We start from the raw sequence: 57,299 nt of genomic DNA, 5'->3' as shown, positions 1-57,299 counted from the left end.
AGCACTTTGCCCGCTTTCATGGGGATGCGCTCAATGAGACGGGACAGGCGGGGATAGAGGACCTTCATCCACACGGCGGCGGCAATGCCCCAGAAGAAGCAGTAGAGCAGATTGATGCGCCCGGCCAGGTTGAAGGGGATGTGGCTGTAATCCCAGAACACGGTGCCGAAGACCAGCTCGGTGAAGACACTACACACATATTCGTACACACCACCCACAATGGTGCCGGCAAGGAAGAGGTAGCCCTCGCTCTTGTCTTTGTACCGATAGAGCAGGGCGGTGAACATCACAGCGCCCAGGCCCCACACGATACTAAAGGGACCGTAGATGAGACTGCTGCGGCTCATCCAGATGCCCATGGTGGCCCGGCAGAACAGCGTCTCGATGATATCGCCCAGCAGGGCGGCAATGAAGAAAATCCAAATCAGCTTGGTGGGAGAACAGCCCTGGGCAAACACCGTGGGCTTGGGCTTTTGGGAGGGGGCGGCCTGCTCCAGATTGGGGAAGGCGTGGAGCATACGGGTCTGGACCCGCCGGGTGATGGCGTGGCCGAAGAGAGCGGTGAGCTCCTGGAAGTCTCGGGACAGCTGTTCCAGACGGCGGATACGCACCCCCATCTGTACCGTGATGCCTAGAGAGAGGGCCAGGTCCAGGGCGACCAGTCCCAATCCCACCAGAACCAGGATGCGGGACAGCAGGGGAGGGAGGTCACCCAACACCAAGGCTAGAAGGGGGTTGAGAAAACTCACACACAGCCATGCGCCCACACCCAGCACCAGCAGCAGGGGCAGAGAGATGTACCCGTGGAAGTGGAATTTGTGGTCGGAGAAGTCCCACCATCTGCGGTGGAGCATGCGCTCCAGAGCGACACCGGTGGTAATGACCAGAATGCCGGACAGAACGCAGGAGCCCAGAATAAAGAACAGGGGACGGTGGGTCAGTTCCGAGAGGAACACCGTGGAGAGTACCGCTCCAATGCCGTAAATGGGGCTGACAGGAAGGTTGAGAAAGCCTGGGTTGACAAAGGAATGTTTTTTGATGGCACAGAATGCCACGCTGATACACCAGCCTAGAATGGAATAGATGAGAAAGAACCAGGCCAGTTGGGAGAGTGAGTATGTCATGAAAAGCTCCTTTCGGGGTTGTTCTGAGAAAGACAAAAACTCACCACAGTATTGCTGATTACTGGGGTGAGTCAAAAAATATGCAGCATTGCGGGCTGATGGGAGATCAGCGCTGGCTGGGCACGGTGCGATCATCACCGAAAATCATATCATCCACATCAGGCTTGCGGGGATATTCTTTCACAAGTTTCACCTCTTTTCTCTTGCACTGTTGTACATTATAGCAACATGTACCGGAAAAGTAAAGGGTGGAATTGTAAAATACAAATAAAGTTTTGGGCAAGGTGTAGAAAAGTGGAGGGATAATGAGGAAGATAGGGGAGAAAAAATGCTTGCAATTTCCCAGGGGGTGTATTATAATAAGCTTCACCGAGTTGAAATATGCGGGTGTAGTTCAATGGTAGAATGTCAGCTTCCCAAGCTGAACACGGGGGTTCGATTCCCCTCACCCGCTCCAATGAAAAAGACACGCTAAAAAGCGTGTCTTTTTCATTGGGAGCCATAGGCTCATTTCAATGCTCGGCGGAAGTGAATTCCGCCTGCGCCAAGGTTTTCGCCCAGGCGAAAACACTTGTACGGCGCACCAGCGCCGCCCGGCTTTGCGGGACCCTGTACTTATAATTATAAAAATGCCTGGAGAGAAGCCCTCTCCAGGCATTTTTGAGTCTTACTTCAGGAACACCAGTTCATAGCTGCGAGAGCCGATGCCGATCTTTTCAGCGTGCTCCAGACAGGTCTTGTACTCCGAGTCGGGCGTGCTGTTTTCGAAGTGATCGTGGTGGTCGCAGAAATCCGGCTTGGCCATGTTGTCGCTGAGCTGGCTGTTGGGCAGGGGATCGCAGGCCAGGCAGGCGTCCACACAGGCCTGGTCCAGGGCCAGGGGATCAAAGGAGGCGAACATGCCGATGTTGGGGAGGATGGGGGCGTCGTTCTCGGCGTGGCAGTCACAGTTGGGGCTGACGTCCACAATGAGAGAGATGTGGAAGTTGGGACGGCCGTCCACCACTGCTTTGGCATACTCCGCCATGCGGCAATTCAGGTCCTTCACAGCGGCCCAACTGGAGAAGTCGATGGCGTCAAAGTTGCAGGCGCCGATGCACCGGCCACAGCCCACGCAGTTCTCGGTGACAATGTGCATTTTCCGGGTGGTCTCGTCAAAGGCCAGGCCCTGGTTGGCGCACTCCTTCATGCAAGACTTGCAGCCCACGCACTTGTCCTGGTGTACGGAGGGCTGACCGTTGTGGTGCTGCTCCTTCTTACCGGCCCGGGAGCCGCAGCCCATGCCGATGTTCTTGATGGCGCCGCCAAAGCCCGCCATCTCATGGCCCTTGAAGTGGTTCAGAGAGATGAACACGTCAGCGTCCATAATGGCTCGGCCGATCTTGGCGTTCTGGACGTACTCTCCGTTGACGGGGACCTCCACGTCGTCGGTGCCCTTCAGACCGTCCCCAATGAGGATGGGACAGCCCACAGTCATGGGGGTGAAGCCGTTTTCCCAGGCGCAGTACAGGTGTTCCAGGGCGTTTTTCCGGCTGCCCACATAGAGGGTGTTGCAGTCGGTGAGGAAGGGCTGGCCACCCAGCTCCTTCACCACATCAGCCACAGCTTTGGCGTAGTTGGGGCGGAGGAAGCCCAGATTGCCCAGCTCGCCGAAGTGCATCTTGATGGCCACGAACTTGTTATCCATGTCGATCTCGCCAATGCCTGCGGCCCGGATGAGCCGCTTGAGCTTGGTGGGAAGGCCCTCGCCCAGCTTGGTGCGGAAATCGGTGTAGTAAACGTTTGCTTTTTCCATACCTCATTGCTCCTTGTCTCGAAATAGGGTGAAAGTCATGTAAGAACAGTATAGCGGAGCCAGGAGAATTTGGCAAGAATCATCCGGGAAGGCTTTGAAAAGTTAGGCCTGCCAAACTGCTTTGAGGATGGCGCCAATTTTGGGCGGAGTGCCGTAGAGGAGCACGCCCACTCGGTAGATCTTGGCGGACAGCACCCCGATACCCACCACAGACACCGCCAGAATACCGATGGACAGGACAATCTGATAGACAGGGACGGTGCTCATAGCGATGCGGGCAAACATGGCGATGGGGGAGGTGAAGGGGACGAACGAGCACACCATCATGGCGATGTTGTCCACCGCACCGCTGCCCATGCTGAACATGACCACGCAGAAGGCAATGACAAAGAGCATGGACAGAGGCATGATGGAGGTGTTGATATCCTCCAGCTTGGTGGCAGTGGAGCCGATGGCGCCGTAGAGGAAGGCATAGAGAAGGAAGCCCAGAACGAAGAACACCAGCAGATATACCAGCAGGGACAGGGGCATGTCAAACAGGGAGGTCATCACGGAATTGCCGCCCCAAGCGTCCAGATTGAGCTGGTAGAAGAGAAGGGCGGAGCCGAAGATGACCGCCAGCTGGACAAACCCGGCGATGCAGGAGGCCAGCACCTTGCCGAACATCATGTTTACCGGGGTAGCGCTGGTGATGAGCAGTTCCATGGCTCGGGAGCTCTTTTCAGTGGCCACGTGGGAGGCTACCATCTGGCCGTAGAGCATGATGACCATGTACAGGGCCAACGTCATAATGTAGGTGTACCAGTAATTTTGGGCCTGGTCCACCCCCAGAAGTTCCTCTTTGGCGTCAATCTGAAGGGAGAGAATCTCCCCGGCCTGGTCCGGGCTCAGTCCCTGTTGGGTCATGGCCTCCACCTGGGCCAGACTTACCAGGACCTGATTGGCCACCTGGGTGGTCTGGTCGTAGAGAGAACGATTGTACACATAATAAGTGTAGGAAGTCAGGGAGTCAAAGACCAGGGCGCAGTCTGCCTCTTGGTTGGACACCTGCTCCTTGATTTTAGCGAGGTCGTCCTGCGTCCAAGTCACCGTCTGGTCAGGGAAGGCAGCGGCCAGGGCTTTGGCAATGGTCTCGCCCATCTCTTGAGAGGGGGCGGAGACCAAAATCACCGACTGCTCGGTGGGCTCGTCGGAGGAATCTCCGCCCATGGAGCCGAAGAAACCAATCAGGTTGGGCAGGAACATCACCACGGCCAGAACAGCCACAATGAATAGGGTGGAGCCCACGAATACCTTGTTTTTAAAGTAGTTTTTCAGCTCAAAGCTGAGAATAGTACGAAATTGTCTCATGATCTCTTCTCCCTTCACACGTGGTCCCCGGCGTATTCCACGAAGATGTCGTTGAGGGACGGCTCGTAGACCTGCACCCGGTCAATGTCGTAGCGGGCCACCAGTTGCCCCATCATCTCCTGCTTCTGGCTGGGGCTGTCCAGGCGGAGAAGAACCTCGCCGGGCTGCACCAGCTGGCAGCGGTTGCCCAGTTGGGAGAGAATCTCCCGGTATTGGGGGCTGAACACGGTGAGACGGTCCCGGGGATAGCTGCGCTTGATCTGTTCCAGGTTGCCAGAGATGGCGATTTTGCCCTGATTGAGAATGGCGATCTCCTGGCAGAACTCCTCGATGTAGTTCATCTGGTGGGAGGAGAAGAGGACGATTTTTCCCTTTTGAATCTGCTCCTTCACCACATCTTTAAGCAGAGCGGCATTTACCGGGTCCAGGCCGGAGAAGGGCTCATCCAGTACGATGATATCGGGGTCATGGGCCAGGGCGGTGATGAGTTGGATTTTCTGCTGGTTGCCTTTGGACAGGGTGTCCAGCCGCTTGGTTTCGTACTCCTCCATACCCAGCCGTTCCAGCCAGTGGCGCACCGAGGCCAACGCATTGGCACGCTTCATCCCCTTGAGCTGGGCGAAGTATACCAGCTGTTGCCCGATGGGCTTTTTGGGGTACAGCCCTCGCTCCTCGGGGAGGTAGCCCAAAGACACCTTGCGGTAGTCGATGGGCTTCCCATCCAGGAGAACTTCTCCGCTATTTTGAGGGAAGACGTCCATGAGAATGCGGATGGTGGTGGTCTTACCGGCGCCGTTTCGGCCCAGCAGGCCGAAGGCCTGGCCTCCCTCAGCGGTGAGGGAGATGCCCTGGAGCACCTGCTTGGCTCCAAAGCTCTTTTCGATGTTGCGTAGTTCCAATTTCATTATTGCTTACCTCAACTTCTCTTTTTATCCATTTGTAGGGATGTGTAGTTGTACACAAACTGCTGTACCAGCCAGAGACCGCCCACCAACAGACTATACGAAGGGGCGACCAGGTCAATGACGGATAGAATGGATAGTATTGCCATGATGCCGGGGAAAATCAGACCCATTACCTTGAAGGCCTGGTAGCTGCATTGGGCGGTCTGCTGCCGCTCGGCTTCATCGCAGCTCTCGTACCAGTCCTTTTGAAACTTAAAATCAAAAATATCACCACGCTTTTCGGGAAATAGTTTCTTAGTAGCGGAGATGATGCGGGCTTGAATTGCTGTCATCCAGATGATGTGCCCGATGAGTAGGAACCAGGAGAGGTTGAACCCCCAAGAGGCTGCATAGCCCAGGGCCATGGCCAAGAACATGAGCACCGTGGCCAGATTGGCCAGAAACATGGCCCGGCACAAAGTCAGGTTGGCCTGGGGAAATGCCTCGTCGTCCGCCAAAGCCTTGGGGATCAAACGCTTTCCCCGGAAGTAGTACCAAGTGGCCCCTATCAACAGCGAAAATCCGGGGAGATAGCACCAGGGACCTAGGGAAGCCAGCATCAGGTTGAACTGCTCGCCGAGATTGCGGACAGAGAACTCATTGGACACGGCGGCAACGCCCACGATGCCGCCAATGAGGCCGCAGATGATGATGATCACGGCGAAGGTAACATAGATACGAGCGGGTGATTTTTTCTTAGCTTCTTTCATGATGACTCCTCCTCTGTGAGATAAAAGACGTCCTCCACCGGGAGGTGGAACACCTGGGCAATGCGAAGGGCCAGGGTGATGGAGGGGTTGTAGTCCCCTCGCTCAATGAGGCTGATGGTCTGCCGGGAGGCTCCCACCAATGTCCCTAGCTCCTGCTGGTTGATGCCCTGGGCTGCCCGAAACTCCTTGAGTCGATTCTGTAGCGGCATGAGCACCCCTCCTTGACAAGTATTATTTGCGTTATGACAGCTATCTTTGTCAAACATAAGATAGCATTGACAAGGATTGTTGTCAATAGGGAAAAATAAAGAAAACATAAAAATCTGTTTCCACCCGGTGAAGAGGGTGGATTTTTTCAAAAGCTTCGGTATAATGGAGAGGTGGTCCGGAGGCAAGGGCGAAACCTCACGGTACCTCGTCAGATACATGAGAGGTTGGATGGAAACCATGGGAATATGGATTGTGATAGGAGTTGTTGCGGCACTGCTGCTCTTTTGGGTTATGTCGGTGCGGTGCCGCCATGGACACCCGGCGTGGGAGGTGCTGCGCCGATACCGATATGCCCACCGGGGGCTGCATGATGAAACACGGGGCATCCCGGAAAATTCCCTGACCGCGTTTCGCCGGGCGGCAGAGCGGGGGTACGGGGCGGAATTGGACGTGCATTTGACCCGGGACGGGAGCCTGGTGGTCATCCATGACGACTCCCTGCTGCGTACCGCTGGGGTGGACGTGGATGTGGCTTCTCTAACGGCGGAGCAGCTGTCTCAGTACCGCCTGGAGGGCACCCAGGAGAAAATCCCATTTTTGGAGGAGGTGCTGCCTCTCTTTGAGGGGCGGGCCCCGCTGATTGTGGAGCTGAAAGCGGAGAAAAATGCGGCTCGGCTGGCCAAGGCGGCCTGTCAGGTGCTGGACCGCTACAAGGTCAACTATTGCATTGAGTCCTTTCACCCCAAGGTGTTGATGTGGCTTAAGCGGCACCGTCCTGAAATCTGCCGGGGTCAGCTGAGTCAGAATTTCATCCGTGAGCGCAGCGGGATGCCCCTGGTGGCGGCGGTGGTGATGACCAATGTGCTCACCAACCTGGTGACGTGCCCGGATTTTGTGGCCTATAAGTGGAAGGACCGCCGCCAACTCTCTCTGTTTCTGGCCAGACGCCTGTGGCGGGGCCAGGAGGTGAGCTGGACCATCCGGGATTCTGCATCTATGCAGCGGGTGGAGCAGGAGGGCTGCCTGCCTATTTTTGAGGAATTTCAGCCGTGAGAAATTTTATCATGGAGCTGAATGAAAACAGCAGAGGGTCTGCGGCTGAATGGCCGCAGACCCTCTGCTGTTGCTAAAAAGTGATGATTTGGAGCCTGATGGCCCCATGTTAAAACTTGTTGCTTTACAAGTTTGGTGTTCTCTCGTACAATGCGGGCAAGGATGGTGATTGAGTCATGCTAGGTGATAACATTAAGAAATACCGCCGGGAGAGGGGATATACCCAGGAAGAACTGTCTGCTAAACTGCATGTGGTCCGCCAGACGTTGTCCAAGTGGGAAAACAATGTGTCTGTGCCAGATGCAGAGGTCCTAATTAGAATATCTCGAGCGTTGGATGTGCCGGTCGGCGTACTGCTGGACCTGACGCCGGAGGAAGAAACCGTGGACCTGACCGATGAGTTGGCAAGGGTCAACGAGGAACTGGCGGAGCGGAATCAACAGCTTCAGAGAAATACATTGGCCAGCCAGAAGCGGGGGCAAATCGTCTTTCTCTCCTTTGCAGCTCTGATGGTTGTGATCCTAGTGGACAATCCCTTGGCATCGCTGCTCTTGGTAGGGGCTTGCATTGCATTGTCGCTGCTGATCCTGTATCGGAATTTGTCTCTGTTTTCCGAGAGTACGGTTTCCATATCCCAGATGAAAGCGCTGAAAGTTGTGACCATATTCAATGCAGTGTTTCTGATTGTGTTGCTGGCAGTTTGTGGCTTGCTGCAAGCCCAGGTGATTACACTGACGGCGCAGCAGGAACAGTGGTTGCTTATGGGCGTGTTTTCCGGTCTGTTCCTTTTCTTTGGTGCGCTTTCTCCACGGCTGCCATATCAGCGGCATACCGGCCTGCGTCTGCCATGGACGGTGCGGGATGAAGATACCTGGAACCTGGCCCATAGAATCATCGGCGTCATCTCGTTGCCCTTGACGCTGTTATACCTTGCCGCAGTTTTTTCGGTTTCGGATATGGAGCTCATTGGAACGATTTCTGTGATTGCCCTGATGTTGTATATCGGCATACCGGGTGTGATCTCTCTGGTGTTTTTCTGGAGAAAATATCATTGAGTAAGGTTCAAATGTTGCCAGCTATAAAGACACGTCGATATTGTTCCAGACGTGCATCGGCGCTGACGCTCCACAGTGCAATGGGGGAGGGCGAGTAGAGTCTGGTCACCCCGTATGGTCTGCCGTTGATCCAGACGCTTTCTTCCCATGTGTTGTCCTTTTTCCTGGGATGGGGACCCTTGTCTGCAAAGAAACGGTTGACGAGCTTTTTCACTTCGGCTCTGCTGGTATAGATCAATTCCTCAATGTTGGGGTGCTCCAGCAACAGCTGATCCAGAGGCTTGGGCTCAATGGAGATTAACGAGGCGTCATCGGATTTGCCGTTTCGATGGATGCAGCTGCCCACAATATCGGTGATACCGATGTGTAACTCCTGCAACAGCTGCTTTCGTTGGTTTACTGCTTCCATGGTGTTTGTAAATGCCAGCGGGGTGTCGGTCACCTCAGAAAGTAGCTTCCAAAAAGAATTATCTCTGGAGCCGTAGTAGAAATCCACATCGTTGTCGTGTAAGGCTCTTCCGCCGGAGGTGCAAAACCGAAAGGGCGGCATGGTTCCAATGATGAGTTTGGTGGCACCCTCTGGAATGTAGGGCTCATAGGGGTGAATGGAACGAACCGTTTCTTCCATAGAATTTCCTCCTGGGAGTTACTGTATAAAGGGTGGTTTACGCTACCTACTACATTACATCGGCTGACGGTTCATTTGTGGCAAAAGTGATAACCAGCAGAGGGAAAGGAGTCATATATGCAACGGGGCATGGCGCTACGGGAAGCGCCATGCCCCATCTTATTCGGCCCCCCGACAAATGGGAAGTTACTTGTTCCTTTTTGCTTTAGCTGCTTTTATGCCCCAGCCAATCAACAATATAAGCCAAGCGCATAATCCTGCGATAAACCCTGTAGTCCCTATGCTTTCAAACTGCAATTTCAGCGCAACATTGAATATTTTTACAACAATAGTTCCACATAGCATCAAAGCAAGCAATAAAAGAACTTCCAATCCAATATATTTAAAAATTTTATTTTTCATAAATGGCCGCCTCCACAGCTTCTAATTTGTTGCCCTGTTTGTTCTTAATTATAACACATAAAGGAAATCGCTTTCAAGTTGTCCCTGGCCAGAAAGTAATTATACCTAGGGCGCACTTACTCACCACCCGCAAGCGGGCGGAGGTACTGCCTGACGGCAGCCGTGCGCTCTCCGAGGGGGACGCTCCAGCGGGCCCACGTCCTGCTGGTAGCACCGAAGCTGGGAGCCGTCAAAGGACCGGCTTCGGTGCTACCAGCTTCAGTGCTTTATGGTGGCCAAGAGGGGCTTAAGCCCCTCTCTTTCAAAATGTGTGCTTTTCAGGGGGAAAAACCCTTGACAAATCGCTTACTGAGAGTGAAATGAGAAAATGACGTGGTTTTTATAAATAAGCGTGACATCCCAACAGAAAAAAGATTGGCCCCATCTATCGGTTGAAGTGATGGATGACAGTAATAGGAAGATGTGGTATAATAGCAGCGAATCGAAGTGAGAAAAAGGAGAGAGTGGCGTATGATCAAGGCATTGAGCAAACATGTCATGAAGATAATTGCAGTTTTTGGTGTGCTGCTCATGGGATTTGGACTTGTCGGTGCTGGCCCTGATACCGGCTTGTGGATGTTCCTTGCGGGGCTCTTCCTGGTGATTGCCTGTGCCGCTTCCAGTCGCGAGCTGCGGAAGTTTGTCCGTTCGCTGCTGGATTTCATTTGATGCCGAAGCAATGGGGGAGCGAACATGGAACTTATTATAGTATTCATTTTGGGGATGGTAGGGGCTGTCTTGGTGCAACTCAGTGCAAACAGGGGCGTTAGCCGCTGGATTCGCTATCCGTTAGTTGCCTTGATATGCATGATGCTTGTGTCTGGAATTGCTATGGTGGTTTATTTTGCGATTGCCCTATACACTGAGGAACTGGTTGCCTCTATGATGCTGTGGTTGCTTGCTCTCTTCTTGCTGGCAGGGGCTGTGGCGTATATTCGGAATCTGTACCACGGAAAACGATCAGTTAACGGGAGTGAGGCAACGAATGACGAAAGAGTATAACTGGAGCACCACTGTGGATGGAGTACCTCACGCAATCCTTTGTCAAGTGATGAATAATAAATATGTCTTGTGGGCAGACGATAAATTCCAAAAAACTGTCTACCGTAGGAGCTTTCAGGCTGCTCGTGGAGGTCTGGATGAAACCCTTGAACTGTGGGGAAAGACCTGCCACTTTGTGGTTTGGCCTAGCGAAAAAGTGGAGTTTTTTGTAGATGGAAAATCTCTGAATACACAGGAAGACTGCGAGAATGCTCTGGACATCTCCTACGAAGAATCCGTATCTCGCCATGAACGGACTATGCGCCGCAGTTCATGGGCGGTGGTGCTGCTGATAGCTTTGGCCTGTATCTTCTATTTGGTCATGATGCTGCAAGGGAAAGATATGTCTGGCTGGAATGGAACGATGGTAGTCGCGCTGGTTATTTTGGCGATTAACCTCGTTGGTATTGTCAGGGGAAGAAGACGATGATGGGCACAAAACTTTGGTGGAATATTCTTTGCTAGCAAAAAAGACACGACTTTCCAGCGTGTCTTCCCTTGAGAAGGTGGGGGCAGCGTAGGCGGAATTGACTTCCGCCGAGCATGAAATGAGCCTATGGCGCCCAAAACAAAAGCACCTGCTTAAGCAGGTGCTTTTGTTTTGGTGGACCTGAACGGGATCGAACCGTCGACCTCTCGGATGCGAACCGAACGCTCTCCCAGCTGAGCTACAGGCCCGTACCCAACTATTATAACAGAAAAAAACAGTTTGTAAAGAGAAAAATGGAGAAAATGAAAAAAGAGTCCAAAGGGGAAAAGTTTAAAATTCAGTTGAAAAAGTCGTGACGATGTGATAAAATAACCATCGGCTTTTAACACGCTTGTGTGTGGAGTAAGGCCGCGCTAGTCGGGGAGTTAGCGGTGCCCTGTATCTGCAACCCGCTATAGCAGGGATGAATCCCGGCCCCCGGAGACAAAATGTACTGACTGCCCCATATAAGCAGCGATGATGGATTGGTCCTGCGCAACGTAGCCCCGTGAACCGTGTCAGGCGGGGAACCGAGCAGCACTAAGCGGACCGCTGCGTGTGCCGCGGGGGTGCCGGTCTTGAGCCGGCTGTATGGGTAACGGGTATATTTTGTGCTTCAAAGGCCGGTGCGCGGTCTTATTCTGTACACAAGCGATTTCCTTTTTAGGGGGTGAGGCGTTTGTACCAGGCGTTGTACCGAAAGTGGCGTCCCCGCAGCTTTGACGACGTGGTGGGGCAGGGACATATTACAGAGACCCTCAAGCGTCAGGTGCAGGGGGGACGGCTGACCCACGCCTATCTGTTTACCGGCACCAGAGGAACGGGTAAGACCACCTGTGCCAAAATTCTGGCCCGGGCCGTGAACTGTCAGCATCCTCAGGACGGCAACCCCTGCAACCAGTGTCCGGCGTGTGTGGGCATTGAGAACGGCTCCATCCTGGACGTGGTGGAGCTGGACGCAGCCTCCAACAACCGCGTGGACGACGTGCGTGCCATGCTGGAGGAGGCGGCCTATACCCCGGCCACCGTGGCAAAGCGGGTGTATATCATCGACGAGGTGCACATGCTCTCGCCTCAGGCCTTCAATGCGCTGCTGCAAATTCTGGAGGAGCCACCCGCCCATTTGATGTTTATCCTGGCCACCACAGAGCTGCACAAGGTGCCGGCCACCATCAAGAGCCGGTGCCAGCAATTCGCCTTTAAGCGCATCCGGGCCGAGGAGATCGCCGGACGTTTGAATTATGTGGCCGCTCAGGAGGGCATTGAGCTGACCCAAGAGGGGGCACAGCTCATCGCCCGTCTGGCCGATGGCGGTATGCGTGACGCCCTATCCCTGCTGGATCAGTGTGTGGGGGCAGGGGGGACCGTAGACCAGGACCGGGTGTTTCAGGTGCTGGGCCTGGCGGGTAATCTCCAGACGGTGGCGCTGTTGGAGGAGATCGCAGCGGGCAACCTGTCTGGCGCATTGGCACGACTGGCCAGCTTGTACACCGGAGGCAAGGAGATGGCAGCCTTGGCCGGGGAACTGTCCGCTTTGCTGCGGGACTTGTTGGTGAGTAAGAGCGCCCCCAAGGGCGGGGCGGGACTGCTCACCGGGGGCTATGACTCGGGCACCCTGGAGCGGTTGGGACAGCTGTTCGACGTGCCTCGGCTGGTCCAGATGCTCGCTTTAGTGCAGAAGACCGCGGGCGAGCTGGTCCACTCCGCAAACCGACGCACGGACATGGAGCTGTGCTTGGTGATGCTGTGTGACCCCTCTCTGGACGGAAGTGTCCATGCCTTGACTGCCAGAGTGGCAAAGTTGGAGCAGCAATTGGCTTCCGGCGTTGTGGTTCAGCAAACGACAAGCGAAAAACCTTTACAGAGAAGTCCGGCACCAACTCCGGCTCAAAAGAGCACACAGCCTGAGCCAGACCTGTCCACTCCGGTGGCGTCTGACCCTCCACCCTGGGAGGTGGCAGAGAAACCGGTGCCCCAACAACCTGCAAGTAAAAAGCCTTTACAGGAAGCGCCGGTGCAGGAGACTCCGGCACCCCCTGTGGTTGAGCCTCAGCCAGCCCCGCCCGAGTCTGTGACACACGTGGGAGGACAGACGGGATGGCCCGGCTGGAACGTAGTGTGTGGCCAGCTCAAGGGTGTGCTGTCCACCGGAGACTATACCTTCTTCTCCATGCCCGCCATGCTCACTGGACGGTGGGACGGGGATGTGGTGACTATCTGGGCCGCCAATCAGTTTGTGGCGGACCTGGTGGAGAAGCCGGATATCTCTGGAGCGGTCTCCCAGGTGGTTGGGCGATATATGGGACAGCGGGTCCCGGTGAAAGTTCAGGTGGGAGCGCCTCCGGCAGAGACGGTGCAGACGCCGCCTACTTCACAACCCCCAGAAGAAGGGGATGCTCTGGACGCCTTTCTGGCAGCGGGGCACAGCAATGTAACCGTAGAATAATTTGTTAGGATATGACATAGGAGGTAATTCGGATGGCAAAAGGATTTAATACCCGCGGTATGGGTGGCATGGGCGGAAACATGAACAACATGATTCGCCAGGCCCAGAAGATGCAGCAGGACATGATGAAGGCTCAGGAGGAGCTGGAGAGCAAGTCCTACGAGGCCAGCGCTGGCGGCGTGGTGACCGCTGTGGTGTCCGGTAAGAAGGAGGTCACCTCTGTGACCATCGACCCCGAGGCCGTGGACCCCGATGACGTGGAGATGCTCCAGGACCTCATTGTGGCGGCGGTGAACGAGGCCCTGCGCAAGGCTGCCGACGATGCCGCCAGCCAGATGTCCCGCCTCACCGGAGGTCTGGGACTGCCGTTTTAATACACACGACCCTCAAGGGCTGCTTTCTCACAAGAGAGCAGCCCTGAACCCATTGATAAGGAGGAACCAAATATGGTGAAGTTTTCTGAGATGAAATACCAGCGCCCGGATCTGGAAGCGCTGAAACAGGAGATGGGCCAGCTGGTGGAGCAGCTCAAGGCCGCTGACAGCTACCAGACTGCCCGGGAGGTATTTTTGCGCAAAGAGGAGCTGGGGCGTCATATCCAGACCATGAGCACCCTGGCCAACATTCGCCACTCCATTGACACCCGAGACGAGTTCTACGACGGGGAAGTGAAGTTCTGGAATGCGGCCGGACCGGAACTGGAGGAGTACAGCCAGGCCTGGAACCTGGCCATGCTCAACTCTCCCTTCCGTGGTGACTTCTCTCAGGAGTACGGCGACCTGATGTTTATCAATGCCGAGATTGCCCTGAAGACTTTCTCTCCTGAGATCATTGACCTGATGCAGAAGGAGAACGATCTCACCCAGGAGTATGAGAAGCTGCTGGCCTCCGCCCAGATTCCCTTTGAGGGCGGCGTGTACACCCTGTCCCAGATGACTCCCTTTAAGAGTGACGCCGACGACCAGCGCCGTCTCAACGCCTGGAAGGCGGAAGGGCAGTGGTACAAGGACAACCAGGAGGCTCTGGACAGCCTGTACGACCAGCTGGTGCACCTGCGAGACGAGATGGGCAAGAAGCTGGGCTATGAGGGCTATACCACTCTGGGCTATTACCGCATGGGCCGCAACTGTTACACCAAGGAGGACGTGGAGAAGTTCCGCCAGGCTGTGGTGAAGTATCTGGTTCCGGTGGCGGACAGCATCTACCGCCAGCAGGCCAAGCGCCTGGGCAAGGAGTACCCCATGAGCTTTGCAGACAATGCTCTGGAGTTCCGCTCCGGCAACCCCCGCCCCTGCGGCACTGCCCAGGACATTCTGGACCACGGCCGCAAGTTCTATGACGCCCTGTCTCCCGAGACCAGCGAATTTTTCCGCACCATGCTGGATGGGGAGCTCATGGACGTGCTCTCCACCGAGGGCAAGGCCGGCGGCGGCTACTGCACCGACATTCTGGACTACAAGGTGCCCTTCATCTTTGCCAACTTCAACGGCACCCAGGGCGACGTGGAGGTGGTGACCCACGAGGCTGGCCACGCCTTTGACGCCTGGCTCAACCGGGACCGCATTCCTTCCGAGTATATCTGGCCCAGCATGGAGGCCTGCGAGGTGCACTCCATGTCCATGGAGTTCTTCGCCTGGCCCTGGGCTCAGGGCTTCTTCGGAGAGGATACCCGGAAGTTCCACTACAGCCACCTGTCAAGTGCTCTCACTTTCATCCCCTACGGTACCATGGTGGACCACTTCCAGCATGAGGTGTACGCCCACCCGGAGATGACCCCTGCCCAGCGCCACCAGGTGTGGAAAGAGCTGCTGGGAACCTATATGCCCTGGATGAAGCTGGACGGGGAAATTCCCTTCTACAGCGAGGGCGAGGGCTGGCAGCGACAGCACCACATCTATTCCAGTCCCTTCTATTATATTGATTACTGCCTGGCTCAGACGGTGGCCCTCCAGTTCTGGGACAAGATTCAGGAGGACCTGGGGGAGGCCTGGGAGCACTACATGGCCTACACCCGCCAGGGCGGCAGCCAGGTGTTCACCACCCTGCTGGAGCGAGCTGGCCTGGACAGCCCCTTTGAGGAGAGCTGCCTGCAGCGGGTGTGCGCCTCCGCCAAGAACTGGCTGGAGCACTTTGATATGAGCGGAATCGAATAAGCCATGTCAGACAAGAAGAACAAGCATAAGCATAAACGGTGGAACCGGGCGGCCAAGGCGTCTCAATTCACCAGGGGAGCAGGGGGGGAGATGATCTATGTCGGTCGTCACTACTCCTTCCAGGGAGATGAGAGAAGCTATCGACAGGGTATGCGCCAGCGCATGGCGTTGGCGGCCGTTATGGCGGTGGCTCATTTGGCGGGCGGTATGATGCCCGTTCCTGCCTTGTACAACACCTGGTACGTGATTGCTCCTTATATGCTTGCGTTTTTTGCGGTGGTTTCCCTGGTTTGGGCGGTGTGCCGCATGGTGTACTGGGGAAATCCCCTGCGGGAATACGTCTATGACGCCACCATCAAGCAGATCCCCATCCGTGCAACCCTGGCTATGATTTTGTCAATGTGCACACTCTGTGGACAGATTGCATATGTGGTGACACATTCCCTGCAAGGGGTTGAGTATCTGTACACTTTGGCATTTTCGGGCCTGGAAATTGTGGTTTTTGTCTGTGCTTTCCGGTGGAAGGGCAGAGAAAATCAGGCACTGTGGTCTATTTAACGTGATAAAGCGCAAAAATTTGTGAGATATCACAGGATGTTCTCGTTGACAATTGGAGCAAAACATAATAGAATAGTCTTTGCAAAATCTGCTGAAAAAACATTTGACCGCTTGGCGTGGACACTGAGGCGGCGAAAAATGAAAGATTGAGTAAGTGGAGTTGCAAAAACCGATTCCCCGGTAGAGAGAAGGGGAGTCGGAATCAGTCCTTGTGAGCTCAGAGGATGGATGTTCTCTTTGTTCAATATAATTTAAGGAGGAATCTCTACATGAAAAGCACGAAACGAGTGCTTGCGCTGGGCATGGCTTCGGTCATGACGCTTGGTTTGCTCTCTGCTTGCGGCAACAAGCCTTCCAGCGACAACAACAACCAGGCCAGTACCCTGGTGGTTGGTGACGGCAACTACGACGGCAAGTTCTCTCCCTTCTTCTACACCTCTGCCTATGATGGAAACATCGTCTCCATGGTCAGCCAGCCCCTGATTAGCTCTGACCGTGAGGGCGCTATGATCCTCAACGGCATTGAGGGCGAGACCAAGGAGTACAACGGCACCGACTACACCTACACCGGTATTTCCGATGTGGTGGTCACCGAGAACGAGGACGGCACCGTGTACTATGACATCACCCTGAAGGATGGCGTTAAGTTCTCCGACGGCACCGAGATGGACATCGACGACGTGATCTTCTCCATGTACGTCCTGTCCGACCCCACCTATGATGGCAGCTCCACTCTGTATGGTCAGCCCATTATGGGTATGAACGAGTATCGTTCCGGCATGGATACCAAGTTCAACCTGATCCTGGCCGCTCCCCGTGACAACACCGACTTCTCCCTGTGGACCGAGGAGGAGCAGACTGCTCTGTGGGCTGCTGTGGACAAGGCTGGCCCTGAGTATGCCAAGTACATCTGCGAGTATCTGATCGCCAACGGCCAGAACAAGGCCGAGGACAGCGTGGCTGCCTGCGCTGCCAACTGGAACTACCCCGGCCTGGCTGAGGATGCCACTTATGAGGACTTCTATCAGGCTATGCTGGCTGCCTACAACGGCAATCCCGCTGAGATGGCCCGAAACGAGTCTCCCAGCAGCCTGGCTGATTTCACCAACCTCATTGAGGACTATGATGCCTACAACGTGGGTGTTCAGACTGGTGAGTCTGCTCCCAACATCTCCGGCATCCAGAAGACCAGTGACAACTCCGTGCGTGTGACCACCACCGAGGTCTCCGCCACCTGCATCTATCAGCTGTCTCTGGTGGTTGCTCCTATGCACTACTACGGCAACGAGGAGCTGTACAACTACGAGAACAACCAGTTCGGCTTCCCCAAGGGCGATCTGACCATCGTGCGTGAGAAGAACAGCAAGCCCATGGGCGCTGGTCCCTACGAGTTCGTCAGCTATGAGAACGGCACCGTGGCTCTGAAGGCCAACGAGAACTACTGGAAGGGCGAGCCCAAGATCCAGAACATCAACTTCAAGGAGACCAACGAGGCCGATAAGGTCAACGGCGTGAAGTCCGGCACTCTGGACATCACCGATCCTTCCTTCTCCACTGACGCCATCAAGGAGATTGCCGCAGCCAACGGCGGCAGCGAGGACTTCAACGGTTCCGTCATCACCGTCAACACCGTGGACAACCTGGGCTACGGCTATGTGGGCATCAACGCCGACAACGTGAAGGTGGGCGACGACGGTTCCTCCGATGCCTCCAAGAACCTGCGTAAGGGTCTGGCCACCGTGCTGGCCGTGTACCGTGACGTGGCTATCGACTCCTACTACGGCAAGTGGGCCAACGTCATCAACTACCCCATCTCCGATACCTCTTGGGCCGCTCCCAAGGTTACCGATGCCGGCTATCAGGTGGCCTTCTCCACCGACGTCAACGACAACCCCATCTACACCGATGGCATGAGCGACGAGGAGAAGTACGCCGCTGCCAAGCAGGCCGCTCTGGGCTTCTTTGAGGCTGCTGGCTACACCGTCTCCGATGGCAAGATCGTTGCTGCTCCCCAGGGCGCCAAGATGGACTATGAGCTGATCATCGGCGGCGGCGGTCAGGGCGACCACCCCGCCTTCATGATGTGTACTCTGGCTTCCGATGCCCTGAAGGAGATCGGCATGGAGCTGCGCGTGACCGATATTGCCAACGCTTCCGACCTGTTCTCTCAGATGCAGGCTGGTACCGCTGAGCTGTTTGCTGCCGCTTGGCAGGCCACTGTGGACCCCGACATGTACCAGATCTACCACAGCCAGGGCACCTCCAACTACAACTATGACATCAAGGATGCCAAGCTGGACCAGATCATCATGGACGCTCGCTCCATCACCGATCAGGAGGCCCGTACTCTGATGTACAAGGAAGCTCTGGACATCGTCATGGACTGGGCCGTTGAGGTTCCCATCTATCAGCGTGCCAACTGCTTCATCTTCTCCACTGAGCGTATCAAGATCGACACCCTGACTCCTGATATGACCACTTACTGGAACTGGATGAACGATGTTGAGCTGCTGGAGCTGAACTAATTCTGCACAGAAACGAAGGAACAAATCCTGAGTTTACCATCACGGTTGCCCTGCGGCCGTAAGGCCGCAGGGCAACCCTGCGCATCCCTGCACATGAGGCGGCTGTTCCGACCAAAGTCGTTCAGAGCCGGAGGGGCTGCCTGATGTGCGGACGGGGCGAACACATCATGCGAGGCCACGAACCCCTGTGCCTCGCCAACAAATACGGAGGGGATTCTATGCGAAATTTTATCATCAAGCGCGTACTATTATCAGTAGTCATTCTATTTTTCGTAGCATTCATTATTTATACACTGCTGCGCTGTCTGCCCAGCTCCTACGTGGAGACCATGGCTCGTCAGCTGGCTATGGCCCCCGGCGCCAAGCCTTATGAGGAGTGGGTGGCACAGCTCAACGCCCAATATGGTTTGGATTTGCCGCTGATCCCTGGTTTCTTCCACCAGCTGGGCAACATCCTGACCGGTAACTTCGGCGACAGCTGGAAGTACACCGTGCCTGTCATGGAGAAATTCACCAGCGTGATTTGGATTTCTTTTGTGATGGGCGGAATTGCCTTTATTTTACAGTTGATTATTGCCATTCCACTGGGCGTTATCGCCGCCACCCGTCAGTACTCCAAGGCCGACTACGCCATCAGCGTGTTCGCTCTGGCTGGTATCTCTCTGCCCACCTTCTTCTTTGCCACTCTGCTGAAGCTGGTGTTCTGCGTGAAGCTGGGCTGGTTTGATTTGGGCGGCCTGACGGGACGTGACTTCCTGCAATTGGACGCCATGGGGCAGTTCCTGGATATTGCCCATCACTTGGTGCTTCCCATTGTTACCCTGGTGGTGGTGTCTGTGGGCTCGCTCATGCGTTATACCCGTACCAACATGCTGGAAGTGCTCAACTCCGACTATATCCGCACGGCCCGTGCCAAGGGCCTGAGCGAGAAGAAGGTCATCTATCATCACGCCTTCCGCAACACCCTGATTCCTCTGGTCACCATCGTGGGTGGCTCTCTGCCCGGCCTGTTTGCCGGTGCTCTGATCACTGAGACTCTGTACTCCATCCAGGGCATTGGTTACACCTCTTATACGGCCATGACTGCCGGTGACATTCCCTTCTCTATGTTCTACCTGCTGTTTATGGCTGTGCTGACTCTGGCCGGCAACCTGATTTCCGACATTCTGTACGCTGTGGTTGACCCCCGCGTACGCATCGCTTAAGAAAGGAGGCGCTTTCATGTCTGACGAGAAGAAAATGAACCATCAGCAGGAGGGCGGCTCCCAGGAGCACCTCTCTCTGAACGATGACCGCCGTGTTAAGGTTTTGTCCCCCGGCGCTCTGGTGGCCAAGCGCTTTTTCCGCAACCGTTTGGCTGTGGTGGGCCTGGTGATCCTGGCCGTTATGTTTGTCTTTTCCTTTGTTGGCGGCGTGGTCAGCCCCTATGACCAGGACCAGGTGTTCTACCGCCGTGAGTTCCAGTCCAAGGAGTATGCTGGCGTCACAGAGAACAGCTCCTTCCGCTATACCACAGCCGAGGGCCAGAGCTTTACCGGCATGGTCCAGGCTCAGTTCATGCTGGCTGCCACCAAGGGCCAGACCTCTTTCACCTATGACGGCGTGACGTATTCTCTTGCCGAGGAGGGCGAGGACTTCTATGTGATCTCTCAGGGAACCACCCCTGTGGCTCTGGCATACAAGGATATTGTCAATGCTGAGGACCCCTCCTTGACCGTGGGCTTTGACTTCCAGCGTGCCGCCCTGAAGGCCTACACCAACGGGGAGCAGAGCTTCACCGTGGATGGCACCGAGTACACCGTGGATGAGCACGGCGGCATCAACGAAGCTGGTCAGCCTGTGGCCTATATCAGCCGCTTTGTGGTGCAGTCCAAGGTCAGCGGTGTCACCTTCACCCGTGACTTCAAGGAGCAGCTGGCTGAGACCATCGAAAACGACAGCGATGAGTTCACCTACACCAACGATGAGGGTACCTTCGACTACACCCTGGAGTACGATGCAGACACCAAGAGCTACTCCGTCAGACAGGAGAAGGAGACCCAGGTGTTTGACACCTACTCCGAGCCCAGCAAGGCTCACTGGCTGGGTACCGACCGCAATGGCATGGACATGCTCACCCGTCTGATGTACGGTGGCCGTGTGTCTCTGGTCATCGGCTTCATTGTCGTGATTATCTCCGCCGTTCTGGGTATCATCCTGGGCGGTGTGGCCGGATATTTCGGCGGCTGGGTGGACAACCTGATCATGCGTATTGTGGACGTGTTCTACTGCATCCCCTCCATGCCTCTGATCATTATTATGGGTTCCGCCATGGACGGCATGCGCGTGGACCCCACCATGCGAATGTTGTACCTGATGCTGGTTCTGGGCTTCCTGGGCTGGCCCGGCATTGCCCGTATGGTGCGTGGCCAGATCCTCTCTCTGCGTGAGCAGGAGTTCATGACCGCCACCGAGGCCTGTGGCATCAGCATTCCCCGGCGTATTTTCCGCCACCTGATCCCCAACGTCATTCCTCAGCTCATCGTCATCTGCACCATGAGTTTGGGTTCCACCATCATCACGGAGGCCACCCTGTCCTTCCTGGGCCTGGGCGTCAAGTTCCCCTTCGCTTCCTGGGGTAACATCATCAACGACGTGTCCAACTCCTTCGTGCTGACCAACTACTGGTTCGTTTGGATTCCCGCTGGTATCTGCCTGCTGCTCACCGTGTTGGGCTTCAACTTCGTGGGCGACGGTCTGCGGGACGCCTTCGACCCCAAGATGAAGCGGTAAGAGAGGAGGAGAGACAATGGCTAAGAAAAAAGCAGAAGGCTATCTCTCCGGCCGGGAGGCCCGGCGCATTGCCAAGGAAAACCGCCGGATCACCAACGCCTTTGAGAAACAGCGCAAGCGTAAAAACGTGCCGGAGAGTGAGTACCTCACCCAGATGGCCGATCCCAATAACGCCGTGGAGTTTGATAACCTCCACACCTACTTCTACACCGACGCCGGTGTGGTCAAGAGCGTGGATGGCGTGTCCTTCGAAGTGCCCATCGGCAAGACCGTGGGCGTGGTGGGCGAGTCCGGCTGCGGTAAGTCCGTTACCAGCCTGTCCCTGATGCAGCTGCTCCAGCGGCCCCAGGGCCAGGTGGTGGAAGGCGCGATTCGCCTGAACATGGGCGACAAGGCCTATGACGTGACCAAGATGCCCAACGAGCAGATGCAGAAGATCCGTGGCAACTACGTGTCCATGATCTTCCAGGAGCCCATGACCAGCCTGAACCCCGTGTTCCGCATTGGCGAGCAGGTGGACGAGGTCATTGCCCTGCACCACGGTGAGGGTAAGACCAAGGAGGACATCAAGAACCGCACCATCGAGCTGCTGGAGATGGTGGGCATCGCCAACAGCCAGGGCGTGTATCAGATGTTCCCCCACGAGCTATCCGGTGGTATGCGCCAACGTGTGTGTATCGCCATGGCTCTGGCTTGCAGCCCCAAGGTGATCATCGCCGACGAGCCCACCACCGCTCTGGACGTGACCATTCAGGCCCAGGTGCTGGACCTGCTGCGCAACCTGAAGGATAAGATCAACTCCTCTATCATGTTCATCACCCACGACTTGGGCGTCATCGCCGAGATGGCTGACTACGTGGTGGTCATGTACGCCGGTCGCGTGGTGGAGAAGGGCACCGTACAGGAGATCTTCTCCAACCCCGCCCACCCCTACACCATCGGCCTGATGGCTTCCAAGCCTGTGGTGGGCAAGCAGGTGGATAAGCTCTATTCCATCCCCGGCAAGGTGCCCAACCCCATTGATATGCCCAACTACTGCTACTTCAAGGACCGCTGCGAGATGTGTGTGGCCGGCTGTGAGGGTGAGTACCCCTGCCAGGTGCAGCTCAGCCCCACCCACTTCGTGTCCTGCTACCGCTACTATGACAACAAGAACCAGGGAGGTGAGGGCTGATGTCTGACAAGAAAAGCGTAATTGCCAAGGGCGACTTCACCCCCGTGGAGTACGATCCCCAGTACATTCTCCAGGTCAACCACCTGAAGAAGTACTTCCCCATCAAGGGCGGCATGGTCAGCAAGACCGTGGGCCACGTCAAGGCCGTGGACGGTGTCACCTTCAACCTCAAGCGTGGTACCACCATGGGTCTGGTGGGCGAGTCCGGCTGTGGTAAGACCACCACTGGCCGTACCATCCTCCGTCTGGCGGGGGAGAAGACCGACGGTCAGGTGCTCTTCAACGGCAAAGAGATCTACGACATGAGCCCCAAGGAGCTGCGGGCTCTGCGTACCAAGATGCAGATCATCTTCCAGGACCCCTTCTCCAGCCTGTCCCCCCGTCTGCCCGTGGGTGAGATCATCGGCGAGGCTGTGCGGGAGCACAAGCTGGTGAGCAAGGCCGAGTACAATGACTACATCGACAAGGTCATGGACAACTGCGGTCTGCAGCCCTTCCACAAGGCCCGCTATCCCCACGAGTTCTCCGGCGGTCAGCGTCAGCGTATCTGCATTGCCCGCGCTCTGGCTCTGAACCCTGAGTTTGTGGTGTGTGACGAGCCTGTGTCCGCTCTGGACGTGTCCATTCAGGCCCAGATCATCAACCTGCTCAAGGACCTGCAGGACCAGTACAACCTGACCTATCTGTTCATCTCCCACGACCTGTCTGTGGTGGAGCACATCTCCGACTCCGTGGGCGTAATGTACCTGGGCAACCTGGTGGAGTACGGCGATACGGAGGATATCTTCCGCAACCCGCTGCACCCCTACACCAAGGCTCTGTTCTCCGCCATCCCCGTGCCCGACCCCAACGCCAAGATGAACCGCATTGTGCTGGAGGGCTCCATTCCCTCTCCCGCCAATCCCCCCAGCGGTTGTAAGTTCCACACCCGCTGCCCCTATGCCACCGAGCGATGCAAGGTGGAGGCTCCCTGCCAGCGTGAGGTGGAGCCCGGCCACTACGTGGTCTGCCACCTCTTCGACAAGTAAGATATGGCACGTAAGCCAAAGAAATACGAGGACGATGACGGCCGCGTGATCGCGGATATGAGCGGCCTGTCCCGTCCCACTCTGTTCCGGCCAGGTCGGCCGGACAGCAGGGAATCCCGGCCCCCGGAACCCATGGAACAGGAGCGTGAGGAGCGCCCCTGGGAGGATACCGGAATGAGCCGGGAGGACCGAAGAGCCTACATCTGGGCGGCCATGAAAGCGGCTTTGTCCATGGCGGCGATTTACATCGTTGCCTTCGGGCTGTTGATTGCTCTGATGATATGGCTTTGGAATTAATGAAAATAGAGAGCTCTCCGGTGTTGCCGGAGAGCTCTCTGCTTTTCTTGGAAGATCTGGTTGACCTCTGGGACAGGAATGGGTATGATGGAGAAAAGGAGGCACAAGGCCATGAATGACATTGAGACTTTGAGACACTGGGTAGAGGAGAGCGAGAACATCGTCTTTTTCGGTGGCGCTGGAGTGTCCACCGAGAGCGGCATTCCCGACTTCCGGTCCCAGGATGGACTATATCATCAGCACTACGACCTGCCGCCGGAGACCATTCTCAGCCACGACTATTTCATGTCCCGCACCCAGGAATTCTATCGGTTCTATCGGGACAAAATGCTGTGTCTGGACGTGCAGCCCAACGCCGCCCACCTGGCGCTGGCCAAGCTGGAACGGCTGGGCAAGCTGAAGGCGGTGGTGACCCAGAACATCGACGGGCTGCACCAGAAGGCGGGCAGCCAGCGGGTCTATGAGCTCCACGGCTCGGTCTACCGCAACTACTGCATGTCCTGTGGGGCCTCGTACCCGGTGGAGAAGATTGCAGCAGGGGAGGGGATTCCCCGCTGTCCCCACTGCGGCGGTATCATCAAGCCGGATGTGGTGCTCTATCAGGAGGGGCTGGACCAGCGCACCATCCGAGGCGCTGTGGAGTCCATTGCCAGTGCCGATTTGCTCATTGTAGGCGGTACCTCTCTGGTGGTGTATCCGGCGGCAGGACTGCTGGAGTATTTCCGGGGCCGTCACCTGGTCCTCATCAACCGAGATGCCACCAGCTATGACCAGCGGGCGGATCTGGTGATTCGCCAGTCCATCGGGGGCGTGCTGGAGGCGGCCTGTGCCCATCTGGAGACTTGAAAGAATAGTAAAAATCAGGTATAATACCCTTTATCTTGACTGCTGGAAAAGGAGACAGGCCAATGAAGCGGACAGTTGCCGTGATGACGGACAGCAATAGCGGAATCAGCGTAGAAGAGGGGAAAAAGATGGGGGTGTACGTCATTCCCATGCCCATTAACATTGATGGAAAGGTCTACTATGAGGGATTGGACCTGAGCCAGGACTACTTCTATCAGCGCATGGCAGCAGGGGCGGAGATGTTTACCTCTCAGCCCTCTCCGGCGGACACCCTGGAGCTGTGGAATCGGATTCTCCGGGGCTATGACCAGCTGGTGTATATCCCCATGTCTGCGGGCCTGAGCAGCACCTATGCCACCGCTCGGATGATGGCCGATGACTATCAGGGCCGGGTGCAGGTGGTGGATAACCGCCGCATCTCTGTGACCCAGTACCATGCGGTGCTGGATGCCCTGGCCATGGCAGAGCAGGGCATGGACGCGGCTTCCATTCGTCGCACTCTGGAGGAGCAGGCATCAGATGCCAGCATCTTCCTCATGGTGGATACCCTGAAATACCTGCGCCGGGGTGGTCGTGTGTCCGGGGTAGAGGCCTTTGCCGGAGCCATGCTGAACATCAAGCCCGTGCTCACCATCGCCGGAGATAAGCTGGAGGCGGTGGGCAAGGTGCGTGGGGCCAAGGCTGCCCGTCAGATGATGCTGGAGAAGCTGCGAGCGGACATGGAGGGACGGTTAAAGGCCCTCCACGACAGCGGCCACCTGCAAGTGAAAATTGCCTGTAGCCGGGTCCCTGATCAACTGCGGGAGGAGTGGGTAGACCAGGTGCAGCAGTACTTCTATCTGGACTATCCGGTGGAGTGCGCAGACCTGACCCTCTCAGTAGCCTGTCACACCGGACCCGGTGTGCTGGGCGTGGGAGCGGTACGTGTATAAGTGATGTGAAAAAGCGGCGGAGCTCATGCTCCGCCGCTTCTATCTTTTATAGGGTCGTGGTGTACCGTAAATCCACACACACGGTGTCGTGGGGGAAGGGGATATCCTGATGGGTGCCGTCCCAAGAAAAGCCGTGGCGGGCGTAAAAACGCCGAGCGCCTTGGTTTTCCCGCAGTACAAACACATAGGCCTGCTGGAAGCCGTCCGCTTTCAGCTGCTCCTTGGCCCGGTCCATGAGCAGGCTTCCATACCCTTTGCCAGTTTCCTGGGGATGGGTATAGAAGGAGATGACTTCTCCCCAGCCCTCATAGCCAGAGGCGTCAAAGTGCACCTGCATGCCTCCGCCGTGGTTTTGATTGCCAATGCGGGCAGGGCCGCAGGTGATGCAGCCCACAGGGGTGTCGTCCCGATAGAGGAGAAACCCGTGGTGGCGAGGGGTTCTGGCGTAGTGGGCAAAGGTGTCCACCCAGCGGGTGGGGGTGATGTGCTCTTCCATCCAGTCCAGAGGCACCGCCTCCTGATAGGCGGCCCACCAGCCCAGAGCGTGGATTTCGCTCATGGCGGCGAAGTGAGCCGGGGTGGACGCCTCTACAATGGTGAGCTGTGGCATGGCTATCTGCTCCTTTTAGTGGGCGGCGCCCACCAGGTCCTGCTCCGCCTTCTGCTGGGCCTCCTGCTTGGCAATCTGGCGGGCGTTGGCCAGCATCAGCTTGATGCGGTTCTCCTGGTTGATCTTGGTGGCGCCGGGGTCGTAGTCGATGGCCACGATGTTGGAGTTGGGGTAGTCGTCTTTCAGCTTGCGAATCATGCCCTTGCCCACAATGTGGTTGGGCAGGCAGCCGAAGGGCTGGGTACAGACAATGTTGGGCACCCCGGAGTGGATGAGCTCCAGCATCTCGCCGGTGAGCAGCCAGCCCTCGCCCATCTTGTTGCCGTCGCCCAGGTAGCCATGAACCAGCTTGTGCATGTTCTCAAAGGTGCCGGGAGCGTGGAAGCGGGTCTTTTTCAGAGCGGCGATCATGTCCTTCTGGCACTCCTCAATGTAGCCCTTGAAGATCTGACAGACCTTCTTTTTGATCCACTTGCCGCCGTACAGGTCCACGTCGGACTCCCGGTTGAAGATCTTGAAGATCATGAAGTCGGTGAGGCCGGGCACCACGGGCTCAGCGCCCTCGGAGAGGAGGAAGTCCTCCAGGTTGTTGTTGCCCAGAGGGGAGAACTTGACGTAGATCTCACCCACCACGCCTACACGCACCTTCTGAGGTCCGGCCACGGGGATGTCGGCAAAGTCAGCGCAGATTTGGTCGAAGATCTGGCGCATCTCCTTGCGGTTCATGCCTTTGCCTTTCTGGAAGCCCTCAATGAGCTTGTTCTCCCAGGTCTCCACCATCTTGTCGGTGTCCCCCTTCATCACCTCATAGGGGCGCACCTGGTTGGCCACGTTGACGATGAGGTCACCGTACATCATGGCATAGATCATCTTGCGGATGAGGGGGAGGGTGAGGCTCCAACCGGGGTTCTTCTCCATACCGGAGAGGTTTACCGAGATGACCGGGATGTAGGACATGCCAGCCTTCTCCAGAGCCTTGCGCAGCAGGTGGATGTAGTTGGAGGCACGGCATCCGCCGCCGGTCTGGGTGATGAGCAGAGCCACCTTGTGGGGGTCATAACCGCCATGCTTGACGGCATCAATGAGCTGGCCAATGACCAGCAGGGCGGGGTAACAGGTGTCGTTGTGGACGTACTTCAGGCCCTCGTCCACAATGCCTCTGTGGTTGGTGGTGAGCATATCCACCTTGTAGCCCTCCAGCACCAGCAGCTGGCGGAACATGCCAAAGTGAACGGGAAGCATCTGGGGCATCAGCAGGGTGTACTCCTGCTTCATCTCTTTGGTGAACAGAAGACGCCCATCTTTGGCGTAAACCAATTCAGCCATGTTGTTTTCTCCTTTCGGAACTTGGTCCAGTGGACATCAGCCCTGGCTCTGATCCCGCTCCTCCATGGCGGCCATGAGGGAACGCACACGGATGCGGACAGCGCCCAGGTTGCTGATGTCGTCGATTTTCAGCTGGGTGTACAGCTTGCCGCCCTCTTCCAGGATGGAGCGCACCTCGTCGCCAGTGATGGCATCGGTGCCGCAGCCGAAGCTTACCAGCTGAATCAGCTGCATGTCGGGCTGGGTGCACACGTAGCGGGCGGCGTTGTACATCCGGGACTGGAAGGTCCACTGATTGAGCACCTTCCGGGGGGCATAATCCTCGTGATAGGCCACGGCATCCTCACTGACCAGTACAAAGCCAAAGGAGGTGACCAGGTCGTTGATGCCGTGGTTGATCTCCGGGTCGATGTGGTAGGGACGACCAGCCATGACGATGATGGGACGGCCCTCGGCCCGGGCCTTGTCGATGTAGGACTGGCCCACCGCCCGGATCTCCTGCTTGTACAGGTCGTAGGCCTGGTAGGCGGCCCGGATGGCGTGGACCACCTCTCGGCGGGGAATGCCGAAGGTGTCGGAGAACCACTGGGAACCGATGCGCTCATAGTCCTTTTGACGGTGCAGTCCGGCATAGGGGTAGAGGAACCGGGTCTTTTTCAGGTCGGGCACGTTGGCAGCCAGCAACTCAGGGTAGTAGGCCACCACCGGGCAGTTGTAGTTGTTGTCCGAGGTCTTCTCGTCGAAGTTGTAGGACATGCAGGGGTAGAAGATGGCGTCCACCCCGGCTTCCACCAGAGCCTGCACGTGGCCGTGGAGGAGCTTGGCGGGATAGCACACGGTGTCCGAGGGGATGGTGCGCTGGCCCTTGATGTACAGCTTGCGGGAGGACTCGGGGGAGAGCACCACCTCGAAGTTGAGGCGGGTGAACAGCTCAAACCAGAAGGGCAGGTTCTCATACATGTTCAGCCCGAAGGGGATGCCGATGCGGCCCCGGGAGCCGTTGCCGAAGCCCTTGCCCTCCATGGAGCGGAGCTTGCGATACTTGTAGTTGTACAGATCAGGCAGCTCCACCTTCTCCTTGCCCAAGGGGCGGGAGCAGCGGTTGCCGGAGATGAATCGGCGGCCGCCGTCAAAGGTGTTGACGGTGAGGGAGCAGTGGTTGGTGCACAGGTTGCAGGTCACCGGCTTGGCGGTGTGGGTGAAGTTCTCCAGCGCCTCAGGGCCCAGCAGGGTGGACTTCTCCAGGTGCAGGTTGCGGGCGGCCAGAGCGGCGCCGAAGGCGCCCATGATGCCCGAGATGGTGGGACGGGTCACGTCCCGCTTCAACTCCTGCTCAAAGGCCCGGAGCACGGCGTCGTTGTAGAAGGTGCCGCCCTGGACCACGATGTGCTTGCCCAGGTCGTCGGCGCTGGCGGCGCGGATAACCTTATACACGGCGTTTTTCACGATGGAGATGGACAGACCAGCGGAGATCTCCTCCACGCTGGCCCCGTCCTTTTGGGCCTGCTTCACCGAGGAGTTCATAAACACGGTGCACCGGGAGCCCAGGTTCACCGGGCGCTGGGCAAACAGGCCCATCTTGGCAAAGTCCGCAATGGAGTAGCCCAGGGCTTTGGCGAAGGTCTCAATAAAGGAGCCGCAGCCGGAGGAACAGGCCTCGTTGAGCATGATGGAGTCCACGGCCCCGTTGCGGATTTTAAAGCACTTCATGTCCTGGCCGCCGATGTCGATGATAAAGTCCACGTCGGGGTTGAAGTGGGCGGCGGCGCGGTAGTGGGCCACCGTCTCTACCAGCCCTAAGTCACAGTTAAAGGCGTTTTTAATGAGGTCCTCACCGTAACCCGTGACGGCAGAGCCCTTAATGGTGATGCGGTCACCGCACAGCTCGTAGATTTCCTTGAGCTGGGGCAGGACCACGGACACCGGGTTGCCCTGGTTGGAGTGGTAGTAGGTGTACAGCAGGCCGCCATCGGGGGCGATGAGGGCCATCTTGGTGGTGGTGGAACCGGCGTCAATGCCCAGGTAGGCGTCGCCGATGTAGGTGTGAATGTCCAGCTGGGGGGGCGTGGAGGCGTTGTGGCGGGCCACAAAGGCGTCGTACTCCTCCTGGGACTGGAACAGGGGGGGCATGGTGTCCACCACGGTGGTGGCGTCCCGGCTCTCCTCCAGTAGCTTCAGCAGCTCTTCAAAGGGACGGGCGGCGTACTCCTCTGAGCACAGGGCAGCGCCAATGGCGGCAAAGCAGTCGCCGTCCTTGGGGAAGATGGCGTGCTCCTCGTCCAGCTGGAGGGTCTCCACAAAGCGCTCCCGCAGGCCCTTTAAGAAGGTGAGGGGGCCGCCCAAAAAGACGATCTTGCCCTTGAGCTCTCGGCCCTGGGTCAGGCCAGCCACAGTCTGGTCCACCACCGCCTGGAAGATGGAGGCGGCCACGTCCTCTTTCCGTCCACCCTGGTTGAGGATGGGCTGGATGTCGGACTTGGCAAACACGCCGCACCGGGAGGCGATGGGGTAAATCTTCTCATGTTTCAGGGACAGTTCATCCAGCTCATTGACCGTGACGTTCATCAGCGTGGCCATCTGGTCAATGAAGGCTCCGGTACCGCCGGCGCAGGAGCCGTTCATACGCTCCTCCAAAGCGCCGCCGAAGAAGATGATCTTGGCGTCCTCGCCGCCCAGCTCGATGACGGCGTCCGTGTCGGGAATGTAGGTGTTCACCGCGGCGGCGGTGGCATATACCTCCTGGACAAAGTCCAGTCCAGCGGCCTTGGCCACGCCCAATCCGGCAGAGCCGGTAATGACCAGCTTCACCTCTTTGCCCCGCAGCATATCCTCAATGGAGTGCAGGGTCTCACAGGCCCGTTCCCGGGTCTTGGAATAATGCCGCTCATAGGAGCGGAATAATACTTGGTTCTCTTCGTCCAGCACCACCACTTTGACGGTGGTGGAGCCGATATCAATGCCCACTCGCAAACTCATAATGGCACCTTCCTGAATCAATAAAATAAGGCAGTGCTACTATTATATAAAAGAAAGGTTGTGATTTCAATAGCAGGTTCTTGTAACACCGGCGGGATATGGCAAAATTCATCACAACGATAACAGTCCGCAACGGGGGGACCGCTGCGGACTGTAGGATATGACAATAGATTATTTAGGCTGGTAGGGAGCCACACCACACACCTCGGGGAAGTACACCTGATACCAGATGAGGAAGGACAGCACGGTGTACAGCTTGCGGTGAGTGCGGGCTTTGCCGGAGTAGTGCTGCTCCAGCAGGTCCAGCAGATACTTCTGGTCGAAGAACTCGGCCACATAGTCCTGGTTGATGAGCTCCTTGGCCCAGTTGTAGTACTTCTCCTCCTTGAGCCAGGCGATGAAGGGGACAGGGAAGCCCACCTTGGGACGCTTGATCCAGTCATCGGGGAGCATGGGCACGGCGGCCTGACGCAGGGGGAACTTGGTGGTGGACTTGCCCCGCATCTTCTGGTTGCTGGGGATGGAGCGGGCCACCTTCCACACCTCCCGGTCCAGATAGGGCACCCGCAGCTCCAGGGAGTTGGCCATGGTCATCCGGTCGGCCTTGCGCAGAATGTCCAGGGGCTGCCACAGGTGCAAATCCAGATACTGCATCTTGGTCAGGTCGTCGGCATCCTTCACCTGGGCAAAATAGGGGGCAGTGATGTCCTTCCAGGTGCGGCTGCTGCGGTAGGCGGGGGTGAGAACCTGCTCCACCTCGTCGTTGTCAAAGATGAAGGCCTGACCCACAAAGGTGTCCTCCACAGGCTTGGCGGCCTTGGTCAAGAAGCCCTGGCCGTGGAAGGGGGGCAGCTTGGACACCACACCTGCCACTGCCTTGCGGATGGGAAGGGGCAGCTTGCGGTAGGCCCGGTAGGGCTTGGTGGTGTGGTAGGTGATGTATCCGCCAAACAGCTCGTCGGAGCCCTCACCGGACAGCACCACCTTCACGTCCTGGGCCGCCAGCTTGGACAAAAAGTACAGGGGCACAGTGGACAGGTTGGCGTTGGGCTCATCGGCGTAGTACTGGATGGTGGGCAGAATGTCGAAGAACTCCTCGGCGGTGATGGTCTTGGAGATGTTCTTCAGCCCCAGCTCCTCACACAGGGCCTTGGCCTCGCTGGTCTCGTCAAAGCCCTTGTTGGCAAAGCCCACGGAGTAGGTCTTGTCCGGGTGGGACAGAGCGGTGATGACGCTGGAGTCAATACCGCCGGAGAGGAAGGCACCCACTTCCACGTCACTGATTTGGTGGGCCTCCACCGACTCGGTGACCACCTCTCGAATCTCCTGGGCGTGCTCTTCCAGGCTCTTGGAGTCGGGCTCAAAGGAGAAGGTGTAGTAGGCGCTCATGTCCAGCTTGCCATCCCGGTAGGTGAAGTGATGGCCGGGAAGCAGACGGAACACACCCTTAAAGAAGGACTCGTCCAGAGCGGAGTACTGGAAGGTGAGGTAGAACTTCAATGCCTCCCGGTTCAGCTCCTTTTTGAAGTCGGGGTGGGGGAGAAAGCTCTTGAGCTCCGAGCCGAAGAAGAAGGTGTCCCCCATGGGGGCGTAGTAGAAGGGCTTGATGCCGAAGGGGTCACGAGCGCCGTACAGGGTCTTGGTCTGGGTGTCCCATATGACAAAGGCGAACATGCCACGCAGCTTCCCGGTGACCTCAGCGCCCCACTCCATATAGCCGTGGAGCACCACCTCGGTGTCAGAGGTGGTCTGGAAGGTATGGCCCAGCTCCTGGAGCTGGGTGCGCAGGGTCTGGAAGTTATAAACTTCTCCGTTATAGGCCAAAATATAACGCCCGTCGGGGCTGGTCATGGGCTGGTGGCCGTGGGCCAGGTCAATGATGGACAGGCGGCGGTGGGCGATGGCGCAGTGGTCATCGGTATAGTAGCCCTCTTCGTCGGGGCCACGGTGAATAATGGAATCGCCCATGGCGTGAAGGGCAGTGACATCAGGGGTAGAGCGGGAGAGAAATCCGGTAAAACCGCACATAGAGTCATCCTCCAGAAGTGTTTTGAAAATTCAGACTAAAGCATACATCTTATATAGAAAAAAGTCAACCATTCCCCGCAAGAATGCGGTTGAAATCCCAGAGGAAGGCATGGTAGAATACAACGAATAGACAAAATGGAAAGCAGGAGATCACCATGAGTTGGTCAAAAGTGCGATGGCAAGAAAAACTGTGTGGGATACTGGCCCTGGCGTGTCTGTTGGGGACGGTGGCGGCGGCGCTCCAGCTCCATCAGGGGAGCGTGGCAGATCGCGTGTGGGTGGCGGTGTGCCTAGTGCTCATGGCAGCCCTGGGCGGATTGCTGCTGAAAAAAGAGAATGTTCCGATCAACCAGATTCTGGTATTGCTTCTCCCTCTGGCGGCAGCTATGCTGGTGCGGTGCCTGCTGTTGGACCACGAGAGCGACGATTACCTCACCTTCCTCAGTCAGTGGTACGACGTGATCCGGGAGGGCGGCGGCTTGGGAGCTATTTCTCAGCCCGTAGGCAATTACAATGTGCCGTACCTCTACTTTATTGCCTTGATTTCCTATCTGGATATCCCAGACCTGTACCTGTACAAGCTGTTCTCCATCTTCCTGGATGTGATTCTGGCCTGGGGCGGCCTGCGCCTGGTGCGGGTACTGACCAAAGAGAAGGGAAATACCATACTGCCCCAGATCGCCTTTGGCGTGCTGCTCTTTGTGCCCACGGTGGTGCTCAACGGCAGCTACTGGGCTCAGTGTGACGCCATCTACGGGGCCCTGGTGGTCCATGCGGTGGCCTGCGTGCTGGAGGGCAAGAACAAGTGGTCCCTGGTGTGGCTGGCGGTAGCCTTCTCCTTCAAACTCCAGACGGTGTTTATCATGCCTCTGTGGGGTGTGCTGTGGCTGGCGGGGCGGGTGAAATTCCGGGAGCTGTTTGTGTTCCCCGGGGTGTATGTCCTCACGGCAATTCCAGCCCTGCTGCTGGGCAAGCCCTGGAAGGACATTTTGTCCGTATACTTGGGGCAGATGGGGGAGTATGACCGGCTGACGCTGAATGCTCCTTCCGTCTATCAGTTCTTGCCCGCCCACGCCACCTATGACCCTGCGTTTCTGTCCCAGATGGGCATCATTGCCGCTATGATTCTGGCCTTTGCCATGCTGTTTATTGGAGCGTGGAAGGGGAAAAAGCTGGACAACCAGATGGCCATGGTAGTAGCTATGGTGCTGGTGGTGGGGATTCCGTTTTTGCTGCCTCACATGCACGAGCGGTATTTCTATCTGGCCGACGTGCTGGCGGTGTGCTGGGCGGTGAGTAACTGGCGGCGCATTCCGGCAGCAGTGCTGGTGTGCGGCTCTTCTCTGGCCAGCTACAGCGTCTATTTGCGCCTAAAGTACAACTATATTCTATACATTTCGGAGGATTACCTGGTGATGTTCTGGGAGGCGGCTGCTATGGCTGCGGCTTTGATCTTCTGTATCGTCCACCTGGTCATCCTGTGCGTGAAAAAAGGAGAAACCACATGAAATTTGTCTCATGGAACGTCAACGGCCTGCGGGCCTGTCTGAAAAAAGGATTTGAGGAATCGGTGCTGGGGCTGGATGCGGACTTCATCTGTCTCCAGGAGACCAAGATGGAGCAGGGCCAGGCCCATGTAGACCTGCCCGGCTACGAGGAGTTCTGGAACTCGGCAGAGAAGAAGGGGTATTCCGGTACCGCCATTTTTACCCGCCATAAGCCGCTCTCGGTACGCTACGGCATGGGCCTGGAGCCCCACGACCACGAGGGGCGGCTCATCACCCTGGAGTATCCGGAGTTCTACCTGGTCAACTGCTATACCCCCAACGCCCAGAACGAGTTGGCCCGTATTGACTACCGTATGGAGTGGGAGCGGGACCTGCGGGCCTATCTCATGGAACTGGACAAGACCAAGCCGGTGATCTACTGCGGAGACCTGAATGTGGCCCACAAGGAGATTGACCTGAAAAATCCCGGCCCCAACCGGGGCAAGGCAGGGTTCTCCGACCAGGAGCGGGAGCAGTTTGGGCTGCTGCTGGACAGTGGGTTTGTGGATACCTTCCGGTATTTGTACCCGGACCTCACCGGGGCGTACTCTTGGTGGAGCTACCGCTTCAATGCCCGGGCCAACAATGCGGGGTGGCGGATTGACTACTTTGTGGTGTCCCAGCGGTTGGCGGAGAAGGTACAGGGGGCATTCATCCACCCCGATGTTTACGGCAGCGACCACTGCCCAGTGTCGCTGGATTTAGAAATTTAAAAATTTACCAATTCTGAAGAAACTGGCATAGAGAAATCCTTTGCGCTGGGCACACTATGGTTGGACCAAAGTAAAGGAGGACATGTGCGATGAAGATGAGTATGATGATTCCCGTGGCAGGATTGAGCATGTTGGCGGGCGGCGTGATGGGCATGGCCTTGAGCCCCAAGAAGAAGACCAAGATGCAGAAGACGGTGAGCAAGGCGGCCAAGGTGGCCGGCGACGCCATGGAGAACCTGTCCGGGGCATTGAAGATGTAAGAAAAAGCGGCAGCGTAGGAGAGGGGAGAGGTCCCTTCTCCTGCGCTGTACACATATGACACGTTGAGGATGTGATGTAATATGCCGATGAGCGGGATTGAACAGCCGGAGTTTATCCAAATTGATGAGACGCTCCGTCTACATAGGTATACCGATGAATGCACCTTTGCGCTGAAGTGGTATCAGGATGAACATACGTTGTGGCTGGTGGACGGGAAGACAACTCCATATACCATGGAGAAAGTATATCAGATGTACCACTACTTGCAGGCTCGTGGCGAGGTGTACTTTATTGAATACAATCCCTGTGGCAATGGGTTTGTACCAATTGGAGATGTTTCCTTTTGGAGGGAGGACATGCCCATTGTGATTGGAGAGCCCGGTTTGCGAGGGCATGGGATTGGAAAGAAGGTGATCTTGGCCCTGGTAGACCGGGCAAAGCGCCTGGGATTTTCGTCCCTGGAGGTAGCGGAAATCTATGAGTATAATGTGGGCTCTCGGAAGATGTTTGAAGCATGCGGCTTTATGCCCATCGACAAAACTCCAAATGGATGGCGGTATCGACGCTTATTGTGATTTGTACGAACCATATTACAGGGGGAGATATGAAAGTATCGATTACCGATCCAGAGGAAAAGCGAGAAGAGCGGAAGTATTCACCTCTGTCCGGCTCACTTGGTGCAGCCCAAGGACAGTATGCGTCAGTAAGATTAACGATTGTCGCTGAGAGGGAAGATATTCCTCAGTGTGGCCAGATGGAAAGAAACGCCCCCGGAATGTCTACACCCCGACGGAAGAGGAGTGCGAGGAGAAGCTGGAAGAGCCAATCCGGGAGATGAATGCAGAGATTGAAGCTCTCAGTGATGAGGTCAGGGCGGAGTTTAGGAAGGCAGGGGTGGTGAGAGAAAACCGGGAAGACTGTGCTACGTCAAAGCACAGTTTTCCCGGTTTACAGAGTGTAGATCTGCTCTACTATTTCCTTCAGAAAATCTTTCGCTCGGGGGACAGCATACCGTTTTCCATGCGTAAAACTTGGTCGTATCGAGCCAATATCTTAGGATCAGATTTGTGAGTCACAGCAATGCAGGTTATGCCTTTTAGGCTCAGAATGCTATCTTCAATTTTAGCTGCATTCTCGGCATCCAGGGCAGATGTGGCTTCGTCCACTAAAAGCAAGGATTTTCTGTGTAGCAGAGCCCGAGCTATGGCAATACGCTGCCGTTCGCCACCAGAGAAGCGTGCACCATTTTCTGAGACGTTTGTCTCTAGCCCCTCCGGCCAGTCGGCCACTACTTCATCCAACCCGGCCGCATAGACGGCCTCCTGCACTTGGGCGTCGGTGTAATCGCCGTGCAGGGTGATATTGTTGCGGATGGTGTCATCAAACAAAAACACATTTTGATGAATGACTGCGCAGTCGCACTGCATGTCCGCTTGGCCGTCCACTAGGATGTTGCCGTCGAAGTCGTTATAGTATCCGGCGAGCAGCTTTAACAAGGTGCTTTTTCCGCTGCCGCTTTTCCCAATGATGGCATACTTTTTACCCTGTTCAAACTGGGCGCTAGCATGGGCCAGCACAGGGGAATCTGCATAAGAAAACGTCACATTGTCCAGAACGATGCTCCGTTTGACCTCAGACCTGGGGATGGGGGCATCAGAGGTGTTTAACAGGGCCAGCATCTGGCTCACAATGGGCTGGGTAGACTTCAGCTGTGTAATCTGCCCCGAAATTTCAAAGGCGGGGGACACCACCATGCTAGTCAAATTTACCACAGCTAAGATATTGCCCAGAGAAATCAGACCGCGCACCGCGAAAATGCCTGCTAGCAGCATAATGAATAGCTGTACCATTACCGAGGAAATATTGGCCACGCTATACACCATGGCATTGGTTGCGGTCATCTTCAACTTGCTGCTCTCCATGGCGTCGGCCTGATCTTGGCAGATTGCTTCGTTTTGTAGCTCAGCATGGTACGTTTTTAGCACCTCGTAGCCGGTCAGTGCATCCTTTACTTTGCCGGTATAATCGGTGGTTTTCTTTACAACCGTCTCTTGACAGTGAGCCATTTTTTTGCCGAACAGCTGGGGCAGCAGCGTTGGAATGCACATGGACACGATGGAGATTATGGCTACCATGGGATTGATAGTGAACAGCAACACCACCGCCATCACAATGCTAAAGGCCGACTCGAAAATCTTGATACTATTTTTCAGATAGTTTTCCTCAAAAGTTCCCACGGACTGGGTCAGTAGAGTCAGGTTTACAGCGCTATTACAGTTTTGATAGGTATCCATAGGTTGGTGTAGCATGCCATGGAACAAAGAGTTTTTCAGCTTCAGCATGATCTTTTTTATCCAAAGGCCCTGGAGATACATAGATGAAAATACTACAATCCCCACAAACACGGCAAACACAACACAAAGGATTGCAATGCTGGCGATCGGACTGGTGTCGCCGGTAAAAATAATCTCGTTAATTGTGTCAATGATCCAGCTGATCATCAGGGCCACCATCGCCTGTGCTGCCGTGTGCATGACGGTCACAACCGCCATGGTGGCAGTGAGTAGCTTGTTTTTGCCAAAAATATAGCGTCGCATGGTCATTCCTCCTGGTTTTTCGAATGGATTACTCCGTTTTTATGCCATCTGAAAGCATTTTACCTCAAAACCAGAAAAAGACCATAACAAGCCGTGTTCACAATAATCTTACACGATTTGTTATGGTCATATAACATCATTTGTTAAGCGGTGGTTTTTTACAAGTCAAGGCCCAGTTTGTCGTGGGCAAGGCGTTGAATAGACGAAAGATATGTTTTTTGTTTTGTCAATGCCGTATAGGCTGCCAATGTCTTCAAAATATCGGCGCACTCCTCTTTGCGGTCCGTAAGGCAGTAAATCTCTGCCCGGGTCAATTCGATCATCACCAATAGACTGTGCTCGTTGTTCTTCAGACTCAAGGCCTCTGCCTCATCGATATATTGCAGCGCATCTTGGTACATCTTCATTTTGGCCAAAATGGCGCCCAGGTTTCGCACCACATTGATTTTGGCTCGTTGATAGCTGACTACATCACTTTCGTGCTTTTTCAGTGATGCATACAGGCGCTCGCCCAGGCGCAAAGCATCCATATTGCGGTCCATGCCGGCCCAAATGGCGACTATGATATGGAGCAGATCCACCTCTAAGATAGTCAGCACAGAGCTGGGGAAGTTTTCGTAGTCGAAGTTGGGGCGGGTTAGGGACAGCGCCTTTTGGGCTAGCTCCAAGGTTTCTTCGAAAGGATAGTTCTCTGGGTCCGTGTCGTGGCATTGTAGCCGTAACGTGGCCTCTACCAACCAGCAAAGTTGTCGACTCCGAGTATCGTCAGGGCAGTCTTGTTGTAGAAGTTTTAGTTCATCCCAAGCCCGATCCACATTCTCCTCGTCCGCCAGATTGATGACTGTCTGGGCTCTTTCCTCAAAATCCTGCTGCTTCTCACTGCGGTAGTACACGTTGCAAATTTGGTACAGCCCAGTGCCCAGTTTTTCTAGTAATGCTTCTAATACAGGTTGAGAAGGAATTTGGTTTCCATTCTCAATGCGCGAGATAGATACTGTGGAACAGATTCCCTCAGCTAGATCCTCCTGGGAAAGTCTCTTTTGCTTGCGTAGTTCTCTCAGGGTATCTCCCAATGAATTTTTTTGCATGGATGTGACCTCTCGTTTCCGGGCAGCTATACCCAATATTCCAAGTATAGTATAGCATATTGCCTATGAAAAAAGCAAAGCGGGAAAATGGTGGTGTTTGAGCACATTTTGAAATTTGTAATATTCCTGTTAATGACTCTGGGAGGGTAGATGCTCTACCACTGGGGGTGGTCGGAACTGGAATACGAAAAGGTTTTATAAGGTGAGGCGTGGCCCCCTCAAACCCTACGCCACAGAAAACAAAAGAAGGGCACTCCTTACAAAATGAAAAGAAGCACCCTTCCTGTGGTCAAAAAATAAAACCTGTCTGTGGTATTTATGTGGTCAACCTGAAAAACGTAAAAATTACCCTAAAATTCAGGCACAAATCAAAAGAAAAATCCGCTGTTTTCTCGAAAAAACAGCGGATTTTTGGTCCGAGTGACAGGATTTGAACCTATGGCCCACAGAGTTGACACTCTGAGGGCCATAAGGCGGCGGATTTCCATGCAAGAGGCCGCAGGTTCAACAAAATCAAGCAAAACAAAAAAACACCGCCGACATCTCGTCAGCGGTGTTTTTTGGTCCGAGTGACAGGATTTGAACCTGCGGCCTCTTGGACCCGAACCAAGCGCGATACCAAGCTTCGCCACACCCGGATGTTTTTTAGGGCACATAACAGGGAAGAGGGAAAAGAAAAATCGCCGCAAGCGCCTCGACACTTGCGGCGATATGGAGGCGCCACCCAGATTTGAACTGGGGCATCAGGATTTTGCAGACCCTTGCCTTACCACTTGGCTATGGCGCCAGAGACACTTTTATAATATGCACCCTCCACTTAAAATAGAAGTGGAAGATCCGCTTCTATTTTAAGTGGAGCGAGTGACGAGGCTCGAACTCGCTACCTCCACCTTGGCAAGGTGGCGCTCTACCAGATGAGCTACACTCGCAAATGGTGCCTCCGGCCGGAATCGAACCAGCGACACGTGGATTTTCAGTCCACTGCTCTACCAACTGAGCTACAGAGGCATAAAAGTGGCGACGCGGAAGGGACTTGAACCCTCGACCTCCGGCGTGACAGGCCGGCGTTCTAACCAACTGAACTACCGCGCCACATGTGTTGACATTCCAACTAGAATGTCTTGGTGGGAACAACAGGGCTCGAACCTGTGACCCCTTGCTTGTAAGGCAAGTGCTCTCCCAGCTGAGCTATGCTCCCCAGTGCTTGCGCCTTGCTCGGCGCTGTCGCTCGTCAGACGACGTTGGTTATTATAGCAAGCACTGGGGGAAATGTCAACACCTTTTTTCAAGTTTTTTTGAAAATTATGAAGTTGCCTCCAAAAGTAACTGTTTTAACTCATCTTCTGAGAAATGATAAACTTTATCGCAGAATTGGCAGGTGAGTTCGGCGCTGCCTTGGTCCTGAATCAGAGATTCCAACTCATTTTTTCCCATGCTGATGAGAGCCCGAGACACCCGTTCCCGGGAGCACTGGCAGCGGTATTCCACCGGGGTAGTCTCCAACACTTCCAGCTCAAACTCACCCAGCACCTCGTGGAGCAGATCCAAGGGGCTGATGCCTTGGTCCAGCTTGGCGCTGACGGCGCCCACCTTGGCAATGCCACGCTCCACAGCGGAGATGACCTCGTCGGTGGCACCGGGGAGCAGTTGGATGAGATAGCCCCCAGCGGCCTGTACCGTCTGGTCAGGAGCCACCAGGACCCCCAAAGCGCAGGCCGTGGGAATCTGCTCGCTCTCCATAAAGTAGGCGGCGATGTCCTCGGCAATCTCACCGCCCACCAGTTGGACAGAGCCTACGTAGGGCTCCCGCATACCGATATCTTTGATAACGGTGAGTTCTCCGTCACAGCCCACGGCAGCGCCCACGTCCAGCTTGGCGTGGGCCTTGCGAGGTACATCCACCGCAGGATTGGTGACATAGCCCCGGACATTACCCTGGCTATCGGAGACGGCGGTGAGGCTGCCCAGAGGGCCGCCGCCGCGGATGCGGAGGGTCACAGAGCCGTCCTCATTTTTCAACATATTGCCCATCATGGATGCGCCCATGAGCAGACGGCCCAGGGCGGCAGTGGCCACCGGCCAGGTGTCATGAATGGCACGGGCCCGCTCCACCAGATCCGTGGCGGACAGGGCAGTGGCTTTGATGGGGGCGTCTTTGGCAATGACACGTACAAGTTGATCCATAAATTTTTATTGTTCCTTTCGTGCTGCAAAGAAAATGCGCCGATCCTCCTCTTTGGGAGGGCACATTTTTAGATTGCTGTATTGCTTGATGGAGGAGAAGCCAGCTTGGGTGAGAAAGTCGGTGAGTTCCTGAGGGGTATAGGCGTACTCCTCATGGTATTCACTCTCCCGATTCCATGCCCCGTCCGGCCGCAGGGTGAACAGGTCGATGCCGTAGCCACAGATGCGCCGCCGGGGTTCGTAGTCCGCCCGCCATATACACATCAGGCTTTCGTCCTCGTCCAGATAAGTCTGTCCGTCCGCCTCCTCCAGGGCCAACGGAGTTTTTGCGTCAAAGAGAAAGAGCCCGCCGGGCTTGAGGTTGCGATACACCTGGGCGAAGGCCCGGCGCAGCCTCTGGGGGCGGGTGACATAGTTGACGCTGTCCAGGCAGCAGATGACGGCATCCACTGGTTCCAGCAAGGTGAATTTGGCCATATCCTGGCACAGAAAAAGAACCTCCTGGTCTTGACACTTCTGTGCCGCTACGCACAGCATGTCCGCTGAGATATCTACAGCAGTCATCTGGTAGCCTCGGGATGCCAAGATGGAGGTGAGAGAGCCGGTGCCGCAGGCCAACTCCGCCACCGAGCGAACGGGATGCTTCAGACGGCGGAAATGCCGCTCCACATAGTCCGCCCAGTGGGAATAGCCCACGTCTCCGGTGAGACGGTCATAGTATTCCGCCAGAGAGGTATATTGCTCCATACAATCACTTTAGACGGGGAAGGACGGTTTTATACCCATCTGCGCCGTACTGGAGTGCGCGGTTGACCCGGCTGATGGTAGCGCTGGATGCGCCAGTGCGCTCCAAAATATCATTGTAAATCATACCGCTGTCCAACAGCACAGCCACTTCCAGACGTTGTGCCATGGCCCGCAGCTCCGCCACGGTGCACAGGTCCTGGAAGAAAGCCCGACATTCCTCTGGAGAGGAGAGAGACAAAATGGCTTGGTACAGCATCTCTGCATTCTCAGAGTTGTTTTTCTGCATAGTGCAGCCTCCATTTCTTTATAGTAGGTGCTGGTGTAATTGCGTATCTATCATACCATTGCGCTTCAAGAAAGTAAAGAGGTAAAAGAATGAAGCCGGATAAAATCTATCAGAGTGGCGGAAAAGGCTTGCGTCCTGGGGAATATAATATTATAATAGTCACGTAATGCGTTGCGGATAAGGCAAATCCATTTACATGGTTGCGAATCCCGCACTGCGGAGGTAATTATGGTTAAAGCAATCGTAGGTGCCAACTGGGGCGACGAAGGAAAGGGCAAGATCACCGACATGCTGGCGGAGACCTCGGACGTGGTCATCCGGTTCCAGGGCGGTGCCAACGCTGGTCATACCATTATCAATGACTACGGTCGGTTTGCGCTTCACATTCTGCCCTCCGGCATTTTTTATCCCCACGTCACCAACATCATTGGCAACGGCGTTGCCCTGGATGTGGTGAAGCTGGTGGAGGAGCTCAAGTCCATCACCGATCAGGGCGTGCCTGCTCCCAAGCTGATCATTTCGGAGCGGGCCCAGTTGCTCATGCCCTACCACGTGCTCCAGGACAGCTACGAGGAGGAGCGTCTGGGCGGAAAGGCCTTTGGCTCCACCAAGAGCGGCATTGCTCCCTTCTATTCCGACAAATATGCCAAGATTGGCATCCAGGTGTGCGACCTCTTTGACGAGGAGCGGCTGCGCGACCGCCTGACTCGGGCCGTAGAGCTGAAGAATGTGATGTTCCAGCACCTGTACCACAAGCCTGCTCTGGACGTGGAGGCGCTGTTCCAGCAGCTGCTGGAGTGCCGGGAGATGATCCGTCCCTATGTTGGGGATGCGGTGACCTTTGTCCACGAGGCCCTGGCCCAGGGCAAGACCATCCTGCTGGAGGGTCAGCTGGGCTCCATGAAGGACCCTGATCTGGGCATCTTCCCCATGACCACCTCTTCTCACACCCTGGCTGGCTTTGGTTGCGTGGGCGCTGCCGTGCCTCCCACCGCCATCAAGGATGTCATCTGCGTCACCAAGTCCTATTCTTCCTCTGTGGGTTCCAACACCGAGCCCTTTGTCAGTGAAGTCACCGGGGAAGAGGGCGATGAGCTGCGCCGCCGTGGCGGTGATAAGGGTGAGTTCGGCGCCACCACCGGCCGTCCCCGCCGTGTGGGCTGGTTCGACGCGGTAGCCACCAAGTACGGCTGTATGGTTCAGGGTGCCACCCAGGTGGCTCTGACCTGTCTGGACGTGCTGGGCTATCTGGACGAGATTAAGGTGTGCGTGGGCTACGAGATCGACGGCCAGGTCACCGACCGGTTCCCCACCACGCCCAGCCTGATGCGGGCCAAGCCTGTGTTTGAGACTCTGCCCGGTTGGAAGAGCGATGTGCGTGGTATCACCGACTTTGAGGCCCTGCCGGAGCAGGCCAAGAACTACGTGAAGTTCCTGGAATCCCACATCGGTGTGCCCATCACCATTGTCTCCACTGGCCCCAAGCGCCACGAGATCGCCCTGCGTCAGCCCTAATAAAACCCCAGAGCCCCCTTGCCGCAACCTTGAGTGGCAAGGGGGCTTTTGCACCCTTTTTCCCGGTGGTCATACAATGGGAATGGAAGAAGGGAGAATCTCTCTGTTCTTGTTCCCATCAACCATCGGGAGGTATTGATCTATGGCTGAATTGATTGAGCCCGGCCCCATCTGCGATACCGCTGGTATTCGAGAGGCCGTGTGCATTCACACCAGAAAAATTTACGACAGCTGTCGCGATAAGGACTGCGTGGAAGATCTGCGCCTTTACCCCACAGCCAGTTCCCAGGCTGTCATTGATCGGGCCATCAGCCTGAAGGCTGGAAAGGCCGAGCTGCTATACGCCTACATTGACGTGGAGCCCATGGGATTCCACCGGGGATTCTACACCGTGGACGTCCGCTACTTTTACCGCGTCACGGCAGACGCCTTTGTGGGGGCATCCCGCCCGGTGTCTGTGTGCGGACTGGCGGTGTTTGACAAGCGAGCCATCCTCTTTGGCAGCGAGGGCTCGGCCAAAGTGTTCTCCTCCAACGCCTCCATGGGCAGCTTGGACACCCAGGCGCTGGAGAACAGCAACCTGCCTGTGGCGGTAGTGGAGACGGTTGCAATCAACTGGGCAGGTAAAAAATGGCGAAAATTTTCCTGCAAGGAAACAAATTCAAAAAAAGTTTGGAAAATCTATTGATATTTGGGTTTGATAAAGTTATGATACATATAGAGCCCTTCTGAGTGTGGGAATCCATACATAGGGAAGGGAAATACTTGGCGTTCCGGGATAGGCGGGGGAGACCCTGGCTAGTTCGGGATGCGGACTGTAAATTTAGGAGGTTATCAATTATGAGATTTATTTCCTGCGCTGACTACACGGCTATGAGCCGTCAGGCCGCGAATCTCATCTCTGCGCAAGTCATCGTCAAGCCCAATTGCGTGCTGGGTCTGGCCACCGGTTCCACCCCCATCGGCACCTATAAGCAGCTGATCGAGTGGTACAACAAGGGCGACCTGTCCTTTGCCAACGTCCGTTCCGTCAACCTGGACGAGTACAAGGGCCTGTCTGGCGATCACGACCAGAGCTACCGCTACTTCATGCAGAACAACCTCTTCAACCACGTGGATATTGATGTGGCCAATACCAGCGTCCCCAACGGTAAGGCTGAGGATGCTGACGCTGAGTGCGCTGCCTACGACGCCCACATCCGTGAGCTGGGCGGTATCGACCTGCAGCTGCTGGGCATGGGCCACAACGGCCACATCGGCTTCAACGAGCCCGCCGATGAGTTTGTGGGCCCCACTCACGTGGTGGAGCTGGCTCAGAGCACCATCGACGCCAACAAGCGTTTCTTCGCCTCTGAGGCTGACGTGCCCCGTCAGGCTCTGACCATGGGCATGGCCGCCATTCTCCAGGCTCGTTCCGTGGTGGTGGTTGTCAGCGGCGAGGACAAGGCTGAGATCGTCCACAAGGCTTTCTTTGGCCCCATCACTCCCCGCGTGCCCGCCTCTCTGCTGCAGCTGCACCCCAACGTGACTGTGGTGGGCGACGAGGCCGCCTTCTCCGTGCTGCGTAAGGAGGGGTGCCTGTGAGACTCACGGGCGGACAGGTCTTTGATCCCCAGGCCGGCTTTGTTGTCAAAGACGTGTGCCTGGAGGGCGGAAAGATCGTAGAGAATTGTCAGGACAACGGCGTGGACGTGTCCGGGTGCTATGTCATTCCTGGCCTCACCGATGTCCATTTCCACGGCTGCGTGGGGGCCGATGTCTCCGACGCAGACGCTCAGGGTCTGGCGGATATGGCAGCTTACGAGCTGTCCCGTGGCGTGACCCAGATTTGCCCCGCTGGCATGACTCTGGCTGCCGAGCAGCTGGAGAAGGTGTGCACCACTGCTGCCCAGCACCGTGCCGCCAATGTGCCCGGCGCTGAGCTGGTGGGTATCCACCTGGAGGGTCCCTTCCTGGCCGCTGCCAAGAAGGGCGCTCAGAACGGCGCTTGGCTGCGCGATCCCGACGTGGCTCTGCTGCGCCACCTGAAGGAGTGTTCCCAGGGCCTGGTGAAGCTGGTTTCTCTGGCTCCCGAGCTGGATGGCGCCATGGACTTCATCCGTGAGGTGAAGGACGAGGTGTCCGTGAGCCTGGCTCACACCACCGCCGACTATGACACTGCTATGGCTGCGTTTGAGGCTGGTGCCAACCATGTCACCCACCTCTACAACGCCATGCCTCCCTTTGCTCACCGTGACCCCGGCGTCATCGGCGCTGCTGCCGACAGCAAGGACGCCTACGTGGAGATCATCTGTGACGGCGTGCACGTGCACCCCGCTGTCATCCGGGCCACCTTCCGGATGATGGGCCGTGAGCGGATGGTGCTGGTCAGCGACACCATGCGTGCCGCTGGTATGCCCGACGGTGAGTACACCTTGGGCGGTCAGGCCGTGTTCGTCAAGGGCAACCGGGCTGAGCTGGTCGACGGCACTCTGGCTGGTTCTGTCACCGACCTGATGAACTGCATGAAGACGGCCGTCTCCTTCGGCATCCCCCTGGAGGATGCCGTGATGGCCGCCGCCGTCAACTCCGCCAAGTCCATCGGCATCTACGACCGTGTGGGTAGCCTGGACGTGGGCAAGGACGCCAACGTGGTGGTCCTGGACAAGGACCTGAACCTGAAGGCCGTCCTGTTCCGGGGCGAGCTGGTCCACGGGGTCCTGTAATCAGACCCAATACGTATCAGAAGAGCTGGTGCAGAGATACCTCTGCGCCAGCTCTTTGTCATACCCGGCACTTCCCCTCATACAGTGGTGTGGGGGTGATTGCTTTGCACATTCACTTTGTCATCGTGGACCACAACAGAGGAGACGCTCTGCAAGAGTTGTGGGGCAGAATCTTGACGGAAAAGCTGTGCAGCTGCTGGAGATAGAGAGGGGGAGACCCCTCTTTATCTTTTTTGGAAAGAAGGGAAGAAGTGTGTGAGAATTGCAGCCTATTGCCGGGTGTCCACGGCCAAAGAGGAGCAGCTGGACAGTCTGGCCAATCAGAAGGAGTTTTTTGAAGCCTATGCCCGGACCAACGGGTACGAGTTGGTCCGGGTCTATGCCGATGAGGGAATTTCCGGCACCCAGATGCGGAAACGAGAGCAGTTTCAGGCGTTACTTCGAGATGCTGCCCGACATCACTTCGACTTGGTGGTGGTGAAAGATATTTCCCGATTTGCCCGCAATACAGTGGATTTCCTCCAGAGCGTGCGGGCCCTCAAAGACCTGGGGGTGAATACCCGCTTTCTCACCGCCAATATGGACAGCCTGGGGGAGTCCGAGTTTGTGCTCACCCTATTTGGGGCCCTGGCTCAAGAGGAGAGTGCCAACCTCAGCCGCCGCGTAAAGTTTGGTAAACGCCTCAACGCCCAGAAGGGGCGGGTGCCTCGGCTTCTCTACGGCTACCATCGGGTGGACAATTTCCAACTGGCCATCTGTCCGGAAGAGGCTCAGGTGGTGAGGAAGATCTTCGCTCTGTATGTGGAGCAGGGGCTGGGGTGCCGTACCATCGCCCAGCAGCTCAACGGGCTGGGGTATGTGACCAAGCAGGGCTGTCCGTGGACTCCGTCCGCTGTCCACCGTATCCTCACAAACCCCATCTACTGCGGCCACCACGTCAATCACAAGTATGAAGTGGAAAACTACCTCACGGGGAAGCGGAAGAAGCTGCCTGTGCAGGAACAATTTCACCATTCTCGGCCCCAGTGGGCCATTGTTACCCCGGAGCAGTTTGCCCAGGCCCAGCAGCAGCGGCAACAGCGGGCCAAGGCCTGTGGGCCGGGGCAATCTCCAGGCCGATATAGCGCCCGGCATCCCTTCAGCGGCCTCATTGTCTGCGGAGAGTGCGGGAGAAGCTTTTGCCGCAAGACCTATACCTATGCCAACACCCGGGTGTACTGGAAGTGTTGGGGCAATGATCAGGGGCTGTGTGCCAACCGCACCAAAATCGAGGAGGAGCAGCTGGTGGCTGCCATCCGGGACCATGTCGGTGAGTGTATCACCAACCTGGAAGGATGGAAGCAGCGTGTGGTGGATGGAGTTCTGAACCATATCTCAGGGGTGCCCCAGGAGGAGAGTGAACTGGAACGGCTGGCACAGCGAAAGAAGCGGTATGAGCGGCTCTATGCCAACGGAATTATCCCCCTGGAACAGCTGCAACAGGAACTGGCAGAAATACAGACAAGGGAAGGTGCTTTACAGGTGAAAAGGGCAGGAGAGCACAGAAACGAAGCGGAGATTCTGGCGCAGTTGGAAGTGTACATGAGGTGGGAGGGGCTGGAACGGGCGGATGTAGCCAAGCTGGTGGAGAAGATCACCGCCGACGAGCGGGGAGAGGTGCGGATTATTTTGAGGGCGGATGGCGGGACCTCTCCAGTTGATCCCGACCGTGGAGGCGGTTGATCCCATCATCCTGGGGATGAAGCTGGTGGATGGCTGTGAGAGCAACGGCTGCTGCTGTTGCTGCGACCCCAACGACATCCCCACCTGCATCACCTCCTGCTTCCCCGGCGAGCTGTCCATGAGCAGCGAGGGCAAGCGGGTGTATGTGACCCTGGGTCAGTTCTCCATGATTCGGCTGGAGCGAGACAGCCAGCTGCTCATTCCCGCCTATGACTACTGCATTCCCAACAAGGAGTGCACCGGTGGAAACGAGGAGGACCCCTGCGCTCTGTTCCGCAAGGTCCAGTTCCCCACCGAGGAGTTCTTCCCGCCCAACACGGTTTCCCCGCCAGAAGGCTACCAGGAGGCCAAAAACTGCAATCCCTGCTGCTGAAACCCGGTCTGGGAGGGGCGTTGCCTAACAACGCCCCTCCCAATTTCGTGGAGAACCACACTTTTTTTTTAACGGGAATTCTGCTATAATACACGAGTATCTTTCTAACCAGATACCAACCTAGAGACACAAGCCGGAGGGTTTGCATATGAATGAGATACATAAGCTGTACCAGCAGCTCAGGCAGCGGCTGCCCCAGCTGGAACTGCGTCAGGATGAGCCGATGAGCCGCCACACCACCTTTCGGGTGGGCGGTCCGGCGGCGCTGATGGCGCTGCCCCGACAGACGGAGGAGCTGGTGGAGGCGGTGAAGCTGGCCCGTGCCTGGGAGATTCCCACGGTGATGGTGGGCAACGGCTCCAATCTGCTGGTGGACGATCACGGCGTGAATGCTTTCGTGATCAAAACGGTGCCCCAGTATGCCCAGTGCCACATTGAGGGGGAGAATGTGACGGCAGAGGCTGGAATTCTCCTCTCCCAGCTGGCCAACCAGGCGGCCCAGGCCCAGCTCACGGGGCTGGAATTTGCCCATGGCATTCCTGGCAGCTTGGGCGGCGGCGTGACCATGAACGCTGGCGCCTACGGCGGGGAGCTGAAACAGGTCGTGACCCAGGTGGGGGTGCTGACTTCCAGCGGAGAGGTGGAGGAGTGGGACGCTGAGCGCTGCCAGTTTGCCTACCGCCATACCGCCTTTAGCGACGGGGAAAACTTGGTGCTATGGGCCAAGCTCCACCTGGAGCCAGGTGACGGCCAGGAAATCCGAGACAAAATGAAGGATTTGGCTGGCCGCCGCCGGGAGAAGCAGCCCCTGGATTTTCCCAGTGCAGGCTCCACCTTTAAGCGTCCGGAGGGCCATTTTGCCGCCGCCCTCATTGACCAGTGCGGCCTCAAGGGCCTGCGTGTGGGCGGCGCCATGGTTTCGGAGAAGCACGCTGGATTTGTCGTCAACGTAGGAGGGGCCACTTGTGCCGACATTCTGCGTCTGATGGATCAGGTCCGGGAGCGGGTGTTCCAGGACACCGGTGTGGAGCTGGAGCCAGAGGTCAGATACCTCAAGTAAGGAGGCAGAGAGTATGCAGTTATTCATCGTATCGGGTGTGTCCGGGGCGGGAAAGTCCACGGTAATCTCCATTTTGGAGGACAGCGGCTATTTTTGTGTGGATAACTTGCCACCGGAGCTGATTCCCAAATTTGCAGAGCTGTGCCAGATGGGCAGTGGGGAGCATCAGCGGGCTGCCGTGGTGTGTGATATCCGGGGTGGCAGCCACTTTGACGGCCTGTTCCAGGCTTTGGACACCCTGGACAGCATGAAGGTGCCCTATCAGATTCTGTTTGTGGAGGCGGATGACCAGACCATCATCAAGCGGTACAAGGAGACCCGCCGCAGCCACCCCCTGATGGACAGCCAGGGCACTTTGGCCCGAGCCGTTCAGATGGAGCGCAGGCTCATGAAGCCGGTTCGGGATCGGGCGGACATCGTGCTCCAGACCGACGCCATGTCCACCCGAAAGCTGCGGGACCGAGTGCTGGAGTTGGTGTACCCCGGGCGGAAGAAGGTCAGCCAGCTGAATGTGTGCGTCACCTCTTTTGGATTTAAATACGGCCTGCCCATGGAGGCGGACCTGGTCTTTGACGTGCGATTTTTGCCCAACCCCTTTTACATCGAAGAGTTGAAGCACCAGACGGGCTTGGATGACGGCGTGCGGGATTACGTATTCCAGTTTGCCCAGAGCCGGGAATTCCTGGAGAAGCTGGAGGATATGGTGGGATTTTTGCTGCCTCAGTTTGTCGAGGAGGGAAAGAGCATGGTGGTGGTGGCCATCGGCTGCACGGGTGGCCAGCACCGCTCGGTTGCCATGACCCATGCGCTGGCGGAGTATGTGCGTAGTTTGGGCTATCAGGTCTCGGAGAACCACCGGGACATGACGAGGGCTTGAGATATGGGAAAGAAACACGGACCGGCCATTGTGGCCATTGGCGGCGGACACGGACTGTCTGCCGTGTTGCGTGGATTGAAGAACTGCACCGATGACCTCACTGCCATTGTCACGGTGGCGGATGACGGCGGCGGCTCCGGCACCCTGCGGGAGGAGCTGGGTATGCCCCCGCCGGGGGATATCCGCAACTGCATGGAGGCCCTGGCCGACGAAGAGTCCCTCATGCGCACTCTGCTTGCCTACCGTTATCCCGAGGGACGACTGGCGGGGCAGGCCTTCGGCAATCTGCTTCTGGCGGCCCTGGACGGAATTTCTACCTCCTTCGACCAGGCGGTGGCCCAGATGAGCCAGGTCCTGGCCATTCGAGGCACCATTCTGCCGGTGACCAACGAGAACATCCAGCTGGAGGCCGTATTTGAAAACGGCACCCAGGTGTGCGGAGAGTCCAAAATCTTCAACTTTAAAAAGCAGCAAAACTGCGGGATTCACCATGTGCGCCTCATCCCCGAGCATCCCCCCGCCCTGCCTGCAGCGGTGGAGGCCATCAGCCGGGCGGACATCATTTTGCTGGGGCCTGGCAGCCTGTACACCAGCGTCATCCCCAACCTGCTGGTGGACGGCATCTCTGACGCCATTGAGGAGAGCAAGGCGCTGAAAATCTACGTCTGCAACATCATGACTCAGGACGGGGAGACCGAGGGCATGACTGCCTCCGAGCATCTGGCGGCCCTGTTGGAGCACGGCGGGCCCCAGTTGGTGGACCTGTGCCTGTGCAACAACGCCACTCTGCCCCGTGAGATGTTGTACCGCTACCAGCTGGAGGACGCTGTGCCTCTGGTGGTAGACCGCCGGGAGATGGAGATTCTGGGGGCTGAGGTAGTGTGCCGCCCCCTCACCGATGAAAAGGTGGACTTCGCCCGGCATTCCGGGGACAAGGTGGCCCAGGCGGTGCTGGAGCTGTACCAGCAGCGGGGACACACCAAGACATTTTGACAAAAGGAGCAGATGCATGTGACCTTTTCTGCCCAGGTAAAACAAGAACTATGCAAACAGCCCCTCAGCCGCCGCTGCTGCGCTCAGGCGGAGGCCTACGGGATTTTGCTCTACTGCAACACCTTCCAGCCCCGACAGGTGCGCATCATTACGGAGTCCCCCCAGCTTAAGCAGCGGCTGCCCCTGCTGTTTCGCAAGGCATTTAAGGTGGAGTTTGACGTAATTCCCACCGGGGAGGGGAAGGGGAGCTTTCTCATCGAGGACCCGGAGAAGCTGCACATCCTCTTTGACACCTTCGGACTGGAGCGGGACTCTGCGGTGTCGGTGCACATCAACTTTGCCCATCTGGAGGAGGAACACTGCCAGACGGCCTTTTTCCGAGGCGCCTTTTTGGCGGGAGGCTCGGTGACCGACCCGGGCAAGAGCTATCATCTGGAGCTGGCCACCTCTCACGGGGCCGTGGGACGGGAGAGCATCGCCCTGCTCCAGGAGCTGGGCTTTACCCCCAAGGACACCCAGCGCAAGGGCAACCACGTGACCTATTTCAAGCAGAGCGACCACATTGAGGACTTTCTCACCACCGTAGGCGCCCCTGTCTCCGCCATGGAGATCATGACCGCCAAGCTGGAGCGGGACCTGCGGGGCAGCGTCAACCGGAGGGTCAACTGTGATGCCGCCAACCTGGATAAGACGGTGGAGGCGGCCCGGTGGCAGATGGACGCCATCTACCGCCTGGAAGAGCGGGGAATGCTGGAAGACCTGCCGGATAAATTAAAGGAGGCGGTGGACCTGCGCATGGCCCACCCGGAGTTGACCTTGGCACAGTTGGCAGAGCTGTGCACCCCTCCGGTGTCCAAGTCCGCTTTGAACCACCGACTGCGCAAGCTGGCCCAGCTGGCGGAGAGCTGAGAGAGAAAACTTTTTACCCAGGAGGATACATTCATGGCTTTTGTCCATCTACATGTACATACCGAATACTCCCTGTTGGACGGGGCCTGCCGCATCAAGCAGTTGGTGGAGCGGGTCAAGGAGCTGGGACAGGAGGCTGTGGCCATCACCGACCACGGAGTGATGTTCGGCGCTGTGGACTTTTACCGGGCCTGCCTGGGGGCGGGCATCAAGCCCATCATCGGCTGTGAGGTGTATGTGGCACCCCGGTCCCGGTTCGACCACACCCGAGAGCTGGACGGCTCCCCCCGCCACCTGGTGCTGCTGTGTAAAAATGAGACGGGGTACCGCAACCTCAGCTATCTGGTGTCCATGGCCTATGTGGAGGGCTTTTACGGCAGACCTCGGGTGGATATGGAGCAGCTGCGGGCCCACAGTGAGGGCCTCATCGCCCTGTCTGCCTGCCTGGGCGGGGAAATTCCCCGGCGGCTCATGGCGGGGGACTACCAGGGGGCGCTGGCCCACGCCCTGGAGATGCGGGACATCTTTGGGGAGGACAGCTACTACCTGGAGATTCAGGACCACGGCATCGACCAGCAGAAGGCGGTGAACGCCGGAATTTTCCGACTCCACGCCGAGACAGGGATTCCCCTGGTGGCCACCAACGACGCCCACTACCTCACCCGAGAGGACTCGGTGATGCAGGACGTGCTCATGTGCGTCCAGACGGGCAAGCGGCTGGAGGACGCGGACCGTATGCGTTTCGAGACCCAGGAGTTCTACATCAAAAGCGAAGAGGAGATGTACGCCCTCTTTCCCCAGTGCCCGGAGGCCATAGAGAATACCGCCAAGATCGCCCAGATGTGTCAAGTGGACTTCCAGTTTGGAGTCCACCACCTGCCGGAGTTCAAGTTGCCGGAGGGGGAGACCGACGGGGACGCCTATTTTGAGCGTCTGTGCCGTCAGGGCTTCCAGCAGCGGTATCCAGGGGCCGGGGAGGAGTACCAGCAGCGGCTGGAGATGGAGATGAACATGATTCGCCGCATGGGCTTTGTGGACTACTTCCTCATCGTCTCCGACTTCATCGGCTACGCCAAGAGCCAGGGTATCCCCGTGGGCCCAGGCCGTGGCTCCGCCGCCGGGTCCATGGTGTCCTACTGTCTGTATATCACCGACATTGACCCCATGAAGTACTCCCTGTACTTCGAGCGATTCCTCAACCCTGAGCGAGTGACCATGCCGGATATTGACATTGACTTCTGCATCCGCCGCCGTCAGGAAGTCATCGACTACGTGTCCCGGAAGTATGGGGGGGACCACGTGGCCCAGATCGTCACCTTTGGTACCATGAAGGCCAAGGCAGCCATCCGGGACGTGGGCCGAGTGATGGACATGCCCTACGCCGAGGTGGACGCCATTGCCAAGCAGGTGCCCTTTGCCCTGGATATGACCCTGGACAAGGCCCTGGTGCTGTCCAAGGGGCTGGCGGACCTGTACAACGGCAATGAAAAGGTAAAACAGCTGGTGGACATGGCCCGGAAGCTGGAGGGCATGCCCCGCAACGCCTCCACCCACGCCGCTGGCGTGGTCATTACCCGGCGGCCTGTATATGAGTACGTGCCCCTGGCCACCAACGACGACGTGCCGGTGACCCAGTACACTATGGTGACCCTGGAAGAGCTGGGCCTTTTGAAAATGGACTTTTTGGGCTTGCGGAACCTGACTATTTTGGACGATGCGGTGAAGATGGTCAAGGAGCACAACCCGGACTTCTCTCTCAGCGAGATTCGAGACGACGACCCGGAGGTGTTCCGTATGCTCTCCGAGGGGCACACCTCGGGGGTGTTCCAGATGGAGTCTGCGGGCATGACGGGGGTGTGCGTGGGCCTCAAGCCCCAGAACATTGAGGACATCACCGCTATCATCGCCCTGTACCGCCCCGGCCCCATGGACTCCATCCCCAAGTTTATCGCCAGCAAGCAGGACCCCCGGTGCATTTCCTACCGGAATCCCGCCCTGGAGCCCATTCTGTCCGTGACCTACGGGTGTATTGTCTACCAGGAGCAGGTCATTGAGATTTTCCGCCGCCTGGCGGGCTACTCTCTGGGCCAGGCAGACATGGTGCGCCGGGCCATGAGTAAGAAGAAGGTCAAGGACATTGAGCGGGAGCGGGAGGCCTTTATCCACGGCGACCCTCAGCGCAACATTGAGGGCTGTGTGGCTCGGGGTATTCCGGCGGAGGATGCCCAAGCCATCTATGATGAAATTTACGCCTTTGCCAACTACGCCTTCAACAAGGCCCACGCCGTGAGCTACGCCATTGTGGCCTATCAGACGGCGTGGTTTAAGTGTCACTACACCCGAGAGTATATGGCGGCTCTGCTCACCTCGGTGCTGGACTCCCAGGACAAGGTGGCGGAGTATATCGCCGAGTGTAAGGAGAATGGCATCACTCTGTTGCCCCCTGATATCAACGAGTCGGGTCTGAGCTTTACCGTATCGGGCAATAACATCCGATTCGGACTGGCCGCCCTCAAGGGCGTGGGCCGGGGCTTTGTCAATGCGGTGCTGACCCAGCGGCAGCAGGGGGGGCCCTTCACCTCCTTCCCTGACTTCTGCGCCCGCATGAGCCACAACGACCTGAACAAGCGGGTGCTGGAAAGCCTCATCCGGGCGGGCTGCTTTGACCGCATGGGCTACCGCCGCAGCCAACTATTGAAGGTCTTTGAGCAGGTGGTGGACTCCATCCTCCGGGACCAGCGGCAGAAGCTGGAAGGCCAGTTTGACCTGTTCGGGGGTCAGGAGAGCCTGGAGCCGGAGATGAAACTTCCTGACATTCCCGAGTTTTCTCCCGCTGAGCTCATGGCCATGGAGAAGGGGGTCACAGGCCTGTATCTGTCCGGCCACCCCATGGACCAGTATCGCCGCCAGGTGCAAAAACTCCGTGCGGTGCCCATTGCCACCCTGATTCAGGGCTGCTCGGAGGAGGGGGACCGTCCCCCCAAGTTCTCCGACGGCCAGAAGGTGACCGTGGCGGGTGTGGTGGCCACAGTGAAGACCAAGACCACCAAGAATAACACCATGATGGCCTACGTCTCCCTGGAGGATGCCACGGGAGCCATGGAGCTGATGGTGTTTTCCCGGGTGCTGGGGGAGTGTGGCCACTACCTCAAGGCGGGTCTGCCGGTGGCCGTCACCGGGCGTTTGTCTCAGCGGGACGAGAAAGAGCCTCAGATCATGGCTGACTGGATTGGACCCCTGAGTGGAGAGGACCAGCAGAGCCCAACGCCAGAGGAGAGCGAGACAGAAAAGACCCTGTGGATTCGCCTGCCCGACGGAAATGAGTCCCTGGTGTGGCTGAAAAAGCTGCTGAGTATGTTCCCCGGCCAGAGCCGCACGGTGGTCTACCTGCAAGACAGCAAAAAGAAGCTGCTGGCGGGCTGTCTGCACCATGCGGTGCTGCTGGAGGAACTGAGAGAGACGCTGGGCGAGGACAGCGTGGTTTTGCGGTAAAGAGGAGATACCATGAATCGGATACTGACGCATATCGGAAAGTTGTTGTTTCACCGACTGGGCATTATGGCGGTGTTGATCGTCGTTCAGCTGGGGTTCTACGGGTTTGCCCTTTCCAGGCTACAGGAGATTCCCCATTACGACATGATACATGGGGCTTTTTTGATCTTGTCCATTCTGGTGGTGGTGTGGATTGTGGCCAGTAAGAGCAACCCAGGGTATAAGATCAGCTGGATTATCATTGTTCTGGGTCTGATGCCCTTTGGGTCGCTGGCCTATCTGCTCTTGGGTGGAAACCACCTGTCCAACTTCAACCAGAAGCGTCTGCGCATCATGGAGGAGAAAGTGTGCCAGAACCTGGGGGATGAGTGCCACCGGGCCGGGGCCCTGACTCAGCTCATTGGCTCGGATGCTTCGTGCATGGCCAACTACCTGGAGCAGGTGGCCCACTGCCCGGTGTATGGCAACACCAAGAGCCACTATTATCCCCTGGGGGACAACTGTTACAGCGACATTCTGGCCGCCCTGTGGGGAGCCAAGCGGTATATCTTCATCGAATACTTTATCATTGAAGAGGGTAAGCTTTGGAACTCCATCCTGGACGTGCTGCAAGTGAAGGTGCAGCAGGGGGTGGAGGTCCGGGTGATCTACGACGACGTGGGGTCCATCTTCACCCTTCCGGCAGATTACCCGGAGCGCATGGAAAAGCTGGGCATCCAGTGCCGGGTGTTTAACCGCATCCTCCCGGTGGTGTCCCTGCGCCAGAATAACCGGGACCACCGGAAATATATGATCATCGATGGAACGGTGGCCTTTACCGGGGGCATCAATATGGCGGATGAGTATATCAACGTCAAGTCCCGGTTCGGCCACTGGAAGGACTCTGCCATCCGCCTGGAGGGGGATGCGGTGTGGTCTATGACGGTGTCTTTCCTGTCCATGTGGGACTTCACTGAGAACAGTGCCGAGGACTTTGACGGCTACCGGCCGGAGCCCTCGGCGTGGAGCGAGGTGGGCTATGTGCAGCCCTACCAGGACTGCCCTTGGGACAATGAGCCGGTGGGGCTGTCGGTGTATCTCAACCTCATCAACCGGGCCAAGCGGTATGTGTACATCACCACGCCGTATCTGGTCATTGACTACTCCATGACGGTAGCCCTCACCACCGCCGCCAAGTCCGGGGTGGACGTGCGTATCATCACCCCCCATATCCCGGACAAAAAGACGGTGTTTGAGGTGACCCGGGCTCACTATGATGAGCTATTGGAGGCGGGCGTGAAGATCTATGAGTACACCCCCGGCTTCATCCACAGCAAAAACTTTGTGGTGGACGACTGTTATGCCACCGTAGGTACCGTGAATATGGACTACCGCAGTATGTTTTTGCACTTTGAAAACGGGGTGCTCCTGTACGGAACCCCCACCGTCCACCACATCCGGGACGACTTTTTGAGCACCCAGGACAAGAGCGTGGCGGTGACCCTGGAGCAGTGTAAGAGCGTGCCCTACTACCGCCGCTTGGGGCGGGAGATCTTGCAGGTGTTTGCTCCGCTGTTATAAGAAAAAAGATCGGACTGGGATGAGAGAACATCCTGGTCCGATCTTTTTTGTGGTTATTTGCGCAGGTAACGGGCTACCGCCTGTTCCAGCAGCTGCTGCCCCTCTTTGGAGCGGAGCACATCCACCACAGCGTCGTGGACGGCCTGCTGGAAGCCAGCACTTTTCAAAATGGGGTCCAG

Annotated in this window: 50 protein-coding genes, 8 tRNA genes and 1 other RNA gene (1 of these 59 running past the window's edge); 35 read left to right on the top strand and 24 right to left on the bottom strand. The window is 56.8% G+C overall.

All coding sequences use genetic code 11. The annotated features are described in order from the left end of the window. Positions 1-1,124: the 5' portion of a putative ABC transporter permease gene (locus E0L15_RS04755; RefSeq protein WP_168124708.1), read on the bottom strand. The gene continues 187 nt to the left of window position 1, outside the view; only the first 1,124 of its 1,311 coding nucleotides appear in the window; its start codon is at positions 1,122-1,124; its stop codon lies off the left edge, out of view. A gap of 383 nt (positions 1,125-1,507) precedes the next feature. Here E0L15_RS04755 and E0L15_RS04750 point away from each other — a divergent pair. Beyond that, positions 1,508-1,581 (top strand) — tRNA-Gly (locus tag E0L15_RS04750). A 210-nt stretch (positions 1,582-1,791) separates the two neighbouring features. Here E0L15_RS04750 and E0L15_RS04745 read toward each other — a convergent pair. From E0L15_RS04745 to E0L15_RS04725, 5 genes are all read right to left on the bottom strand, one after another. Then, positions 1,792-2,919: a DUF362 domain-containing protein gene (locus tag E0L15_RS04745; protein ID WP_087370411.1), complete on the bottom strand. Its 1,128-nt coding sequence runs from the start codon at positions 2,917-2,919 to the stop codon at positions 1,792-1,794. Positions 2,920-3,021: 102 nt separating this feature from the next. Then, entirely contained in the window at positions 3,022-4,269 is a 1,248-nt protein-coding gene (locus tag E0L15_RS04740) for an ABC transporter permease (RefSeq protein WP_168124707.1), read from the bottom strand. Positions 4,270-4,283: 14 nt separating this feature from the next. Then, on the bottom strand, positions 4,284-5,174 hold the full coding sequence (locus E0L15_RS04735; protein ID WP_168124706.1) for an ATP-binding cassette domain-containing protein: 891 nt from the start codon (positions 5,172-5,174) through the stop codon (positions 4,284-4,286). Positions 5,175-5,185: 11 nt separating this feature from the next. After that, positions 5,186-5,923: a DUF3169 family protein gene (locus E0L15_RS04730; protein WP_168124705.1), complete on the bottom strand. Its 738-nt coding sequence runs from the start codon at positions 5,921-5,923 to the stop codon at positions 5,186-5,188. Further along, positions 5,920-6,132 (bottom strand): helix-turn-helix transcriptional regulator, encoded by a 213-nt coding sequence (locus E0L15_RS04725; RefSeq protein ID WP_087390038.1) that lies wholly within the window; start codon positions 6,130-6,132, stop codon positions 5,920-5,922. The genes E0L15_RS04730 and E0L15_RS04725 overlap by 4 nt, the downstream gene beginning before the upstream one ends. Positions 6,133-6,370: 238 nt before the next feature. On the opposite strand from E0L15_RS04725, the gene E0L15_RS04720 reads away from it, so the two are divergent. Then, the gene (locus E0L15_RS04720; protein WP_206020565.1) at positions 6,371-7,186 is read left to right on the top strand and encodes a glycerophosphodiester phosphodiesterase family protein; all 816 of its coding nucleotides are present in this window, start codon (positions 6,371-6,373) and stop codon (positions 7,184-7,186) included. Positions 7,187-7,362: 176 nt separating this feature from the next. Next, positions 7,363-8,241, top strand: a complete 879-nt coding sequence (locus E0L15_RS04715; RefSeq protein WP_168124703.1) for a helix-turn-helix domain-containing protein — start codon at positions 7,363-7,365, stop codon at positions 8,239-8,241. Between the two features lie 7 nt (positions 8,242-8,248). On the opposite strand, the gene E0L15_RS04710 is transcribed toward E0L15_RS04715, so the two are convergent. Then, positions 8,249-8,869: a uracil-DNA glycosylase family protein gene (locus E0L15_RS04710; protein ID WP_168124702.1), complete on the bottom strand. Its 621-nt coding sequence runs from the start codon at positions 8,867-8,869 to the stop codon at positions 8,249-8,251. Between the two features lie 186 nt (positions 8,870-9,055). Then, complete coding sequence (locus tag E0L15_RS04705; RefSeq protein WP_071433763.1) at positions 9,056-9,271, bottom strand: hypothetical protein; 216 nt, start codon at positions 9,269-9,271, stop codon at positions 9,056-9,058. Between the two features lie 510 nt (positions 9,272-9,781). Here E0L15_RS04705 and E0L15_RS04700 point away from each other — a divergent pair. Genes E0L15_RS04700 through E0L15_RS04690 form a run of 3 tightly spaced genes read left to right on the top strand, consistent with a single transcriptional unit; the run spans position 9,782 to position 10,781 of the window. After that, positions 9,782-9,979: a hypothetical protein gene (locus tag E0L15_RS04700; protein WP_168124701.1), complete on the top strand. Its 198-nt coding sequence runs from the start codon at positions 9,782-9,784 to the stop codon at positions 9,977-9,979. 24 nt (positions 9,980-10,003) lie between these two features. Next, a complete protein-coding gene (locus E0L15_RS04695; RefSeq protein WP_087370441.1) occupies positions 10,004-10,312 on the top strand; it encodes a hypothetical protein in 309 nt (102 codons plus the stop codon). Continuing rightward, the gene (locus E0L15_RS04690) at positions 10,296-10,781 is read left to right on the top strand and encodes a phage holin family protein (RefSeq protein WP_168124700.1); all 486 of its coding nucleotides are present in this window, start codon (positions 10,296-10,298) and stop codon (positions 10,779-10,781) included. The genes E0L15_RS04695 and E0L15_RS04690 overlap by 17 nt, the downstream gene beginning before the upstream one ends. Positions 10,782-10,953: 172 nt before the next feature. Here E0L15_RS04690 and E0L15_RS04685 read toward each other — a convergent pair. Further along, positions 10,954-11,029, bottom strand: a tRNA-Ala gene (locus E0L15_RS04685). 160 nt (positions 11,030-11,189) lie between these two features. Here E0L15_RS04685 and ffs point away from each other — a divergent pair. The 13 genes from ffs to E0L15_RS04620 all read left to right on the top strand — a co-directional run bounded on the left by ffs (position 11,190) and on the right by E0L15_RS04620 (position 25,551). Beyond that, positions 11,190-11,454: signal recognition particle sRNA large type (gene ffs / locus E0L15_RS04680), an RNA gene on the top strand. A gap of 45 nt (positions 11,455-11,499) precedes the next feature. After that, the gene (gene dnaX, locus E0L15_RS04675; protein WP_168124699.1) at positions 11,500-13,266 is read left to right on the top strand and encodes a DNA polymerase III subunit gamma/tau; all 1,767 of its coding nucleotides are present in this window, start codon (positions 11,500-11,502) and stop codon (positions 13,264-13,266) included. A gap of 32 nt (positions 13,267-13,298) precedes the next feature. After that, positions 13,299-13,640: a YbaB/EbfC family nucleoid-associated protein gene (locus E0L15_RS04670; protein ID WP_168124698.1), complete on the top strand. Its 342-nt coding sequence runs from the start codon at positions 13,299-13,301 to the stop codon at positions 13,638-13,640. Between the two features lie 72 nt (positions 13,641-13,712). Then, positions 13,713-15,419: a M3 family oligoendopeptidase gene (locus E0L15_RS04665; protein WP_206020564.1), complete on the top strand. Its 1,707-nt coding sequence runs from the start codon at positions 13,713-13,715 to the stop codon at positions 15,417-15,419. Between the two features lie 90 nt (positions 15,420-15,509). Then, positions 15,510-15,977 (top strand): hypothetical protein, encoded by a 468-nt coding sequence (locus tag E0L15_RS04660; protein ID WP_168124697.1) that lies wholly within the window; start codon positions 15,510-15,512, stop codon positions 15,975-15,977. Positions 15,978-16,246: 269 nt separating this feature from the next. Next, entirely contained in the window at positions 16,247-18,502 is a 2,256-nt protein-coding gene (locus tag E0L15_RS04655; RefSeq protein WP_168124696.1) for an ABC transporter substrate-binding protein, read from the top strand. Between the two features lie 218 nt (positions 18,503-18,720). Next, positions 18,721-19,707 (top strand): ABC transporter permease, encoded by a 987-nt coding sequence (locus E0L15_RS04650; protein WP_168124695.1) that lies wholly within the window; start codon positions 18,721-18,723, stop codon positions 19,705-19,707. 16 nt (positions 19,708-19,723) lie between these two features. Further along, positions 19,724-21,274 carry an ABC transporter permease gene (locus tag E0L15_RS04645; RefSeq protein ID WP_168124694.1) on the top strand — a complete coding sequence of 517 codons (1,551 nt, stop codon included), beginning with the start codon at positions 19,724-19,726 and terminating at the stop codon, positions 21,272-21,274. A 16-nt stretch (positions 21,275-21,290) separates the two neighbouring features. Further along, entirely contained in the window at positions 21,291-22,448 is a 1,158-nt protein-coding gene (locus tag E0L15_RS04640) for an ABC transporter ATP-binding protein (RefSeq protein ID WP_168124693.1), read from the top strand. Positions 22,449-22,561: 113 nt separating this feature from the next. Then, on the top strand, positions 22,562-23,476 hold the full coding sequence (locus E0L15_RS04635) for an oligopeptide/dipeptide ABC transporter ATP-binding protein (RefSeq protein WP_343219398.1): 915 nt from the start codon (positions 22,562-22,564) through the stop codon (positions 23,474-23,476). A 3-nt stretch (positions 23,477-23,479) separates the two neighbouring features. Further along, on the top strand, positions 23,480-23,773 hold the full coding sequence (locus E0L15_RS04630) for a hypothetical protein (protein ID WP_087229572.1): 294 nt from the start codon (positions 23,480-23,482) through the stop codon (positions 23,771-23,773). A 111-nt stretch (positions 23,774-23,884) separates the two neighbouring features. Continuing rightward, positions 23,885-24,619, top strand: a complete 735-nt coding sequence (locus E0L15_RS04625; protein WP_168124692.1) for an NAD-dependent protein deacylase — start codon at positions 23,885-23,887, stop codon at positions 24,617-24,619. Between the two features lie 62 nt (positions 24,620-24,681). Continuing rightward, the gene (locus E0L15_RS04620) at positions 24,682-25,551 is read left to right on the top strand and encodes a DegV family protein (RefSeq protein WP_168124691.1); all 870 of its coding nucleotides are present in this window, start codon (positions 24,682-24,684) and stop codon (positions 25,549-25,551) included. A gap of 46 nt (positions 25,552-25,597) precedes the next feature. Here E0L15_RS04620 and E0L15_RS04615 read toward each other — a convergent pair whose 3' ends face one another. The 4 genes from E0L15_RS04615 to asnB form a co-directional block, all read right to left on the bottom strand. Continuing rightward, on the bottom strand, positions 25,598-26,161 hold the full coding sequence (locus E0L15_RS04615; protein WP_087370469.1) for a GNAT family N-acetyltransferase: 564 nt from the start codon (positions 26,159-26,161) through the stop codon (positions 25,598-25,600). A gap of 15 nt (positions 26,162-26,176) precedes the next feature. Continuing rightward, complete coding sequence (locus tag E0L15_RS04610; RefSeq protein WP_168124690.1) at positions 26,177-27,487, bottom strand: 2-hydroxyacyl-CoA dehydratase; 1,311 nt, start codon at positions 27,485-27,487, stop codon at positions 26,177-26,179. Between the two features lie 36 nt (positions 27,488-27,523). Continuing rightward, complete coding sequence (locus tag E0L15_RS04605) at positions 27,524-30,463, bottom strand: acyl-CoA dehydratase activase (RefSeq protein ID WP_168124689.1); 2,940 nt, start codon at positions 30,461-30,463, stop codon at positions 27,524-27,526. 171 nt (positions 30,464-30,634) lie between these two features. Beyond that, on the bottom strand, positions 30,635-32,491 hold the full coding sequence (gene asnB, locus E0L15_RS04600) for an asparagine synthase (glutamine-hydrolyzing) (protein ID WP_168124688.1): 1,857 nt from the start codon (positions 32,489-32,491) through the stop codon (positions 30,635-30,637). 155 nt (positions 32,492-32,646) lie between these two features. On the opposite strand from asnB, the gene E0L15_RS04595 reads away from it, so the two are divergent. From E0L15_RS04595 to E0L15_RS04580, 4 genes are all read left to right on the top strand, one after another. Beyond that, entirely contained in the window at positions 32,647-33,999 is a 1,353-nt protein-coding gene (locus E0L15_RS04595) for a conjugal transfer protein TraL (RefSeq protein WP_168124687.1), read from the top strand. Then, a complete protein-coding gene (locus E0L15_RS04590; RefSeq protein ID WP_168124686.1) occupies positions 33,996-34,751 on the top strand; it encodes an exodeoxyribonuclease III in 756 nt (251 codons plus the stop codon). Before E0L15_RS04595 ends, E0L15_RS04590 begins: the two co-directional genes overlap by 4 nt. An 89-nt stretch (positions 34,752-34,840) precedes the next feature. Continuing rightward, positions 34,841-35,011, top strand: a complete 171-nt coding sequence (locus E0L15_RS04585) for a hypothetical protein (protein WP_158096569.1) — start codon at positions 34,841-34,843, stop codon at positions 35,009-35,011. An 81-nt stretch (positions 35,012-35,092) separates the two neighbouring features. Next, on the top strand, positions 35,093-35,587 hold the full coding sequence (locus E0L15_RS04580) for a GNAT family N-acetyltransferase (protein WP_168124685.1): 495 nt from the start codon (positions 35,093-35,095) through the stop codon (positions 35,585-35,587). 405 nt (positions 35,588-35,992) lie between these two features. Here the strand turns inward: E0L15_RS04580 and E0L15_RS04575 are convergent, their stop codons facing one another. From E0L15_RS04575 to E0L15_RS04525, 11 genes are all read right to left on the bottom strand, one after another. Continuing rightward, positions 35,993-37,609, bottom strand: coding sequence for an ABC transporter ATP-binding protein (locus E0L15_RS04575; protein WP_168124684.1), 1,617 nt, complete (start codon positions 37,607-37,609; stop codon positions 35,993-35,995). A 158-nt stretch (positions 37,610-37,767) separates the two neighbouring features. After that, positions 37,768-38,697, bottom strand: a complete 930-nt coding sequence (locus E0L15_RS04570) for a helix-turn-helix transcriptional regulator (protein ID WP_168124683.1) — start codon at positions 38,695-38,697, stop codon at positions 37,768-37,770. A 561-nt stretch (positions 38,698-39,258) separates the two neighbouring features. After that, positions 39,259-39,335, bottom strand: a tRNA-Pro gene (locus E0L15_RS04565). 74 nt (positions 39,336-39,409) lie between these two features. Further along, a tRNA-Cys gene (locus E0L15_RS04560) sits at positions 39,410-39,484 on the bottom strand. Between the two features lie 66 nt (positions 39,485-39,550). Continuing rightward, positions 39,551-39,626, bottom strand: a tRNA-Gly gene (locus tag E0L15_RS04555). A gap of 3 nt (positions 39,627-39,629) precedes the next feature. After that, a tRNA-Phe gene (locus tag E0L15_RS04550) sits at positions 39,630-39,705 on the bottom strand. Positions 39,706-39,712: 7 nt separating this feature from the next. After that, positions 39,713-39,789: transfer RNA gene (locus E0L15_RS04545), tRNA-Asp, on the bottom strand. Between the two features lie 30 nt (positions 39,790-39,819). Further along, positions 39,820-39,895, bottom strand: a tRNA-Val gene (locus E0L15_RS04540). 104 nt (positions 39,896-39,999) lie between these two features. Next, positions 40,000-40,881 (bottom strand): Hsp33 family molecular chaperone HslO, encoded by an 882-nt coding sequence (hslO, locus tag E0L15_RS04535; RefSeq protein ID WP_168124682.1) that lies wholly within the window; start codon positions 40,879-40,881, stop codon positions 40,000-40,002. 6 nt (positions 40,882-40,887) lie between these two features. Further along, positions 40,888-41,628, bottom strand: a complete 741-nt coding sequence (locus E0L15_RS04530; RefSeq protein ID WP_168124681.1) for a class I SAM-dependent methyltransferase — start codon at positions 41,626-41,628, stop codon at positions 40,888-40,890. Positions 41,629-41,632: 4 nt separating this feature from the next. Continuing rightward, on the bottom strand, positions 41,633-41,914 hold the full coding sequence (locus tag E0L15_RS04525) for a YerC/YecD family TrpR-related protein (RefSeq protein WP_087229615.1): 282 nt from the start codon (positions 41,912-41,914) through the stop codon (positions 41,633-41,635). A 228-nt stretch (positions 41,915-42,142) separates the two neighbouring features. On the opposite strand from E0L15_RS04525, the gene E0L15_RS04520 reads away from it, so the two are divergent. The 12 genes from E0L15_RS04520 (at position 42,143) to cls (ending at position 57,120) form a co-directional block, all read left to right on the top strand. Then, positions 42,143-43,429 (top strand): adenylosuccinate synthase, encoded by a 1,287-nt coding sequence (locus tag E0L15_RS04520; protein ID WP_087229618.1) that lies wholly within the window; start codon positions 42,143-42,145, stop codon positions 43,427-43,429. Positions 43,430-43,571: 142 nt separating this feature from the next. Then, positions 43,572-44,117, top strand: a complete 546-nt coding sequence (locus E0L15_RS04515) for a hypothetical protein (protein WP_242954866.1) — start codon at positions 43,572-43,574, stop codon at positions 44,115-44,117. Positions 44,118-44,269: 152 nt separating this feature from the next. Further along, the gene (gene nagB / locus E0L15_RS04510; RefSeq protein ID WP_087229621.1) at positions 44,270-45,013 is read left to right on the top strand and encodes a glucosamine-6-phosphate deaminase; all 744 of its coding nucleotides are present in this window, start codon (positions 44,270-44,272) and stop codon (positions 45,011-45,013) included. Further along, a complete protein-coding gene (gene nagA / locus E0L15_RS04505; RefSeq protein ID WP_168124680.1) occupies positions 45,010-46,134 on the top strand; it encodes an N-acetylglucosamine-6-phosphate deacetylase in 1,125 nt (374 codons plus the stop codon). Before nagB ends, nagA begins: the two co-directional genes overlap by 4 nt. Before the next feature lie 255 nt (positions 46,135-46,389). After that, positions 46,390-47,856, top strand: coding sequence for a recombinase family protein (locus E0L15_RS04500; RefSeq protein WP_168124679.1), 1,467 nt, complete (start codon positions 46,390-46,392; stop codon positions 47,854-47,856). After that, positions 47,831-48,229: a hypothetical protein gene (locus E0L15_RS04495; RefSeq protein WP_206020563.1), complete on the top strand. Its 399-nt coding sequence runs from the start codon at positions 47,831-47,833 to the stop codon at positions 48,227-48,229. The genes E0L15_RS04500 and E0L15_RS04495 overlap by 26 nt, the downstream gene beginning before the upstream one ends. Before the next feature lie 148 nt (positions 48,230-48,377). Beyond that, the gene (murB, locus tag E0L15_RS04490; RefSeq protein WP_168124678.1) at positions 48,378-49,289 is read left to right on the top strand and encodes a UDP-N-acetylmuramate dehydrogenase; all 912 of its coding nucleotides are present in this window, start codon (positions 48,378-48,380) and stop codon (positions 49,287-49,289) included. Positions 49,290-49,302: 13 nt separating this feature from the next. Then, complete coding sequence (rapZ, locus tag E0L15_RS04485) at positions 49,303-50,166, top strand: RNase adapter RapZ (RefSeq protein ID WP_168124677.1); 864 nt, start codon at positions 49,303-49,305, stop codon at positions 50,164-50,166. Between the two features lie 3 nt (positions 50,167-50,169). Beyond that, complete coding sequence (locus E0L15_RS04480; RefSeq protein ID WP_168124676.1) at positions 50,170-51,159, top strand: gluconeogenesis factor YvcK family protein; 990 nt, start codon at positions 50,170-50,172, stop codon at positions 51,157-51,159. Between the two features lie 12 nt (positions 51,160-51,171). Further along, the gene (gene whiA, locus E0L15_RS04475; RefSeq protein WP_206020562.1) at positions 51,172-52,068 is read left to right on the top strand and encodes a DNA-binding protein WhiA; all 897 of its coding nucleotides are present in this window, start codon (positions 51,172-51,174) and stop codon (positions 52,066-52,068) included. 33 nt (positions 52,069-52,101) lie between these two features. Further along, positions 52,102-55,560, top strand: coding sequence for a DNA polymerase III subunit alpha (locus E0L15_RS04470; protein ID WP_168124675.1), 3,459 nt, complete (start codon positions 52,102-52,104; stop codon positions 55,558-55,560). Between the two features lie 12 nt (positions 55,561-55,572). After that, positions 55,573-57,120, top strand: coding sequence for a cardiolipin synthase (gene cls, locus E0L15_RS04465; protein ID WP_168124674.1), 1,548 nt, complete (start codon positions 55,573-55,575; stop codon positions 57,118-57,120). The last annotated feature ends 179 nt before the right edge of the window (positions 57,121-57,299 follow it).

The sequence above is a fragment of the Pseudoflavonifractor sp. SW1122 genome (assembly GCF_012027765.1).
GTDB lineage: Bacteria > Bacillota > Clostridia > Oscillospirales > Oscillospiraceae > Enterenecus > Enterenecus faecium.
This window is presented reverse-complemented; position numbering and strand designations above follow the sequence as displayed.

Bases quoted from the DNA above. Each gene is read 5' to 3' on its own strand.
- E0L15_RS04745 (WP_087370411.1), bottom strand. From the start codon at position 2,919: ATGGAAAAAGCAAACGTTTACTACACCGATTTCCGCACCAAGCTGGGC.
- E0L15_RS04740 (WP_168124707.1), bottom strand. From the start codon at position 4,269: ATGAGACAATTTCGTACTATTCTCAGCTTTGAGCTGAAAAACTACTTT.
- E0L15_RS04735 (WP_168124706.1), bottom strand. From the start codon at position 5,174: ATGAAATTGGAACTACGCAACATCGAAAAGAGCTTTGGAGCCAAGCAG.
- E0L15_RS04730 (WP_168124705.1), bottom strand. From the start codon at position 5,923: ATGAAAGAAGCTAAGAAAAAATCACCCGCTCGTATCTATGTTACCTTC.
- E0L15_RS04725 (WP_087390038.1), bottom strand. From the start codon at position 6,132: ATGCCGCTACAGAATCGACTCAAGGAGTTTCGGGCAGCCCAGGGCATC.
- E0L15_RS04720 (WP_206020565.1), top strand. From the start codon at position 6,371: ATGGGAATATGGATTGTGATAGGAGTTGTTGCGGCACTGCTGCTCTTT.
- E0L15_RS04715 (WP_168124703.1), top strand. From the start codon at position 7,363: ATGCTAGGTGATAACATTAAGAAATACCGCCGGGAGAGGGGATATACC.
- E0L15_RS04710 (WP_168124702.1), bottom strand. From the start codon at position 8,869: ATGGAAGAAACGGTTCGTTCCATTCACCCCTATGAGCCCTACATTCCA.
- E0L15_RS04705 (WP_071433763.1), bottom strand. From the start codon at position 9,271: ATGAAAAATAAAATTTTTAAATATATTGGATTGGAAGTTCTTTTATTG.
- E0L15_RS04700 (WP_168124701.1), top strand. From the start codon at position 9,782: ATGATCAAGGCATTGAGCAAACATGTCATGAAGATAATTGCAGTTTTT.
- E0L15_RS04695 (WP_087370441.1), top strand. From the start codon at position 10,004: ATGGAACTTATTATAGTATTCATTTTGGGGATGGTAGGGGCTGTCTTG.
- E0L15_RS04690 (WP_168124700.1), top strand. From the start codon at position 10,296: ATGACGAAAGAGTATAACTGGAGCACCACTGTGGATGGAGTACCTCAC.
- E0L15_RS04670 (WP_168124698.1), top strand. From the start codon at position 13,299: ATGGCAAAAGGATTTAATACCCGCGGTATGGGTGGCATGGGCGGAAAC.
- E0L15_RS04665 (WP_206020564.1), top strand. From the start codon at position 13,713: ATGGTGAAGTTTTCTGAGATGAAATACCAGCGCCCGGATCTGGAAGCG.
- E0L15_RS04660 (WP_168124697.1), top strand. From the start codon at position 15,510: ATGATCTATGTCGGTCGTCACTACTCCTTCCAGGGAGATGAGAGAAGC.
- E0L15_RS04655 (WP_168124696.1), top strand. From the start codon at position 16,247: ATGAAAAGCACGAAACGAGTGCTTGCGCTGGGCATGGCTTCGGTCATG.
- E0L15_RS04650 (WP_168124695.1), top strand. From the start codon at position 18,721: ATGCGAAATTTTATCATCAAGCGCGTACTATTATCAGTAGTCATTCTA.
- E0L15_RS04645 (WP_168124694.1), top strand. From the start codon at position 19,724: ATGTCTGACGAGAAGAAAATGAACCATCAGCAGGAGGGCGGCTCCCAG.
- E0L15_RS04640 (WP_168124693.1), top strand. From the start codon at position 21,291: ATGGCTAAGAAAAAAGCAGAAGGCTATCTCTCCGGCCGGGAGGCCCGG.
- E0L15_RS04635 (WP_343219398.1), top strand. From the start codon at position 22,562: ATGGTCAGCAAGACCGTGGGCCACGTCAAGGCCGTGGACGGTGTCACC.
- E0L15_RS04630 (WP_087229572.1), top strand. From the start codon at position 23,480: ATGGCACGTAAGCCAAAGAAATACGAGGACGATGACGGCCGCGTGATC.
- E0L15_RS04625 (WP_168124692.1), top strand. From the start codon at position 23,885: ATGAATGACATTGAGACTTTGAGACACTGGGTAGAGGAGAGCGAGAAC.
- E0L15_RS04620 (WP_168124691.1), top strand. From the start codon at position 24,682: ATGAAGCGGACAGTTGCCGTGATGACGGACAGCAATAGCGGAATCAGC.
- E0L15_RS04615 (WP_087370469.1), bottom strand. From the start codon at position 26,161: ATGCCACAGCTCACCATTGTAGAGGCGTCCACCCCGGCTCACTTCGCC.
- E0L15_RS04610 (WP_168124690.1), bottom strand. From the start codon at position 27,487: ATGGCTGAATTGGTTTACGCCAAAGATGGGCGTCTTCTGTTCACCAAA.
- E0L15_RS04605 (WP_168124689.1), bottom strand. From the start codon at position 30,463: ATGAGTTTGCGAGTGGGCATTGATATCGGCTCCACCACCGTCAAAGTG.
- asnB (WP_168124688.1), bottom strand. From the start codon at position 32,491: ATGTGCGGTTTTACCGGATTTCTCTCCCGCTCTACCCCTGATGTCACT.
- E0L15_RS04595 (WP_168124687.1), top strand. From the start codon at position 32,647: ATGAGTTGGTCAAAAGTGCGATGGCAAGAAAAACTGTGTGGGATACTG.
- E0L15_RS04590 (WP_168124686.1), top strand. From the start codon at position 33,996: ATGAAATTTGTCTCATGGAACGTCAACGGCCTGCGGGCCTGTCTGAAA.
- E0L15_RS04585 (WP_158096569.1), top strand. From the start codon at position 34,841: ATGAAGATGAGTATGATGATTCCCGTGGCAGGATTGAGCATGTTGGCG.
- E0L15_RS04580 (WP_168124685.1), top strand. From the start codon at position 35,093: ATGCCGATGAGCGGGATTGAACAGCCGGAGTTTATCCAAATTGATGAG.
- E0L15_RS04575 (WP_168124684.1), bottom strand. From the start codon at position 37,609: ATGCGACGCTATATTTTTGGCAAAAACAAGCTACTCACTGCCACCATG.
- E0L15_RS04570 (WP_168124683.1), bottom strand. From the start codon at position 38,697: ATGCAAAAAAATTCATTGGGAGATACCCTGAGAGAACTACGCAAGCAA.
- hslO (WP_168124682.1), bottom strand. From the start codon at position 40,881: ATGGATCAACTTGTACGTGTCATTGCCAAAGACGCCCCCATCAAAGCC.
- E0L15_RS04530 (WP_168124681.1), bottom strand. From the start codon at position 41,628: ATGGAGCAATATACCTCTCTGGCGGAATACTATGACCGTCTCACCGGA.
- E0L15_RS04525 (WP_087229615.1), bottom strand. From the start codon at position 41,914: ATGCAGAAAAACAACTCTGAGAATGCAGAGATGCTGTACCAAGCCATT.
- E0L15_RS04520 (WP_087229618.1), top strand. From the start codon at position 42,143: ATGGTTAAAGCAATCGTAGGTGCCAACTGGGGCGACGAAGGAAAGGGC.
- E0L15_RS04515 (WP_242954866.1), top strand. From the start codon at position 43,572: ATGGCTGAATTGATTGAGCCCGGCCCCATCTGCGATACCGCTGGTATT.
- nagB (WP_087229621.1), top strand. From the start codon at position 44,270: ATGAGATTTATTTCCTGCGCTGACTACACGGCTATGAGCCGTCAGGCC.
- murB (WP_168124678.1), top strand. From the start codon at position 48,378: ATGAATGAGATACATAAGCTGTACCAGCAGCTCAGGCAGCGGCTGCCC.
- rapZ (WP_168124677.1), top strand. From the start codon at position 49,303: ATGCAGTTATTCATCGTATCGGGTGTGTCCGGGGCGGGAAAGTCCACG.
- E0L15_RS04480 (WP_168124676.1), top strand. From the start codon at position 50,170: ATGGGAAAGAAACACGGACCGGCCATTGTGGCCATTGGCGGCGGACAC.
- whiA (WP_206020562.1), top strand. From the start codon at position 51,172: ATGCATGTGACCTTTTCTGCCCAGGTAAAACAAGAACTATGCAAACAG.
- E0L15_RS04470 (WP_168124675.1), top strand. From the start codon at position 52,102: ATGGCTTTTGTCCATCTACATGTACATACCGAATACTCCCTGTTGGAC.
- cls (WP_168124674.1), top strand. From the start codon at position 55,573: ATGAATCGGATACTGACGCATATCGGAAAGTTGTTGTTTCACCGACTG.